Below are 56,703 nucleotides of genomic sequence, written 5' to 3'. Positions count from 1 at the left end.
TCGCCTTCGCGCACGACGTGGCCACCGGTGCGCGGGCAGCTCACGGAGTCTCCCGTCCAGCCGGCGCCAGCGGACACCCACACCACGTTCGGGGCGTCGAAGGCCACGGAAGTCACGTGTACGTCGTCGCAGTTCGCGATGACCGTCATCTGCGGATTATCGGCCACCGCTTGGCGCAGGGTGCGCTCAATCTTGTTGATCTCGCCCACGCGGTCCAGCTGGTCGCGGGTGAGGTTCAGCAGCACCAAAACCTGCGGCTTCAGGCGCTTTGCGACGGCGGGCACGTGCAACTCGTCACACTCGAGCACAACGTGGGTGGCGTCCTTACCCTTGAGCAGGGCGGAAATGATACCGGCGTCCATGTTGTCGCCACCATCATTTGTGGCCACCTTGTATTTGGTGCGCAGCGCTCCGACCAGCATGCGGGTGGTGGTGGACTTGCCATTTGTGCCAGTCACCAGCGCGACGGGTCGGGAACCGCCCAGTTGCTGCATGATCGTTGGGTCGATTGCCATTGCGACCAAGCCACCGATCATTCCGCCGGCACCTCGGCCAGTAATCTGGGAGGCTTTGGTCGCCGCGGCGGCCGCCGTCGTCGCGAGGAGCGTGCGGGCCCGGGCGAGTGGAGCAGGAATTGTCATGGTGAAGAGTTTAGACCGTTAGTACTGCCAACCTTGGTGGCCAGGGCCGTGAGGACTAGCTTCCGGTGACTAGCTTCAGGAATTCCTCGTCGGAGACCAGCGGAATTCCCTTGCGATCCGCGTGCATCGCCTTGCCTCGCAGCACCGAATTCCGGTTGCACACGAGCACACTCGTTTGCCGGGTCACCTTCTCGTTGTACTTCAGCCCAAAGTCCACGCCGTTGGCGATGATCTCATCGGGATCGAGTTCAATATCGGGGCTGATCACAAATTCCATGCCCGCCTGCAGTGGCTTGCCTGGCACATAAGGCCCCGGGTTTTCAATGGTCGCAGCAGCGTCCATCGCATCCACGCGCACAGCCGAGCGCTGCAGCCCGAAGCGGTCCGCCTTCAGAGTGCTTGGCTCGTAGGAACGAACCTCGCCCCTGTCGATCTGCTCAAAGTAAATGTCCGCGATGAGCTCTGCCGTCTCTACGGCGACGTCCTTCGCCGGCAACTGTGCCCGCGCCGCGGAAGCAGTTGGCGCCGGAGCCTCAAGTCCCAACTCCAGCGCAACGGCGCGCACCCGGGTGTCCTGCAACGGCACGCCTTGTCGACGCGCAGTCGCAAGCGTATCCACCAGCAACACTGGGCGTGGGACGCGTCCCACGCGGCGACGACCACGCCGACCCCTATTTCGCCCGCGCTGCCGACGCTGCATGGCGCGCAGCGCCGTCTTCGACTCTGAGTAAATAAAACCCCAGGTGCGTGGCACGTTGTGCATGATGAGCGTTCGGCCGTCGAGAAGCCCGCCGACCTCGCGCAGGGCGCGCTCGAAGGTGCGTGCTTCCTCGAACTCTTCGTCGCTGATGCCGTGCAGGTGGCGCGGGCCGGTGTCGGTGCCGGGGTTGAACACTCGGAAAAACTCGTCGACGACGTCGCCTTCCGGCGTCAGCGTGAGGATCGTGAGCGAAACCATGCGGGCGGTGGAAGGGTGGATGCCCGTGGAGTCGACGTGAACGACCGCGAAGGGGGCTGCGGCGATTGCAGCCTCGCGGGCTTCTCGACGCGCTTGCTTGGCAGCCTCGCGTTCCTCAGGAGTTAGTGGAGTGGCCATCACATCAATTCTAGTCCAACGCAGCTCAGGATCCACTCAACTGCTTCTTTTAGAGAGTGACGTTGATAGGGATTTTCCTTGCGGAAGGAATCCCTATCGCGGTCTTCTTTCGCTACGCCCGGTTCACTGCAGACACGATCGCCTTAATAGAGGCCTGGGTGATGTTGGAGTCGATGCCCACGCCCCACGCAGCGGAATTGCCGACGGTGGCGTAAACATACGCGGCGGCCTCAGCGTCATCACCGGCGGAGCGAGCGTGCTGGGAGTATTCTTGCACCTCAACGTCGATGCCCAGGGATTCCAGCGCATTGGCAAAGGCAGCGACTGGGCCATTGCCGATGCCGGAAATCTCCTGCGTAGTTCCACTAAAGGTGACGGTCGCGTTGACGGAAGAGTCCGTGATGTGCACGGATTCCAGCTCGAGCACGTCGGCACGATCCAGGTACTCACCTGCGAAGATGTCCCACATCGCCTTGGAGTTAACCTCGCCGCCCTCGGCATCGGTGATGGCCTGCACGACGGAGGAGAATTCCACCTGCATTGGGCGTGGCAGGTCGATACCGTGGTCCGTCTTGAGCAGGTAGGCGACGCCGCCCTTGCCGGACTGGGAGTTGACGCGGATGACGGCTTCGTAGGTGCGGCCGACGTCCTTTGGATCGATTGGCAGGTAAGGGACCTCCCAGGCATCCGTTCCACTGGCGGCGAGAGCCGCCAGGCCCTTGTTCACGGCGTCCTGGTGTGAGCCGGAGAACGCGGTGAAGACCAGGTCGCCGCCGTATGGGTGGCGCTCCGGAACGCGCAGCTGGTTGCAGTATTCGACGGTGCGGCGGATGAGATCGATGTCGGAGAAGTCCAGGCAAGGATCGACGCCCTGGGTCAGCATGTTCAGGCCGAGGGTCACCAGGCATACGTTGCCGGTGCGTTCGCCATTGCCGAAGAGACAACCTTCGATGCGGTCGGCGCCTGCCAGGTAGCCCAGCTCTGCCGTCGCAACGCCGGTGCCACGGTCATTGTGCGGGTGCAGGGACAGGATCACGGAATCTCGGCAAGACAGGTTGCGACTCATCCACTCGATAGAGTCCGCGTAGACGTTCGGGGTGATCATCTCAACGGTGGATGGCAGGTTGATGATGATCGGATTCTCTGGGGTTGGCTGCATGACGTCGATGACGGCGTTGCAGACCTCCAGCGCGTATTCGACCTCGGTGCCGGTGTAAGACTCGGGGGAGTATTCCCAGCGCCAGTTGGTGTCCGGGTAGTCCTGCGCGATGCTCTTGATCAGTTCTGCGGCGTCGGTGGCCAGCTTCTTGATGGCTTCCTTGTCCTTGCGGAACACCACCTTGCGCTGCAGGATCGACGTCGAATTGTAGAAGTGCACAATCACATTCTTCGCACCAGCGCAGGCCTCGAAGGTGCGGCGGATCAGGTGCTCGCGGGCCTGGACCAGGACCTGGATGGTGACGTCGTCGGGGATCATGCCCTTTTCGATGATCTCGCGCACGAAATCGAAGTCAGTCTGGGACGCGGATGGGAATCCGACTTCGATTTCCTTGAAACCCATCTCGACCAGCAGGTTGAACATGCGACGCTTGCGCTCGGGACTCATTGGGTCGATGAGGGCCTGGTTGCCGTCGCGCAGGTCCACGGCGCACCACTGCGGGGCTTTCTCGATTCGCTTCGAAGGCCAGGTGCGATCCTCCAGCTGAAAGTCCTGAACCTCTACGTGGTACGGCTGGTAGCGCTTCACCGGCATCGCGGAGGGGCGCTGCTTATTCCAGTGTGGTTGATCAGCGGGGATGTTGCCGGCTGGCTTGGTCAGTTGTGCGGGTGCGGAGAATTCCATTTTTAAGTCCTTCTTTTTAGGTGGGTGGCCGGCAATGCCAAACTCCGCGACGGGCGCCGGCCTTGTTAGACCTAAATCCCGCCGCGGCTAAGAAGGAGAAGCACGCGCTGCATGTAACGCAGGTTACCTTAACCAATGTGCTCGCGACTCGATTTTCACCCATCTGGGTTAGGCTCAGTGGTTATGGAAAGTAAAGTGACCTGCAGGTTGCTCGTTGCCACCTTGGTTTTTTCGGGGGTATCTGCGTTGCGATTGGTGATCGCAACGTGGCTCGCACAGTCCAAGGGCAACAGCATCGACGACGTCCTGATCCGCTGGGATGCCGTGCACTATATTTCCATCGCGCGAGGCGGATACTTTGAAGACATGGACCCGGAGTCCCTGGGTGGCTTCCATGCTCGCCTCGCGTTCTTTCCTCTCTATCCCTACCTAATGAAACTCGTTCATTGGGCAACTTCGCTGTCCTTTTCTTTTTCCGGAATTCTCATCAGTTGGGTGGCGGGAATTGCGCTGGTGAGTGCGGTAATGGCCGTCGTGAAGCATATGGGGTGGGGGCTACGTGCACAGATCGCGGCCGGGGTGCTCGTGGTGGGCGCGCCGATGTCGTTGACCTACAACATGGTGTACACCGAAGCCGTTTTCGGGGCGCTGACGCTGTGGGCGCTATGGGCGATGCTGAAACGACGCTGGTTCCTCGCGGGGGCGTTGGTGTTTTTCGCCGGCTTGACACGGCTGACGGGAATCGACCTGTGGATCGTGTTTGCGCTGCTCGTGCTGGTTTATGGACGCCGAGAATGGCGCGCGTGGCTTGCGCTCCTGCTTTCGCCTCTGGGATTGGTGGGGTACATCGCGTTCGTGAACTCGCGCACGGCTGACGTCGGTGGATACTTCGGACTCCAGCGGAAAGGCTGGGGATCTGCCTTCGACTTCGGCGCATCCACGCTCGACTACTTCTCCTGGATCTTCACCCGCAACTCCGACTCCTGGGTCGTCGCAACTGGCCTGTTCATCATGGTTGCGGTGGTGCTCGTCGTGCTGACCTGGGGAAAGCTGCCGTGGCCAATCTGGCTGTTTGCTGCGGGCGTTATGCTCAACGTCCTGCTTTCCGACGGCACCTTCACCGCGCGTCCGCGCCTCCTCATTCCCATATATCTCTGCCTGATTCCTTTCGGCATTTCGATTGCGCGTTCCTGGAATCGGGTTCAACTGTCATTCGGGGCAGTCGCGTGGGTGGCGCTTTGTACCGTAATTTCCGTGCACCCGCTGCTCGCTACGCAATGGGCGATCTAGTGATTGTCCTTCTAGGTTCCCTGATATTTCCGCTTTCGGGGGTCAGAGCACAAAAGGCCACGGCCTAGGCGCTGTTCCTCGACAGCATCACAGTGGAGACAATCATGAAGACGAGCGCTAGGAACATCCAGAGCCATTCGAGGTCGGTGGCTTGGAATTTCTCGCCAAGGACGAGGTAGCCGAGGCTGAAGGCCACGACAGGTTCGGCGCTTTTCATCGCGGGGAGGGAATTGCGTAGGGCTCCGGCGTTGAAGGAGGACTGCTGGACGATGGTGCCGAGAGTGGCGGAAATGATGAGAGCGTAGAGCTCCCAGTTAGTCACGAGTCCCCACGGGCCACTGAGAACAAAGATGTCTGCGACAGCTTTGCTGAACACGCTCACGTATCCGAAGATCGCGCCGGTGACGATGCCCAGGATCAGGGCCTTTTCGCTGCGGATTTGCCTGGCTGCGAAGCGGTCCATCGAGAAGAGGATGGCAAAGCCGATTCCGATCGGGATGAACCAGCGTTCCAAGGGAGGGTGAGAAATGCCCGCCAAAGGACGTCCGAGGAGGACGAGGACCGACACGGAAACAGTCATGACCGTTGCCCAAGTCATTTCGGAGACCGAGATTCGGCGTCCGTCGTAATGGGCGGACAGCGGCAGGGTGAACATCAGTGAGGTCACCAAAATGGGTTGCACGATGAGAAGTGGGCCGAATCCGAGGGCGACTACTTGGAGTAGGTAGGCGATGATGGCCGTCGACATGCCTGCCCACCAGAGGGGGCGTTTCATAGCCGACAAAATGGCCGCGTTTCCGCCAACTGGCGCCGCTTCGGCGATACGGTGACGCACGACGGTACCCCACGCAATGGTGAGGGCCGACATGAGTGCGAAGAGCACCGCCAAAACGTAATTGTGCACCTATTCAGGGTACCGGAACCCACATGGCTCAAATGTAATGTAGCTTAACCTACTTTAGTGTTGCTTAAATGGCGTCTGCGAGTAAGATAAAAGGCTACGAATCGGAAAGGTGGCAGCGAATGGCACTCATTGTGCAAAAATATGGTGGCTCCTCGCTGGAGTCCGCAGAGCGAATCCGGGCAGTCGCAGAGCGAATCGTGGCCACCAAGAAGGCCGGCAACGATGTCGTCGTAGTGTGCTCAGCCATGGGCGACACAACCGATGACCTCCTCGATCTCGCAGCCCAGGTCAACCCAGTCCCACCCGCCCGCGAGATGGACATGCTGCTCACTGCCGGTGAGCGAATCTCCAACGCGCTGGTCGCCATGGCGATCGAGTCCTTCGGAGCAGAGGCACAGTCCTTCACGGGCTCCCAGGCGGGCGTGATCACTACGGAGCGTCACGGCAATGCCCGCATTGTCGACGTCACTCCGGGTCGTGTTCAGGAGGCGCTGGACAGGGGCAAGATTTGCCTGGTCGCAGGCTTCCAGGGGGTGAACCGAGAATCTAAGGACGTTACGACCCTTGGCCGCGGTGGCTCCGACACCACTGCAGTCGCACTCGCAGCGGCACTCAACGCTGATGTGTGTGAAATCTACTCCGACGTGGATGGCGTCTACACCGCTGATCCGCGCATCGTCCCGAATGCACGCAAGTTGGACAAGCTGTGCTTCGAGGAAATGCTTGAGCTGGCAGCCGTCGGCTCAAAGATCCTTGTCCTGCGCAGCGTCGAATACGCTCGCGCATTTGGCGTGCCGATGCGCGTCCGTTCGTCGTACAGCAATGACCCCGGCACCCTCATCGCCGGATCTATGGAGGATATCCCAGTGGAAGAAGCAATCCTGACCGGCGTGGCCACCGACAGCTCCGAAGCAAAGATCACCGTCCTCGGCATCCCCGATTCCCCAGGGGCAGCTGCGACCGTGTTCCGCGCCATCGCCGACGCCGAAATCAACATCGACATGGTGCTGCAGAACATCTCGCACCTCGACGACGGTCGTACCGACATCACCTTCACCTGCCCTCGCGCCGACGGCCCACGCGCCATGGAAATCCTGAAGGCCATGCAGGAAAACGGTGGCTGGGAAAACGTGCTTTACGACGACCAGGTAGGCAAGGTCTCCCTCGTCGGTGCCGGAATGAAGTCCCACCCAGGCGTCACCGCTACGTTCTGTGAAGCTCTTCGCGACCGTGGAATCAACATGGAGCTGATCTCTACCTCCGAGATCCGCATTTCCGTGCTCATCCGCGAAGCTGAGCTCCCAGAGGCAGCCCGCGCCATCCACGAAGCCTTCGAGCTCGGAGGCGACGAAGAAGCAACCGTATACGCCGGAACTGGACGATAAGGAACCCCTCATGACTACTCTCGCCGTTGTTGGCGCCACCGGCCAGGTCGGCCGTGTGATGCGCGCGCTCCTCGAAGAGCGTAACTTCCCCCTCGACAAGGTGCGTTTCTTCGCTTCCGCACGCTCCGCAGGCACCACCCTGCCGTTCCGTGGCGAAGACATCGTGGTTGAGGATCTTGCACAGGTAACCGAAGAAAGCCTCAAGGGCATCGACATTGCCCTGTTCTCTGCTGGTGGCTCCACTTCCAAGCAGTACGCCCCAATTTTCGCTGCCGCCGGCGCAACCGTGGTGGACAACTCCTCCGCATGGCGTAAGGATGACGAGGTTCCACTCGTCGTGTCTGAGGTGAATCCGGAGGCTGCTCGCGAGACGCAGAAGGGCATTATCGCTAACCCGAACTGCACCACCATGGCTGCGATGCCAGTGCTCAAGCCACTGCACGATCGCGCCGGGCTCGTTCGTCTCCATGTCTCCAGCTACCAGGCCGTGTCCGGTTCTGGCGTGGCCGGAGTGAAGGCGTTGGCGGACCAGGTGGCGTCGATTAGCGACCCAACCGTGCTCGCACACGACGGTTCCCAGCTCCAGCCTGCTGACCTAGGCCCTTACGTCGCGCCGATCGCATTCAACGCGCTGCCATTCGCGGGCAACATGGTCGACGACGGCTCCCTTGAGACCGATGAAGAGCAGAAGCTGCGCAACGAATCCCGCAAGATTCTCGGAATTCCGGGCCTGAAGGTTGCTGGTACCTGCGTGCGCATCCCTGTATTCACCGGCCACACCCTGACCATCCACGCCGAGTTTGAGCGCGCGATCACGGTCGAGGAAGCAAAGGCCCTGCTTGCCGACGCCCCAGGCGTCGAACTCGTAGAGGTGCCGACCCCACTGCTTGCAGCAGGTAAGGATCCAAGCTTTGTTGGTCGTATCCGCCAGGATCAGTCTGTGGACGACAACAAGGGCCTTGTCCTGGTCGTCTCCGGCGACAACCTGCGTAAGGGTGCAGCGCTGAACACGATTCAGATTGCCGAGCTTCTCGTTTAAAGCTTTCTCAGTTGACCGTCTCTTCCTGTGAAGGGGCGGTTTTCTTTTTCTAGATCCACCAATTGGGGGCTGATCTCTAAGGGTTTTGAGGTCTCCTGCGGGAAAAATTTAACTATCCTTGGAAAAAGCTTTGAACTGTCCTGGTAAACGGTTAAGATTCTGAGTGGTAGCTTCTAACCGGCTTTTAGCCCCGCGCGGATAGACGGAAAACATGAAAAAGATAGCAGTAGCAACGCTTGCGACCCTCTCTGTACTTCAGACGGGTCTGTTGTTTGCCGTGGCTCAGGAAATTGAAATTGTTCCTGATGCCACGTCGATCAGTGCTGCTCAGCACGCTGATGTCGTGCGGGTGGAGTACGAATTCGCCGATGCTTCCGGCGCTCCAGTGAGTGTTTTGAACGCTGACCAGGACTTTAGTCTGCGCTTGATGCTCGATTTCTCCGCGGCCACTCCGGAAGCTGAGACCGTGTATCGTGCAGAGGGAATTTCCATGCGCGAGGTAAAGCTCGATGAAATGCCGCTTCACAACGCACACGGAGAACTCGTGGGTTCCCTGCTCATTGAGCAGCGAGGCCCTGGCGTGGCCCAGATTGTGGTGAAGCGCGCTGCGGGAACCGAGGCGAACTTAGACCTTAAGGCCATGCCAGTGACGGTGTTCCTGCCAAAGAGCCTGTACATGCCGGTAGCTCCGAAGCAAGAAAGCACTGAGTACCAGCCAATTCTGGCTTTGGGAGCAGGCTCAGGAACCGATATCAACTTCGAGCCTGTGGCTCCGCTCAAGGACGTTACCTACCGCGTTGTCCAGCAACAGCCGGTGGCTAAGGAAGCCCCAACCACCGAAGTCTTGCCGACGATGCCGGAGGCGGTCACTCCATCGCCGATCACCACCGAAGTAACGACTTCACCTGCGGAAACTGCCGTCGAAGCTGAACTGACCAGCACTGAGTCGGCTTCTATTGGCGAGGAATTGCAAAGCTTGGCTGCGCAATTGGAGGCCATTGTGCCAACCACCGAACTGACCACCGAAACAATCCCGACCGTAGAGGCGGCTCCAACGCAAACACAGACTGAGGTCGTAGCTGAAGCTCAGCTTGCCGGCCCTAAGGATGATGTTGCATTGGAGCCTAAGGATGTGCACGCACTGGTAGCTGTTCAGGATGCCCCAATGCCGAAGGCTGATCCTATTGTCGCAGCTCCGCCGATAGAAGCCACTCCGGTTGAGGCGCCACCAGTTGCCGACAAGCCGGTAGAAACCAAGCCAGTGGCCACCACCGCTGCGGTAGAGAAGGCCGAGTCTGAGAGCAGTGTGGTGCAACAGGCTCAAGATGTGGCAACCAGCCCGACTAGCCAGGACAACGCTGTCCGTGCAGAGGTGCTAGATGCGAAGCAACGTGTCGAGAACGCTCAGAAACCCGCTGTGAGCAGTGCAAACTCGGCTGTCGCAGCTGTTCCTAGGGAAGAAGGTGTTCGTCCGGCAGCGCAGCCAGCAGCACCATCGTCCAGCGCACAAGCTGCCGCTCTTGCAGCGCGACCTAGTGCTGGTCGTCAGTCTCTTGCGCGCACTGGCGCGTCCGTTGTTGGCATTTTGATTGTGGCAACCCTGATGTTCATCGCAGGCTCTAGCTTCCTCGCCAAGCCTCGAGGACGCCACTCCTAGCGTTCTATCAGTGAATGACTCGCTTGCTCACATGAGCAAGCGAGTCATTTTATGCATCATGCAGTTACAGCAACATCTCTACTGACTGAGAAAAGTTTCAACGGGCCGACAAAAAGCTAATAACACTCCAAAAGGGGGTATAAATGCACGCGTTAGGGTAGATGTGATTAGCGGTAAACGGCGTTCAAGATGTTGAGTAAGCTGCAATCATAAGCAAAGCTGCAGATTGTACACTTAAGTAATTTCGTAAATATTGTCAGGTAGCTATTATGTTTGCCGGATCTGAATTAGAATTTCCTGTGTGTCGACAAGTGATTGTGGACAGTCGGGAAGGTTCCTTCCCGAAAGGGCAGTAACCGGCCGATGACCGAGTTTTCGGAAGTCAAGCCAGGAACGGCCATCAACTTCAAGAGCTGCCTCGAGGGCCAGACTTTCAGAGGCAACGTCGTTTCAAAGGAAGAAACCATGACCAAGAATTCCATCGCGTTGCGCAGCGTCTCCGCTGCTGCAATCGTCGGCCTGTCTCTGGGCCTTGGCGCTCCGGTTGTCACTGCACAAACAACCACTGCGCCTGTCGGATCGCCAGTTATCGATCAGACCACCGGTAACCTGACCATCCACAAGCTGGGTAACCCAACCACCACCGGTACCCCAACCGGCAACGAGGATCCAAACGTTACTGGCATCCCACTGACCGGTGTCGAGTTCCAGGTCACCCAGATCAACCTGCTCCGCGCTGACGGCACCACGATCACCCCAGGTACCAACGAGTGGCTGGAAGCTGCACAGGGCTTGACTGCTGCAACCCTAAACCAATGGGTCACCGACAAGAAGGCAAGCCTCGGAGCGGTACAGACCGTGACTACTGCAGCTGGCCTCGCATCTCTGACTGGCGTCAATATTGGTGCCTACCTGGTCCACGAGTCCAAGCCACTGACCGACTGGGACGATCCATCTACTCCAGAGACGGAAGCCCTGGACTTCACCCCAGCCGCTGACTTCATTGCCTTTGTGCCAATGACCCAGGCAAATGCCGGCACCGGTGGAACTTCCTGGAACTTCGACGTTCACGCTTACCCAAAGAACTACTCCAAGCTGAACCCAACCAAGAAGGTTGAAGACTCCAACCAAAACGTTGGTGGCACCCTGGTGTACGACATTGACACCGAGATCCGCCAGATCGAGGCCGGCAAGCAGCTGAAGTACTACTACATTCAGGACTTCATGGACTTTGCTCACCTCGACGTGGCCAACGCACAGATCGCCGTTACTGTCGACGGCGTCACCCTGGCCGCGGGCACCGACTACAAGATCGTCAAGCAGGACGATACGACCGGTGAAGTGCTGATCAACTTCCTTGATCCAGGCCTGAACGTACTGGACTCCGGTTCCAAGGTCAACGTAAAGATCACCGTGAAGCAGGATGTCGCGGGCCCGGTTGTTCCTAACCAGGCAGGCGAAATCTTCCCGCACAACCCAACCGATGACCTCAACCTCACCGACACCCCAACCCCAGGTGACACCCCTCCAGGTGACACCCCGCCAGAGCCAACCAACCCGGTCAAGACCTACTACGGTGACGTCAACTTCACCAAGGTCGGCGAAGGTGCTGCTCTTGCCGGTGCAGAGTTCAAGATCATCCGCACCGAACCAGGCAAGACCTGTGATTCCATCGATGTCAAGGCCCCTGGCGTCATGGGTGAACAGAACGGCGTCGTGACCGACACCTTCGTGTCGGGCGCTGACGGAAAGGTGATCATCACCGGTCTGCACGTCACCGACTTCGAGGACAACGCTGAAGTTGCTGCTGATCAGCGCTCCGTTTACTGCCTCGTGGAGACCAAGTCCCCTAAGGACTTCGAACTGCTGGCAAAGCCAATCCAGTTCGACTTCACTGCAACGGCTACCGTTGCTGACGACCCTGCAACCCCACTGGTGGACGAAAGCAACCGTACTTACTCCACCGCAAAGATCACCCCAACCGGTGAGGTTATCAACCTGAAGGACACCACTCCTCAGCTGCCAGTTACTGGTGGTGCCGGTATCGGTATCCTCGCTGCCATTGGTGCAGCACTCGTAGGCGCCGGCGCATGGTTCGCACGTCGCAACTCCAAGAAGGCCTAATTCCTAACTAGTGCCTTCCGGGCCAAGTGAGGCGGTCAATGGCCGCCTCACTTGCGCACAAACTTCAGGATTAGCAGAAGTGATGCATCATGACTCTCCAGACCGCGGCTCCGCAGCCGGAAAGCCCCACCGAGGCAGGACAACGCCGGGACCTCAAATCGATCCTCATCCCGGTCGTTCTTGTGGTGCTCGGTCTCCTCGTCATGGTGTACCCAGTGCTCGCAACGCAGTGGAACAACTTTGACCAACAGCGCGTGGCAAATGAATACGCCAAATTCGAGCGCAATGCTGATCCTCAACAACTGAATCAAGAACTGGACGAAGCCAGGAAATACAACCACGACCGCAACACCGGTCCAATCCTGGATCCATGGCTCGCCCAAATTTCCAAGAACAATGACGACTACCGTCATTACCTCGAACAACTCAATCACACCGAAACAATGGGCCGCCTTGTGGTCCCAACCGGTGACATCAACTTGCCGATCTACCACGGCACCGACCACCCAACCCTGCAAAAAGGCGTCGGTCACCTGTTCGGCTCCGACCTGCCAGTTGGTGGCGAGGACTCCCACTCCGTGCTCACCGGCCACACGGGCCTGCCAAACGCAACGCTCTTTGACAACCTCAAGAATGTCAAAGAAGGCGACGCCATCTACGTGCAGGTTTCCGGCGAGCGCCTGAAGTACCAGGTCGACCAAATCAAAATCGTCCTGCCACACGAGTCTGAGGACCTGCGCCCAGCCAAAGGCAAGGACTACCTGACCCTGGTCACCTGCACCCCATACGGCATTAACTCCCACCGCCTCCTGGTGCGTGGCCACCGAGTTCCGATGGACGAGCAGGATCACAAGATCCTGGAACAGGCCAAGGGTGCGCAGTGGCAGTGGTGGATGTGGGCATTGCTTGCAGCATCGCTTGCCGTAGCCGTGGTCCTGATCATGTGGGTTCGCCGCCAGCTCCGGGCCCAGGCCGCTGCTTCGCAGCGCGTGCCAGCGATGGACCTGATCAACAAGTACGAAATGGAACAAGACGATGATGCTTAAACGAGGAGCTGTTGCAGCCGCGCTCATGGCCGCCGCCCTGAGTTGCGCCCCGGTCGCCCACGGCATCACCGTCACGGGCCCCGTTACCGGTCTGGACGTCACCCGCACTGCCGAGTGTGGCACCATCGACGCCACCATCGTGATCACCGCGACGCGTACCGACGACAAAGTCGCTGGAACCGTGTTCACCTTGGAAAAGCTCGCTGGGATTGACCTCACCACGCAAGCTGGTTGGGATGCAGTGAAAGACATGGACGTCGATAAGGCGCGTGCTGCGGAGAAAGCTGGCAGCTGGATCGCAACCACCGGCACCGACGGCAAGGCGCACTTTGCTGACCTGCCTATTGGTGCGTACCTCGTCACGGCAGTGGCGCCGGAGGGCAGTTTGACGCCAGCGCCGTTCGTCATCACCCTGCCAACTGGCGCAGAGGGGCGTTGGGACTGCGCGCCGGTTATCAATGCGAAGTTCTCGCCAACCACAGAGACAACCACGCCGACCAAGCCGGAATACCCACCGTACGAGCCTCCGACGACTCCGCCGGATGAGGTGCGTGGTATTCACAACAACCCGGAGCAGAAGCCCGAGGACAAGGTGCTGGGTATCCGCAAGAACCTCGCCTACACCGGCGCGGCAGTGACGGGAATTGTGGCGCTAGCTGCTGGCTTGTTCGCAGTCGGCTTGGTGATGGTGCGCCGTCGTAAGACAGAAGAATAAGGAATAGGTCATGGGAATGCACACAGCAGTAAAGGAAGGGAAGCCGCAGGCGAAGCGCAAGCTGAGCAACGTGCTGGTCCCTGTCCTTCTCGTGCTTGCTGGCCTGTGCGTTCTCCTGTACCCCGTTGTGGCGACGCAATGGAACAACATTCGTCAAACGCGCGTGGCCGATGCCTACGCAAAGTACGAAAACACCGTTCCAGCCGAGGTCATTAACCGCGAGCTGGAAGATGCGCTGCGTTACAACGAGCATCGCAAGGAAACCGCGGTGGCCGACCCATGGTCCGGCACCATCGACGAGCGGAGCACGAGCTACCAGGAATACCTGAAGCAACTCGACTCTTACGAAGCGATGGCTCGCTTGGTCGTGCCACAGGCACAGGTCAACCTGCCGATTTACCACGGCACCAGCCACCCAGTCCTGCAAAAGGGAGTCGGCCACCTCTTCGGCACCGACCTCCCGGTGGGTGGAGAGAGTCGCCATGCTGTGCTCACCGGCCACACCGGCCTGCAAAACGCGACACTCTTTGACAACCTCAAGAACGTCAAGGTCGGCGACGCCATCTACGTGCAGGCCGGCGGCCAGCGCATGAAGTACCAGGTCTACCGCATCGACACCGTGCTGCCCACCGAAGTGGATAGCCTCAAACGAGTCGACCGCAAGGACCTCATCACGCTCATCACCTGCACCCCTTACGGCATCAACTCTCACCGACTTTTGGTGCATGCCGAACGGGTCCCGATGGACCCATCCGACAACAAGTACTTCGAGGAATCCAGCTTCCACTGGCAATGGTGGATGTGGGCAATCCTCATCGGGTCCGCAATTGTGCTGATATTGCTGATCCTCTGGATCCGACACATGCTTCGGAGGAATAAGTAATGAACACGCAGACTCGAAACAACAATCAACCAAGGGAGAACATCATGACCGCAACGCGCTTCCGCAACGTGGCGAAAGTCCTGTTTGCGCTGCTCATGACCCTCGGACTTGTCGCAGGTCTGTCCTCCTACGTGGCCACCCCGGTTGCGCAGGCTCAGTCGACGTGGGAGCAGGTGCCGACCACGTCTGCGATCACGTACCGGAATACGACTGATCGCTATATCAGGTACAGTTTCACAGTCAATGGAGCTGGCACTATTGACCAAATAGAAATTCCATTATCAAACTATACAAGTACGCCAGTTTTGGACAATTCGTGGCTCTACCTTGATGGAGTAAGCAAGAGTCGATACGACATGACCACTACTCGTTATAGCAGTGGCACAATTTATATTGATCTCGCCAACCCGCTGACGGTCTCATCTGGTCAGAAGATTGACCTATACGTCTATTTTGATGACAGTGGCTACTATGCGTCTGACGGGTATTACTACTATTACTACCCACTTCCGACTCCGAGCAGCACGCAGGCCGTTGGTTTGTACGATGAAAACCCGGCACCGACCACCACGACAACTGCTCCGAAGCCAACGACGTCGACTGCCGCTCCAACGACCAGCACCACTCCGAAGCCGACCACTACTGCTCCGAGCACTTCCTCGGGCGTGAGCTGGCTGCCAAGCATCACGGCTAACCCTGAAATGCCTACGCAGTGTGGCCTTAATATTGGTCTCGTCTTCGACCTTTCGAACTCGATCATCAACCAGGGTGGCGTCGAAGCATCTAAAAATGCTGCGCTGGGCATCGTGAAGGAACTTGCAGGCACGCCGTCGACTATCGGTCTGCACAACTTCAATTCCTACAAGAATGCTGACCTAGACTCGACGCTTCCACCAATCAGCCTGGCTACCCAGGCCGGAGTGGATACGCTGAACACGGCCATCAACAACATCTCCACAGGTTCGTCATCTGACGGTGGCACCAACTGGGAAGGAGGTCTCCTCTCTGCGGAGGCCTACAACTACGACGTTATTTACTTCATCACCGACGGTGTGCCGACCACCGATGAGGATAAAACCGCGAATGACATGGGTGCATATACACACACGTCGGATCTCTATGATGCGATGCTCGTTGCCAACGACATCAAGGCATCCGGAACTCGTGTCGTGCCGATCATGATCAACGTTGACAACGTAGATGAGATATTACTGAGGGACAACGTATATTACAGGGGTGATCTTCCCGCCACCTACAGCACCGGTGTGATGTACTGGACTTCGAACGGAAGCTATGACTCGGTTACGGCTGCTGTAGCTGCCAATGACTTCTCCGTGTACCAATACACCTACGGAACCTACTACTCTGGTGGCTACTGGTATACCGGCTATTACTGGAAGGACGTGACTTCCAGCCGAAGCACGTGGTCGGAGGGGACGCGCAATTCCCTAACCATGGCCGAGGACATTTCGGGCACTGGCGATTCGATTCAGCTGACTTCCTACCAAGACCTTGCTTTCAGGTTGAAGTCTGAAATCGCGCAGTCCTGCCAGGGCAAACTGATCGTCGATAAGCGCATCGTCGATAAGACTGGCGCCGTGGTCAACATGGGCGTTGATTGGCAGATCGATGCGGTGTCCAAGCAGAACAACATCGTCACCACGGGTGGCAACGTCGGTAACCTGTCGCAGCAGACGAACACGGATGGTCGAGTTGAGTTCAAGCTTGACCCGAACGCGGGCGCCTCGAACATCACGGTCTCGGAAGTGCAGAAGCAGGGCTACAAGCTGTACCAGCGTGATGGCAAGAACGCGGTGTGCACGATGAACTCCAACGGTGTCGTATCGCCGGTGACCGTCACAAATAACGGCGGCCTGGGCTTCGACCTGACGGTCCCATTGGAAGGCACCTTGAAGCTAGCGACGGTCACCTGCATCATCGATAACCAGAACGATGCTGTGGTCTCCCCGATGATTAAGAAGGACCCAGTCGTTGGCTCCGCGGTGAAGGTTCGCCCGAATGGTGAGGCAACGCTGGAATACACCATCACCATGTGGAACCCGGATCCAATGCTGAAGGCTGTCGCGATTGATCCGCTGGAAGTTTTCCGCCTGCCACAAAACGTGGAAGCGAACGGCGATGCGGTCGTTACTTTCGCTACGGCACAGACAGGAGTGGTGGTGACCAACCCAACCACGGTCATTCCTCAGATGCGTATTGCTAACGGCTCGGAGGTATCGCTTGCCGAGCGCGTCGATCTCCCCGTGGGCACCAGCCAAACTGTGACGATTAGCGTTCCTATCAAGGTCGTTAACGCTTCGGCCGAAGACTGGACCCGACTCGGGACCTGTGACGGCGACGCTGCCAAGGTCTCCGTCAACGGTGTTCCGAACTCCACGTCGCTTTCAGGTGACCCGGACAAGTCTGACGACAATGCTTGTATCCCGCTTATTCCGCCTGTTGCCGCTGGCTTGGACATCCAAAAGGTCGATGCAAGTGACCGAACCCAGCAGATTCCTGACGCAGAATTCACGGTCTTCGAACCGCTTCCCGACGGCAGTGGCCCAGATATGACCAAGCCATTGATCGTTCTGGGGGGCAACAATACAAAGCAAGCTGTGCTTCAGGCAGGAAACTACTGGATCGTGGAAACGAAGTCCCCAGTTGGTTACCAGCTGCTGGCGACCCCGGTGGAATTCAAGGTTGTTGGTCATGAAAATGGCTGGAGCGCGGAACTCGTTCGCGACGAAGGTGGACTCGTCAAGGTCGGTCCTGAAGCTGCCGCACCAGGTGATATCGTGACCATTCAAGTGGCTGACGTTCAGACCGGCAATCTTCCAAAAACTGGCGGAAGCGGGCTCACAGTTCCTCTGGCACTGGCAATGACATTGATCATCGCAGGCTTCCTCTATGCGCGACGCAGGGCATGAGAAATGTTCTTTCAGGTTTGTCGCAGGGTATTTTGCGGGGACTGTACGCATGGTATGCTGGAGAGAACTTAAAACTTAACTTAGGCAGTGAATGCATCTCGGAATCTGATTTATCTCTGAGAGAACCTTAATGTAATATAAGTTGCGGTGCGATTTGTAAGTGCAAATACTGCAACAGAATAGAAGTGGAAAATGAAACATTCCGCATTGGTGGCGGCAATCGCTACCTTCGCGATGTCAACGCTCGGGCCTGGTCTGGCTCCAGCGTCGGTCGTGGATGCTCCCACTTCTGAAGTAGTTACCACTGCCGAACCGCTTCACCGCGACGAAACTACAGGACCCCCAGCGTGGGGCAAAGATCCAAGCAACCTCAAGGAACCTCCGAGTGCTGATCCAAGGCACCCGGAGCACCCAACCCATCCTGAGCATCCAACGAAGCCGGGAAAGCCGACCAAGCCGGGAAAGCCAACTGATTCTGAAGAGCCAACGGCTGTCGAAACGACCGTTTATGTGACCACAATCGTCGTGACGACCGTTGTGGAAACTTCTCAGGTTGTGACCACTTTCGAGGAGCCGACCGAAGTTGAACCTACGGAAGTTGAGCCAACCAAGGCTGGCCCAACGGATGTAAATCCGACAGAGGTTGTGGACACCGAAGAAGAGACCTCCGAGATTGAGATCACGGAGGTTGAACCAACCGAAGTTGAGCCGACTGAAGTTGAGCCAACGGACATCGTTATCGTTACTTCCGAAGTGGCTACCACCTATGTGCAGTCCTCAGTAGTTCCAGTTCCGCGCACGATTCGCACCGTGCCACCTCTGATCCCTGACACTCAGGAAAGCGAAGCTCAGGAACTCGATGCCGAGCCAGCGCCTGCAGATCAGGAGCAAGTAGTAGCTGCGGCTCCATCCGGGCCTGTGGCATCACGGGTCCAGGGCAGCTCCGTCCAGCAGACGCCTGCTAACCAGTCGAATTTGGCATTGCCAGGCGTTGGAATGGAACGCATCGCCCCTGAAGCTCGTACCCAGGAATCGCTAATTCCACCACTGCCGGAAGCAAAGGCCGACCAAACGAAGCGCATCACGCTTCAGGAACCAGAAGGCGCAGCGAACTACCAGCAGATCGCTGACTACACCCCACCTTCACCTTGGGCAATCCTCGGTTTCGGCCTGGCAGGCATTGCCGTGGTCGGTGGCGTGCTGTACGTCATCGGAACCCACGTCTTCAAGCGAGTGGACTAAGCCTCCCGGGCTTCCCGGCTCGTAGAAGACGCAGCCACCATATCGGCGCGGGCACGCGCCACACGCGAACGAATCGTACCCACACGCACGCCCGCGATGTGCGCAGCCTCCTCATACGTGTAACCCAGCACCTGAGTCAAAATCAGTGCCTCGCGACGGTCAGGGTCCAAAGCGTCGATGAGCATGCGCGCGTCGACAAGCTCGGCCCAGCTGCTTGGCGACGCCGCACCGGCGGTAGCGTCCTCAAGCTCGACGGCGGACTTACGGGGGCGGGCCATGTCGTGGCGAATGTTGTCCACCCACACGCGACGGGCGAGGGAAAGCAGCCAAGTTTTTGCCGACGACCGGGCGGAGAAGCGAGGCAGCGCGCTCATGACCCGAAGGTACGTTTCCTGAGTGAGATCGTCCGCGATATCGCGACCCCCGAGGTGCGCGAGCAAGCGCCAGACGTCGCCCTGCGTGAGCTCGATGAACTCGGATAGAGCGACCCGATCACCCCGGCCGGCCTGGAGGGCGAGTCGGGTGACGTAATCGTCGTCGCGATTGGGCATGAACCTCATGGCCAGTCATTCTAGCAGCTTTTTCGCTACACTGGACACCCCGTTCACCTAAGGAGAAACGCATGTCTGAAGCTTTGTACACCGCAACCGTTACCTCTACCGGTGGAGGCCGCGACGGTCGCGTCACCGGCGACTTTGAATCCGACATCCGCCCACCACGCGAGCTCGGTGGCTCTGGCGAAGGCGCCAACCCAGAAACCCTGTTCGCCGCAGCCTGGGCAGCTTGCTTCAACGGCGCCCTGCAGAAGATCATGAAGGACTCCGGCGTATCCGTTGATGATCACCAGCCATCCGTCACCGCTTCCGTCACCCTGAACAAGGTCTCCGACGGCTTCCGCCTCTCCGGCGACATCAAGGTCTCCTTCGCAGGAGGCTCCTTCGACGGCGACTCCGAGCTCGTAGCCAAGGCACACGAGTTCTGCCCTTACTCCCGCGCAGTTCGCGGCGACTTCGACGCCTCTGCATCTCTCGCCTAGCGGGTTATTGCCCGATACCCGGGGGAATGTGGTCCTGTGGACGGATTCCTCCGGGTTTTCACGTCAAAACTCCTGGTCGCTTCTCGACGAACCGTAGGAACCTAGTCCTAGACGTAAAGTTCCTCCGGTTTCGCTTTCGTCCTTCTAATCATTCGCGAGAATTTCGTGGCACGCTCGGCGCGCGCTTCAGCAATCAATTGCTGAAAGTGCGCTTGAATCCAAGTTGGATCGCTGAGCATGCCTGAGGTCACGCGCAGCATGCGCCAACCCATCTGATCCAATAGGGCCCACGCTTTTGCATCGTGATCACGCTGGTGGCGGGCCAGGTGATCCTCGCCATCGTAGAAAGCGGCAACTTTGAGCTGTGGAACCGCGCAATCAGCTGCTGTGAGAAGCAAATCATTTGGGTCGTAGATCTTTACCTGCGTTTCCAGCCCTGGGATGTCTTTGAGGATTAGTCGCAGGCATGTTTCTCGCGGCGATTGAGCTCCAGATGCGCTGAGAGTGATGAGCTTGGATAGCTGTTTGCTTGAAAAGCGGTGCTTGGCCGCCAAGATGAGGCGATCCCTTTCAAATAGCCGGAGCTTACGCAGCTCATCCAATAGTTGAATCTGCCTGATTTCCGTAAACGTCAGGCCCGGAATCGCAGGAACCCACCATTCGTGACGCCGTTTTTCAAGTAATTGAAGACAATCGACGGTGGCGTGGGCAATCGTAGAGGCCTTTAAGCTGTGGTATTCGATGTCGGGGCGCCAAATTCTTAAGTCCTTCGGTGGCTCTAGGAAGTAGATATTGTCCTGACGGCGGTGATGCCGTCCGCGGCTAATCAGAGTCAATGGCGCATTTTGGGTTTCAAGCTTAAGGCCTGCATAGTGCAGCGCAGCCCATCCCCCAATTACGCATCGTGGAAACTTCAGGTGCGCAGCTTGGGCTCGGTCAATGAGGTCGGTGGTGGTCTGAGATGTCGGGTGTTGATTTGAAATATTTGTGCTCACACTTACTTAGACGGATCGAACGGTCCAAAGGGTTCCGTTCCCGGAGGAATTTGTGGTCTACTTCTGGATTTCCGCTGGTAGTAGATGTGCTTGCTGGGGAAAGGGTGGGTGAGGCCGGAGGAATTTGTTCTCGAAGGCAGATTCCTCCGGGATGGCGCTTTCCGAGGCTGCTTGGGGTCAGGGTTTGCTTTCAGAGGCCTTCTTAGCCGGAGGAATTTGTGGTCTACTTCTGAATTTCCGCTGGTAGTAGATGTGCTTGCTGGGGAAAGGGCGGGTGAGGCCGGAGGAATTTGTTCTCGCAGGCAGATTCCTCCGGGAGGAACAGCCCTACACCTCGTGCACTGACCGTGCGATAACGAAGGAAGACACGGCAGCGACGACCCAGAGGCCAGCGATTGCGATCAGGGCTCGGATCAGGTTGTGCCAGTCGAAAGGGTCACTAAGCAAATGCGCAAGCACAAGAAGGGGCAGCGCCACACCTACGGTAGGCCCCATGAGGTTGATCCTGGTCAGGGCGTCAGGTGCGCGCCATAGGGCGATGGTTGTTCCCAGGATGAAAACACACGCGCATACGGCTAGAACTGCAGAGATCATCGTCGTCCCTTCGAGAGGATGCGGGCCACCGACACGGTAGACAGCAGTCCGAGTAGGGCACCGAGGAGGACTACTTCGTACACGATGGATGCGTCCCAGATGAGGGTCCACACCAGGTAGATGGCGATCATGAGGTAGAAGATCATGTCGGCGAGGACTGATCGCGAGGAGTCGTCGGATCGCACAATCAACACGAGGTTTGCGATCAGACAAACCCCGATTACTGCCATGCAGGCGTAGAAGATCATGATTCCTCCTCGTAGGTGACGTAGGGGCCGTAGTCGTTGTCGGAATGGCCGATCACGAAGGTGGAGTGGGCCGGCTTGCCAAGGCCTTGGCCAGGCGCCCCGCGGTCGATGTCCGCCACAGCTGGAACGAGGCGTTCCTCCATTTCTGCAAGACCAGCCAGAACTTCTCCGGGGTCTTCGCCGTACACGGCGTGAACGAGCAGGTGGTCGCCACGCAGTCCGAGGGACAGCGTGCCCGGGGTGATGGTGATGCAGGTGGAGAACCAGAAGATGTCGCGCTCGGAGGTCACCCGCAGAGGGTAAGACACGACCACTGGCTTGAACCCGGAGTCGCGGGAAAACGCAGAGCGAACGATCACCAGTGCGCCTACGAAAATCTGTCCTAGCAGCCAAAAGAAGAATCTCATCGGACTACTCCAATCGGGTCAGTGCCCAGGATCGAGGACGTGTACGAAGGGACGTCGAGGAGCGACGCGGATGCCGTGGAACAGACGTCGGTAAGCGGGCCCGCAAAGATGAACATGAGCAGCGAGCAGGCGAGCAGCGCGCCACCAGGCAGGGCCTTGATCGGCGCGACCACAAGGGTGGCCGGGTAGCGCTTCGGTGGTTTGCCCCAGAAGACTTTGCGCCAGACTCGCAGCATCGACAGCAGCGCGCCGATAGACGCGACGATGATCGCGGCGATCAACCACCAGGACTTAAACGTCGCGGCCTGGATAAGGATGCCAACCTTGCCCCACAGGCCGGAAAACGGCGGGAAGCCGATGAGTGAGAACGCGGCAGCGGCCCAGAAAGTAGAGGTCCACGGGTCGCGACGCGCGATACCGGACAGCTTGGACAGGGTGCCCGTGCCGTAGGTTTCCTCGATCGCGCCGGTGGTAAGAATCAGCGAACCGACAGTGATCATGTGGTGAATCATGTAGAAAATGCCTGCTGCCAGCGCCGCCTCCGAGGAAAACGCGAGCATCACCAAGATGAACGGCATGCCGTTGACCATTTGGTAGGCAAGGACGCGACGGATCGTCGTCTCGCCGAGGCCAGCAAAGCCACCCACCAGCATTGAGATGATCATCACTACGACGATGAACGTTGCCCAGCGCGGGGACGAATCGAAAATCACCACATAAATGCGATACAGCGCGTACACGGCCACCTTCGTGTGCAGGCCCGAGAACAGGCCCATCACCGCCGAGCTTGTCGACGGATACGTGCGTGGCAACCACGTGTGCATGGGGAATACGCCAGCCTTGATCGCCAAAGCCAACACCACAACTCCCATCGCGATGACGATCGGCCCCTCGGAAGCCGCCCCGGCAAGCGCTGCAATGTTGACGGTGCCAGATACGCCGTAGACCACGGATACGCCCATCACGAGCATCGTGGAGGCCAGCAGGTTCGACAGAACAAAGGTTCGGCCTGCTGCGAGCCTCGAACGGCCGCCCGTCATGGCGAGGAGCGCATAGGAAGGCAGGAGCATGACCTCGACCATGACAAAGAGGTTGAAAAGGTCAGCCGTGAGCAGAGCGCCGTACACGCCACCCAAGAGCATCAACGCCAGGGTAGGGAAGAAACGCGCCCGCGTCTCGCCTGCATACAAGGCGAACAGCAATGAGAAGAAGGCGACGATGGACGCCGCAATGATCATCACCGCGGAGAACTGATCCGAGGCAAACGGAATCGAAACACCTCCGACGTACAGGCCGATGTTGTGCGTCATGATGCCGTGCTGGAACAGATAAACACCACCGCAGCCAGCAACAACAGGAATGATGAGCATCAACGCATCGCGCATCCACCGCCACGGCAGCATCGCCGCCAGGGCCGCTGCGAAGAGAGGTACGGCTAGGAACAGAGGCAGGATCATTCGGAGGCCTCCGCTTCCTTCACACGTTGCACCCGTTTGCTGTCTTCAGGGAGAGGACGCACGTTTCGGGCAGTGGTGATCAGGGGCGCCAGCTCGAGACGGGCAGCTCGCTTGGAACGGGTGTCATCGTTGTAGCCAACTGCGGCGAGAGTCAGCATGAAAGTCGTGGTGGCCATGGCGATGACGATGGCGGTCAGCACGAAAGCTTGTGGCACTGGGTCGGCAGCCGTTTCCAGTGGAGCCCCCAGAGGTTCGGCTCGCCAATAAGGGATGCCGGCGGCCAGGATTGTCAGGTTTCCGGCGTGCCCAATGAGGGACATTCCCAGAACGAGTCGGTACATGCCACGCTGGAGCACAAGGTAGACGCCACCAGCCATGAGGATGGAAATGGTCAGTGCCATGATCATGAGCGGTCTCCTTGAGCTGATGGTCCGAGTGGGGCTGGGATTGGGCTATCCGCGGGGCGTTCGTACGGAGTGTGTTCCACGCCGGGCCGTAGACGACCGCCAAGCACGTTGATGCCTTCGGTGACCATGCCCAGCACTGCGAGGAAGACACCTGCGTCGAAAATCATCGACGTGGTCACGTGCTGGCCGAGCAGATGACCATGGATTGCGTAGAGGAATGAGCCGTGAGTCATGCCGATGAAACCAGCTGTCAGGGCGGTGATGACGCCAAGTCCAGTCAGGATAAATGGCGTGTTCTTGCCCACCACTGGCTCGTCCTTGTCGGAAGCCAGGTACTTCAGCATGAAGATGCTGGAGAAAACCAAAGCTGCGATAAAGCCACCACCAGGTGCGTTGTGCCCGCGCATGAAAATGACAAAGGACAACAGCGCCAGGATCGGGGTCAGTAGGCGGACGAGGTAGCGCAGTGGCAGCGCGTTGCGTGAAGGCTCTGGGAAATCCTCCAGTTGAAGTGTCTGCTGGCGTGGCATCGAGCCGACCACAGCGGCCAGTGCGATACCAGCCATACCCAGAACCGTGAGCTCGCCCATGGTATCGAAGCCACGGAACTCAACCAGGATCGTGTTCACTACGTTGGCGCCACTGGTAATGCTTGGGCCCTGCTCCAGATACCAGGAAGATAGATCCGAGCGCTCGTGCCTGCCGAGCAAACCGTAGACGATGAAGAAGCTGGACAGGCCAGCGCCGATGGCGATCGCGCCGGTCCACAGCTTGCGTCGCTTGGACACGGGGAAGAAGCCACGCGGGTGGTGGCGCAGCACCATCATCATCATGACGATCACTAGCAGCTCCACCAGGAACTGGGTCAGCGCCACGTCCGGGGCGCCGAGGAACAGGATCTGCAGGGTTACGCCCACACCCACCGCGGATAGCAGCAGCGTCGCCGCCAGCCGAGAATGCGTGCGCAGCAAGAATGGAACCGCGAGCGCCACGAGGGCGAGTGGAATGAGGTCCCACGCGCGGTCGATGCCCGCCAAGCGCGGGGCGAAACCAGCCCCGTCAGCATTGGACAGCGCGCCGATGGCCATGAGAATGGACAGGCCGACGAAAGGCCACGCCATGTGGCGGGCAGGGGAGAAGGAGTTCGCGATCTCCGCCAGGTGGCGTCCCATCGCAGTGATCTTCTTGACCGCACTATCCAGCAGCGTTGCGCCACTAAACGGCAGCAACTGCTTGCCTTCGATCGGCCGCAGCAGTGGTTTGCGGAAGACCACGCCGAGGACACCAAAAATGAGCACCGCTAGGGAGACCAAGAGAGGCGTGTTCACACCGTGGAACAGCGCCAGGTGCGCGTCATAGGTAAGCCCCGTCGCGGACACAGCCTCAGACACCGGCCCGTCCAGCACACCAACCGTGAGCGCCAGGGGAACGGAAAGCAGCGCCGGGAGAGCAGCCGGGAGCCAGAGCAACACGGGAGCTTCCTTGACGTGATCGAGTTCGCGGGGGCCGTCGATAAATGCGCCGAAAACGATGCGGGCGGAGTAAGTGAACGTCAGCAGAGCTGCAAAACCGGCCAAGAACAGCATGATTGGTCGGTCCTCAAAGGCCGCGAGCATCCCTTCTTTGGATACGAAACCCATGAGTGGCGGGATCGACGCCATCGAGGCGGCAGCGATGCACATCGACGCGAACGTGAACGGCAGCTGCCGGTAAAGCGGACCGAGGCGACGGATGTCGCGAGTGCCAGTCTGGTGGTCGACGACGCCGATCAGCATGAACAGCGAAGACTTGAACATCGCGTGCGCCAAAGTGTGCACGAGGGCGGCTGCCAGCGCGAACGGGGTGCCCACGCCGATGGTCGCGACGATCCATCCCAGGTGCGACACCGTGGAATAAGCGGTGAGCTGCTTGAGGTCGGTTTTTTGGATCGCGAAGAGGGCAGACATGATCGCAGTGACCATGCCCGTACCCATCAGCAAGTACTGCCACACAGGATCCGCGTGGAAAATCCCAGAGAAGCGAATCAGTAGGTAGATACCAGCTTTCACCACGGCGGCTGCGTGCAGGAACGCAGAGACCGGGGTGGCGGCGGCCATGGCCTCAGGCAACCAGAAGTGGAACGGCAGCTGCGCGGCTTTGGTGAACGCGGACACCGCGATGAGCACGCCGATCACTTCCATGTGCTCAGGATCATGGGAAAGAATCTCCGTGAGGTTCGTGGTCCCTGATTGCGCTACCAAAATGGCCAGGGCCGCCAACAGCGTCAGGCCGCCGATGAAGGTGAGGATCAGGGTGCGCATTGCACCCGCTTGCCCGCCGGAGCCCGACCTGGCGATGAGCAGGAAGGATGCCAAGGAGACAAGCTCCCACCCGATGAAGAGCAGGACAACGTCGTCGGCAAGCACGAGCGTGAGCACGGCGAACATGAACGCCGACATGATCACGTAAAAGCTAGTGTTGCCCTTGCGTTTGGGGAGGTAGGCAGCGGAATAAATAAATACGACTGCGCCGATGAGTAAGGCGAGCATGGCGAAGAAAAATGAGAGCCCGTCGGCTTTCACCGCGAACGAGGCTCCCAGCGCCCAAGGGACACTGAAATTATCGGGGCGCTGAGCGAGCACACCAGCTGCTGCGAGGAACATGGCCGCCAAAGGCCAACCGGCCTGACGGTCCAGAACGCGCACAAGCAGCGGGGATGCCGCCACGGCTGCTCCAGCTATGAGTAAAACGAGGAGCAGGGTCACGTGAGAATCACACCTTGCTGTAGTCGTAGTCTTTAGTTCGTTCCGGGCCTGGTTGGGCCTACACACTTCGCACATGTGGTTGTGCGCAAAGTAACGAAGAAAATCTTACCAGGTGGAACCAGCACTGAAACGGTGCGCCTAACTCAGCTTTAGGACGAACTTTCCTACGCTCAAATACATGACTGTGCTACGCCGTTGCTTGTGGGCCCTGCTGCTGCTCCTGCCACTCTTTGCGGGAGCAATCTACGCCGCCGCGACTTCGCTGGAGCCCGCTGCGTCCTGGTCCGCCTCCGAGCCAGCCGCCGCGCCGGGCGCCACCGACCTTGTGCCAGCTCGTCGCGCCGCGGGTGAGGCAGCATCGCAGGCCGGCTTCCTCAAGTCGGGCACCAGCGAGCTCGCCACCGGCTCCGGCAAGCTTGCCGACGGCATGGGCCAGCTCTCCGAAGGCGGTAAAACTGCCAGCAAGGGCGCCAGCGACCTTTCCCAAGGCATGATCGAGCTGCAGGCCGGCACAGGTCAGCTTGGCGACGGCGCAGTCAAGGTCGCAGATGGTGTATCCAAGGCGGTTGACCAGGTTCAGGGAATCGGCCTGGTGCAGGGGCAGATCGTGGCTGAAATCGACAAGGTGGATGCCGAGCTGGCGAAGAAGAATGATCCGCAGGCTGCAGATTTCCGTAAGCAGCTGGCTGAATTCAAGAAGCAGGTGCAGGAGTTCAAGCTCGACGGGGCTATGGTGGATCAGCTGGCCCAGCTGCGTACCGGATCCCGTGAGATCGCCAACCAGCTGGCTGTGCCTGGATACGGCTACCACGACGGCATTTACTCTGCCACGAAGGGATCCAAGGAGCTCGCCGCAGGCCTGGCCGAACTGGATAAGGGCCTCGCGGAAGCGTCCAAGGGATCTACCGATCTTAAGGACGGCGCGACGAAGGTCGACGGCATGGCAGCTACCAACAAGGAAAAGATTGCGGGCGTGCAGCGCGCACTTCCAGCAGATTCTGCGCCATCGCCATCCGAGCCTGCGCCTCAGCTCATCCCACTGTTCGGCTTCCTGATCGCCTTGGCAGTGATGCTAGGTTCGGTGTTCTCCAACCGCTGGCGCTGGCTGATAGCTGTTGCGCTCGGCATCGTGCTCGTCGGGGTGCTCGGCACCTCGCTGACCCCGGTTTCCTTCGCTGGACTGTGCGCAATCCTCCTGCTGGCGGGCCTGGCATCCGCGCTGCTCAGCAACGCGCTCGTGCGGGTGTTTGGAGAAAAGTATGGTCGCGTTGCCGTCTACGGCTTCATGCTGCTGCAGGTCGGCATCGTGGGCTGGGTGTGGAAGCAAGCATCTGTCTCCGGAGTCTCCGCCCTCATGTCGGCGCTTTCGGGCCTCATGCCACTTGGCTACGCCACCTCAGGCCTGTCCACCTTCGGCAACTCCGGTTCTACTGCCATGATGGTGCTGTCCTGCCTGGTCCTCGCCGGAATCTCCGGTCTGTCTGCGCTTGCCCTGAAGAAGATCCCAGCCGACAATGCATGACCACGGCTATAGCCCCGAGCGCGACAACTACCTCGCCCGGCTCCGACGCATCGAAGGGCAAGTCAGGGGCATTCACCGCATGGTGGAAGAAGGCGAATACTGCATCGACATCCTCACCCAAATCTCCGCCGTCAACTCAGCCTTAGAGAACGTAGCGTTGGCGCTACTCGGCGACCACATCGAGCACTGCGTTGTCGACGCCGCCAGGGCAGGAGACCCAGCGGACAAGATCGCCGAGGTAGAGGCCGCCATTCGGAGAATGGTGAAGTAGACCAAGACAAAAGGCCACCCGTTTCCAGGTGGCCTCCAAATGAGTCGGGATAACAGGATTTGAACCTGCGACCCCGTCGTCCCGAACGACGTGCGCTACCAAACTGCGCTATATCCCGCAGCGGTCATATGACCACTGAAAAACACCGTACTCCTGCCCCAAACAGAGACAAAATTACCGCTTTTCTACCACGTGGATGAGCGTCGCGGACGGACGACAGAAGATGCGAAACGGCACGTAAGGGGACGTTCCGAGGCCATTTGTGACGTACATCCACATGCGTCCGAAGCGGTGGAGGCCGTTGGCTCGTTTCCGGTCGATGTCGCAGTTGGTCACGATGGCTCGTTCCACGGGGAGACAGAGCTGGCCGCCGTGGGTGTGACCAGAGAAGGAGATGCCGTAGCCGTCGGCCTCGAATTGAGCGAGGACACGTGGCTCCGGGGAGTGCGTGAGGGCAATGCTCAGGTCCGCGTCCGGGTTGGGCTTTCCGGCGATCGCCGGGTAGTTGTCGAGGTGGTAGTGGGGATCGTCGACACCAGCTGCTGCGATGCGCACGTGCCCCACCTTAAATTCGTGGCGGGCATTGGTGGCGTCACGCCAGCCGTGCTCGAGGAACGCTGCGCGCATGCCCTCCCACGGCAGGTCGACTTCCTTTACCTTGCGTTTCTTGCCGATCAAGTAGTTGAACGGGTTCACCGGGGTCGGGGAGTAGTAGTCGTTGGATCCGAAGACGAACAGGCCTGGCTTGGACAGCAGCGGGCCGAGTGCGCGCAGCACTGCTGGCACTGCGTCTGGGGATGCGAGGTTATCGCCCGTGTTGATCACGAGGTCTGGGTTGAGCACGGAGAGCGCGGATACCCAGTCCTGCTTCGTGCGGTGCGAAGGCAGCATGTGGAGGTCGGAGATGTGCAGGATCCTGAGCTCTCCGCCGTCGATAAGCCCAGGCTCGAGGAGCTCTACGGTTTCATGCTTGAGGCGGAACTTGGTGAGTTCGGAGTACCCCCAGCCCATTGTCGCGAGGCCAGCACCGAACAAAGAGAGCAGGATTTTCTTCACCCTTGCCATGCTACCGGTGCGTATGCTGAAAAACATGAAACAGCAAATTCGCAACGACCTCAAAGAAGCCATGAAGGCTAAGGACAAGTTGCGCACGAACACCCTGCGCATGCTGCTGTCCGCCATCCAGATGGAAGAAGTAAATGGCACGAAGCACGACGCCACGGACGAGGATATCCTCAAGGTGATCGCGCGCGAGATCAAGAAGCGCAAGGAATCCGCCGAAGTGTACGCCCAGAATGGCCGCCAGGATCTTGCGGACAATGAGCTCGCCGAGGCCGAGGTGCTGCAGGCTTACCAGCCAAAGCAGCTCACCGACGAAGAGCTGGACGCCCTGGTCAAGGAGGTTATCGCAGGCCTGGATAACCCAAACATGGGCGCAGCGATGCAGGCAGCCACGAAGGCTGCTGCGGGGCGAGTCGACGGCAAGCGCTTGTCGACGGCAGTGCGCGCAGCCCTATAGGCCGTTGCTGCGCAGCAGTTCGCCGATCAGATCCTCCAACCGTGGAGGCGCTGGAGCTGGTGCTGGCTGCGGAGCACGTGGCGCAGGTGCGGGAGCTGGCGCGACCTTCTGAGAACCGTCGGACACGAGCAGCGTGACCGGCGGTTTTTCGTCGCGTAGGTTGCCGAGCTTCACGTTCATGACCTGCCCCTTCTTGTTGGAAGGGCCAGCGACCTCCGAGATGGTGACGCTGTAGCCTTCGGCCTCCAACTGTGCCTTGGCAGCAGCAGCCGACTTGCCAGTGACCTTATCTGCGAGCGCCTGAGTCTTGCCCTTGACCTGCTCAGGAGCAGCCTGAGCGACCTGGCCGGCGGAAGCGCCTGGCGAGTTCGTGGCGACGGACATCCACGTATTAGCAGGCTCATTACCGCCGAAGAGGGTGCCTTCGTAGCACTGGCGGACAGGGCCGGTGCACAGCGACATTGTCTCGGTGCCGTCGTTGTAAATGTATGGCACGGCTGCGAAGTTCGAGTTGAAGCCCATGAACGCGGCCGACTGGTGGGACTCCGTGGTACCCGTTTTGCCCGCCGTTGGTGCCCGCCAACCCCAACCATTGGCTGCGGGCGCGGCCGTGCCGTTCTTGACGTCGTCGCTCATGGCGTCGGCAAGCGCGCGGGCCACGTTCGGCTCGACAGCTTGCTCACACGGGGTGCTGGTCAGCTCGACTGGTTTGCCATGGCGGTCGGTGACGGAGACGATCGGGTTTGGTTCGCACCACATGCCATCTGAGGCGAGCGTCGCAGCCACGTTGGACAGCTGCAGCGGGTTGACGGCCGTTGGGCCGAGGACGAAGGAACCGAGGTTGTTATCGCCGAAGTACTGGGCGATGGAAGACTTGCCGTCGAAGCTGCCTTCTTCGGTGTAGTCGCGAAGGCCGAGGCGCACGGCCATATCGACGGACTCCTTTACTCCCACCTGCTCAATCAAGTTCACGAAGGTGGTGTTCGGGGATTGCGCCAGCGCCTGCTTCAGGGATAGCTGTGGCTTGTACACGCCCGCGTTTTCCACGCAGTACTTACCCGGAGGGCAGTTCCTTGCACCACCGTCACCCATGCCGGACACCTCAACACGCTTTGGTACGTCCAGCACCGTTTCGATGCCCATGCCCTGTTCAATGGCAGCAGCAGCGGTGAAGATCTTGAAAATGGAACCCGCGCCATTGCCCACGCGGCTTGACGCCTGTGGCAGCACAGTCTGGCTTTGCTCCACGTTAAGCCCGTAATCGCGGGAAGAAGTCATGGCCAAGATCTTGCGGGAATCAGCGCCTGGCTCCACCACATTGAGCACCTCGGCGACGCCCTTAGCCTGCGGATTCGTGTGGTTAACAACCGCATTGTGCGCCGCGTCTTGCACCGCCGGATCAAGAGTCGTCTTCACGGTCAGTCCGTCGCGGGACAGTCGCTCTGGATCGAGCCCATGGCCCTGCAGGTACTTGATGGCGTAGTCGCAGAAGAAGCCACGGTCCCCGGCTGCAATACAGCCGTTCGGGAGGCGCTTTGGCTGGTCCAAAGTACCCAGAGGTGCAGCCTTGAACTGGCCGGCCTGCTCGGCGCTGAGATCGCCTGTGGAGACCATCGCGTCAAGCACCTGATTACGACGCTCCGTCATGCCCTCCGGGTTGGTGTAGGGATTCAGGGCAGAGGAGGACTGCAGAATGCCAGCCAGCAGCGCGGATTCCGGAACATTGAGCTCCGCAGCAGGCTTGCCAAAGTAGGTCTGCGCCGCGGCCTCGATGCCGAAGGCGCCATTGCCGTAAGGCACCACATTGAGATAGCGGGTCAGGATTTCATCCTTGGACAGCTTCTTCTCCAGGTCGGAGGCCATGCGCATTTCGCGGAGCTTGCGGGCATAACTCGTCTCCACCGCTGCGGCCTGTTCGGCTTCGGTCTCGGCGTCGACAAGCAGCAGGTAGTTCTTTACGTACTGCTGGTTGAGGGTCGAGGCGCCCTGGGAGACCGCGCCGGATGTGATGTTGGTGATCATGGCGCGGGCGGTGCCTCGCCAGTCGACGCCGTCGTGTTCGTAGAAGCGACGGTCCTCGATGGCCACGATGGCCTTCTTCATGTTCGGGGAGATCTTTTCCGACGGGACCTCGATGCGGTACTGGTCGTACACCCACGCAATTGGCGTGCCGGCGTTGTCGGTGATCGTGGAGACACCGGGGGTAGTGCCATCGGTGAGATCGGACAGGTGTGATTGCATTGTTTCGTTGGTTCGGGCGATCGCAACCCCCGAAAGGCTAGCGGCGGGAGACAGCGCGACTGCGCTGATCACGCCGGCTGCGATGACGGCTCCAACTGCGGAAAGCAATGTTTTCATACTGTGCACCTCTCATACCCTACGCAAAAAGTCTGTGAGTGTAGACCCCCGTTTGTGTGACGCATTCGACATCGTGCAAATCGTGTGAATACACTTACATGTGTCAACTAGTGGTGAAGGAGGCCGTGACGATGACTGCATCGCTGGTGAAAGAGCAGCAATTGATCGACCGTGGGGAATGGGTCACACTAGCTAAGTGTCGCGATGGGGATCCGGACGCACTTTTCGTTCGGGGTGCAGCCCAGCGCCGGGCTGCCGCAATTTGCCGTCATTGCCCTGTTTTGCTGCAGTGTCGTGCGGATGCGCTCGATAATCGCGTTGAATTTGGGGTCTGGGGAGGCCTGACCGAGCGTCAGCGTCGCGCACTTTTGAGAAAAAATCCTCACATCACCAGTTGGGCCGAGTACTTCGCTTCGGGTGGAGAACTGGTAGGAATATAGGCATGACTACTTGGGAATACGCAACAGTGCCGCTCCTGACGCATGCCACTAAGCAGATCCTGGATACCTGGGGTGAAGATGGCTGGGAGCTTGTCAGTGTCCTACCTGGCCCAAATCCAGAAAGCCACGTTGCTTACCTGAAGCGTGAGAAGAAATGATTAGCGCGCGCCTGAAAGAACTAGGTATCACCCTGCCGAGCGTCGCCGCTCCAGTCGCGTCCTACGTGCCGGCTGTTCAGTATGGCAACTTGGTGATGACGTCCGGTCAGCTTCCTTTCGTTGATGGCGTCCTGCCAGAAAGGGGCAAGGTCGGCTGGGATGTCACCCAGGAGCGCGCAGCTGAACTTTCGCGCATTTCGGCCCTGAACTGTCTGGCCGCGATCGACGCCTTGGTTGGCATCGATAAGGTCAAGCGCGTGGTGAAGGTAACCGGGTTTGTTGCATCCGCTGAAGGCTTCAACGGTCAGCCGGCCGTTGTCAATGGTGCATCTGAACTCTTTGGTGAAATCTTCCCTGACATGGGAGGACACGCTCGCTCGGCTGTCGGAGTGTTCGAGCTTCCGCTCGGTTCTCCAGTCGAGATTGAGATTGTGGTTGAGATCGCCGGCTAAGTTTTCAGCAAAAAGGATAAGCTAGTGGGTATGGAGCATCCTGCTTACAGTCAACTACGCCCTGTTACCGATTCCGTCGGTGTTGTCCTGTGCCCAAATCCGAGCTACAGCTCGCTGGAAGGCACCAACTCGTGGGTCGTTCGTGGCCCGGAAGATCAGGTCAGCGTCGTCATCGACCCAGGCCCTGAAGATGAAGGACACCTCAACGTCCTTCAGCAAAAGGCTGGGGAGATTGCCCTCACTCTGATCACTCATCGCCACCACGATCACGCCGACTCCATCGACCGATTCCGCCAGCTCACTGGCGTCCCAGTGCGTGGTTTTGAGGCAACTTACTGCCGTGGGGCTGAGCCACTTCGCGACGGCGAAATCATCGCAATCGAAGGCCTTACCCCTCAGATTGAGGTCGTTCACACCCCAGGACACACCAAGGACTCCGTGTGCTTCTTTATCTGGAGTGGTGAGGCAGGCAAGTCCACTTTGGAGGGCATCGTCACTGGCGACACCATCGCTGGTCGCCACACGACCATGATCTCCGAAACCGACGGCGAACTTGGCGCGTACCTGGACACCCTGCGCACGCTGGAAAAGCGTGGCGAAGACATCACCCTGCTGCCAGCACACGGCCCTGAGCACCCTAATACGGCCGATTTGGCGCGCAAGTACCTTGAGCGCCGTGAATACCGCCTCGACCAGGTCAAGGCAGCTCGCGAAAAGCTGGGCCCAGATGCGTCCATCATCGACCTCGTCGACGAAATCTACACCGACGTTGATCCGGTGCTGCGTGGCGCAGCCGCACAGTCCACCCGCGTGGCAGTACGCTACCTGGACTCGCTGTAACAGACGCAAACAAAAAGCCCGCCTAAAAGGCGGGCTTTAATTCTATCTAGGCTTAGCGAGCGCGCTTAGCCAGGTGCTCGGCATCCGTGATGAGCACGGACTTGCCCTCCAGGCGGATCCAACCGCGCTGTGCGAAGGTAGCCAGGGCCTTGTTCACGGTCTCACGGGAAGCGCCAACAAGCTGTGCAATCTCTTCCTGAGTGAGGTCGTGGTTAACGCGAAGTGCATTGCCTTCCTGGGAACCGAAGCGGTTAGCCAGCTGCAGCAGAGTCTTTGCAACGCGACCCGGAACGTCGGTGAAGATCAGGTCTGCCAGGGACGCGTTGGTGCGACGCAGACGACGAGCCAGCACGCGCAGGAGCTGCTCAGAGATCTCTGGGTACTGTGCAATCCAAGAACGCAGCATCTCGGAGTTCATCGTTGCTGCTTGCACTTCGGTGACGCAGACTGCAGAAGAGGTACGTGGGCCTGGATCGAAGATGGACAGCTCACCGAACATGTCGGATGGGCCCATGACAGTCAGCAGGTTCTCGCGGCCGTCGTTAGCGTGACGAGCGAGCTTCACCTTGCCAGAAGTAATGATGTAAAGGCGGTCACCAGGTTCGCCCTCTTCGAAGATAGTCGTGCCTCGTGGGAACCGAACGGTCTCAAGATCGCGGATCAAGCTGTTGACAGCAATTGGATCCACTCCCTGGAAAATGCCAGCTCGTGACAGGATGTCCTGTACGCCTTCCAACTCAACTCTCCTTTGTGTGAAGTCGTGTGCTCTTCGACGCCAAGGGATTTCCAATGTGAGATGGCACAAGCACACGAATGTGTTACTGCTAAAACCTTACCTGGAAAATCACAAGATGTGCAGTTTTGGCTGTGACAAGGCGAACAATGGACCAAAAATGTGAATTTTTATTCTTTCGGAGAGTTTTTTCGGGTGGAGAAGACTTCAAACTTTTCCATCTGAACAGCGAACACCGCGATGACGATTGGTGCCGCGACAGCAATAAGTACGCTCATGGCTTCAGACTATACTTTGCTCATGTCCGAAACTCCCCTTGCCCGGAAGCGTCGCGCCCGAAAGATCAATCGGATGCTCGCGCAGTGCTATCCGAACGCTCGCGCGGAACTCGACTTCACCACACCTCTGGAACTGCTCATCGCAACCGTGCTGTCCGCACAGACGACGGACGTGCGGGTCAACCAGGTCACGCCAGCTCTGTTCAAGCGCTATCCGACCGCTGCGGACTACGCCCACGCCAACTTGGACGAACTCGAGCAATACATCAAGCCGACTGGTTTCTACCGCAACAAAGCCAAAGCCCTCATCGGCATCGGGCAGGCCCTCGAAGAAAAGCACGGGGGAGAGGTGCCTGCCCGGCTAGAAGACCTGGTCAAGTTGCCCGGCGTCGGGCGCAAAACCGCCAACGTGGTGCTTGGCAACGCCTTCGACGTGCCGGGACTCACCGTTGATACGCATTTCGGTCGTCTGGTGGGGCGCCTTGGGCTGACGGAGGAAACGGATCCTGTGGTCGTCGAAAAGCGCATTGCTGAGCTCATCGAGCCGGCAGAGTGGACGATGGTGTCGCACCGCCTGATTTTTCATGGTCGGCGAGTGTGCCACAGCCGAAAGGCGGCGTGCGGCGCGTGTTTTGTGGCTAAGCTGTGCCCTAGTTTCGGCAGCGCCGGCCCGGCGGACTTCGTCGAGGCGGAGAAGTTGGTGAAGGGACCGGAGCGAGAGCACCTGCTGCAGATGCTGGAGGAGAAATGACGAAAACAGGCCTGTGGTCGATCGTGGCGAGCCTCGTCATTGTGCTGGGGCTCATCGCCGTGGTGCCAAAAATGCTGGCAGGGCCGGAAACTCCCGAAGACACTGACGTCGCTGTGGCAGCACGCCCGGACTGCCCGGCAACGCACATCCAACTGCCGTGCCTGGGCGGCAACACCGTGGAGGGGCCGCAAAAGCCGACCGTGGTCAACGTGTGGGCATGGTGGTGCGGACCGTGCCGCGAAGAGCTCCCGCTTTTCGACGCCCTCGCAGCCGAACACCCGGAGTGGAACGTAATCGGTGTCCACGCTGACCTCAATGCGTCCAATGGCGCATCCTTCCTCAACGGGATGAACCTGCAGCTACCGAGCCTGCAGGACGACGGGGGTCGCTTTGCAGGGGAATACGGGCTGCCTGGGGTCGTGCCGATCACCGTGGTCTTTGATGCCGAAGGCAACCTGAAGAAGAGCTTCCCCGCAGTATTTGGATCTGGTGCTGAGCTGGAGGAGGCTGTCCAAGGAGCGCTCCAGTGACGCTTTCGGGATTCAATACTGCGTTACGGCCACTTGACGCGCCTGACTGGCTCCGACCGCTCGTTTCGAGCGCCAAAGATGGCAGCATGCTCAGCGGGCTTGGCCTCGAGGATTTTCCCTCCTACAAGCGGTCGGCGGTGCTCATGCTGCTCGCAGGTACCGGCCTGGAGGATGCAACCGTGCTCCTCACACACCGAACTCCAACGATGCGCTCACATTCCGGGCAGGTCGCCTTTCCCGGTGGACGGATTGACCCGGAGGACCGCGGTCCAGTCGACTGCGCCTTGCGGGAGGCGTGGGAGGAAACGGGCTTAGACAGACGCACCGTTGTCCCTCTTGCGCAGCTTGACCCCGTTGGGATTCGCGCTACTGGGAACCCAGTGGTTCCCATCTTGGGCTATTGGACGGAACCTAAAGCCTTGGATATCGTCAGCCCGCTGGAAAATGACGACATCTTTCAGGCGCCACTTCACGATCTAATCAATCCTGCCAATCGTTTTACAGTGCGAAAAGGACAGTGGACCGGGCCGGCTTTCTGGCACCGCGGGTACGTGGTCTGGGGTTTTACCGGCGGACTGATATCTGCGATGATTCGGGCAGCGGGGTGGGAACAGCCCTGGTCTGCAATGCAAATTGATCTCGAAACCGCGTTGCGAGGTTCGCGAAACGGCGAAATGTGAGACCGTAGAAGAGTTAAGGACTTTTAAGCTCTAAAAGGAGATTCGTGGCCGAGCTGACCCACAATCCAGGCGTGATCGTCGACATCATCCTCGCGATCGCGCTCATCGGCGCACTATTTGCTGGTTGGCGTCAGGGCGCACTCGCGTCAGTGCTATCCACCGTGGGCGTCGTGATTGGTTTGTTCGCCGGCGCCGCGCTGGCGCCTTGGGTGATGGGCTACACGGAAAGCACCGCCTTCCGCTTCCTGCTGGCCCTGGCCACCGTTGTCCTTCTCATCGGCATCGGCAACATGCTCGGAGCCTACGTCGGCAGCAGCATGCGCCACGGCATGCGACGCAAGTCCACCCAACGAGTCGACTCCATGATCGGCTCGGTATTCCAAGTGATCACCACGCTCATCGTGGCGTGGCTCATCGCCATCCCGCTGGTCACAGCCACCCCGGCCACCGTGTCCCAAGGCCTGCGGTCCTCCCAAATCCTGCATGGCGTCGACCGATTCGCACCAGGCCCAATGCGCCAGCTGCCGAACCAAATCTCGGCGATGCTCAACGAATCCGGCCTGCCACCACTGCTCTCGCCATTCGAGGAAGCACGACGAGTAGAAGTGGCCGCGCCACGCATCGAGCTGGAGCGGCCGGAGGTCGTCGAAAAGCTCAGGCCCGCAGTCGTCCACGTGACTGGCCAGGCCGACAAGTGTCGTCACCTGCTGTCCGGAACGGGGTTCGTCTTTGACGAGGACTACGTGCTGACCAACGCGCACGTCGTGGCGGGAACGGAAACGGTGAAGCTGGACACCATGATGGGAGTTCGGGAAGCGACCGTCGTCTTCTATGACCCGCGAGTCGACATCGCAGTGCTGCACGCCCCAGACCTCGGTATCACGCCATTGCAATGGGCCGACACCCCAGCCGAGCCGGGCGACGACGCCATCGTGATGGGCTACCCCGGCTCCGGACCATTCACCGCCACCAGCGCCCGCATCCGCGAAATCATCACCATCAACGGGCCGGACATTTACGCCAAGGATCGCCTCGACCGCGAGGCCTACACCCTGCGTGGCAGCGTTCGCCAAGGTAACTCGGGCGGTCCGCTTACCGACGCCGACGGGCACGTCATCGGCATGATCTTCGGCGCAGCGGCAGACAACACCGACACTGGATACGCGCTGACCAAGAAGCAAATCCAAACCACGATTGGCGATTACCACGCGCTATCACGGTCCGTGGACACTCAAGAGTGCGTGGTCAAGTAGGTCGCGAGGTCTGGGTAGCGCGTGCCGGTGACATAGGTGACCGGCGCATCGATTGTGGTGGACCACTTCACCGGCAGCGGCCGTAAGGGCAGCTTCGCATGCCTGGTGCGCGGCCCGGCAGTGCCACCAATCTGATAGGAAAGCGCGCGCAGCTTGAGTGTCTCCGGGTCTGCGTCTGGCAGGGATCGCTTTGCCACCAGCTCTGGGAATTTCGGGGCTGCGTAGGCGAGGGCGACACGGGTGGTATTGGGCCGCGAAATGGCGTCTACCAGGTACAAGGATCGCACGCGTTCCGGGTAGTTGGCGGCGAGAGCCGTCGCTAAGCGAGCCGACGTGCCCGCAGCGACGATGGTGGCGCGACCATGCCCGAGCGTGCGGATCATGCCAGAGATGTCACCGACGCCATGGCGCAAGGAATAACCCATCGGGGGCTTGTCAGACTGGGCGAAGCCACGAGCCGACATGGCGGCGACATGAAAATCAGGGGAAAGGGGTTCGAAGAGGAAACGGAAATCGAACCATCCGCCCAGGGCATCATGCAAAAATAACACGAGTGGTGCGCGGGGATCCCCGGCGACAGCGGCGTGAAGCCGTGTGCCACGGGTGTGCACCAACTCGTGTGAAAAAGGTCCCGGGATTGCCAGGACCGAAGGAGATTTAGGAGTAGAGGCCACGATTCTTCGCGCCGAGCTTCTCCTGAGCCTTGCCAGGAACCAGGTTCTTCATCTCCTGGACAGACTCGATGGTCTTTTCAGGCTTCTTAACCTGCTTGACCTTCTTCAAGCCGATGAAAGCGAAGATACCGGCGAGAGCCAGCATGATCAGGAAGACGATCAGGAAGGCAGCCCAACGCTGTACCCACAGGTCAAGCAGCTCGGCAAGGAAGAAGAAAAAGAAGAAAGAGCTGTAAAGAGCAATGGTGCCCGCGACACCGAACATGCCGCCACCGATCGCGCCCTTCTTAGCGCTAGCGGTGAGCTCGGTCTTTGCCAGCTCCAGCTCTGCGCGGAACAGGCTGGACATTTGAGCGGTGGCATCGCTCACGAGGTCACCGATGGAGCCCTGGCCGGCAGCGCGGCTATCAACATCAGAAAGCGGGATCGAGTTCACCCGTGGGGCGAACTGGTCGTCGCCTGCGGTGTAGAGCCCCTTGGCATTGCTCACGGTATTCCTCCAAATGCGTTTAACTAAAGCGTTCTTTAGCAATCGTGCCACGAAAATCGCTGCTGTGCTAACAACACTGCCATTCTAACCCGCTTGCCAAGCCTGGCTGAACCCGATCGAGATGGAGAAATGGGGCTATTGTTGCAGCTTGGCAACAACTTGTCGCGCTAGCTCTTTTTCTTGTTTTTCAGCGCCCAGAACCCGCCAGCAGTCAGAGCAGCGACAGCCACGAACACACCGGTACCGATGGAGACTTCCTTGGTACTAGGGACGGTAAAGAGTGGAACGGGGTTGCGGAAGGACTTGATTTCCCAGTCGTTGGCCAGCGCTGCACGTCGCAGGGCGCGGTCTGGGTTCACCGCAACGGCGTTGCCCACTGTTTCCAGCATCGGGATGTCGGTGGCGGAGTCAGAATAGGCGAAGCTGCGATCAAGGTCGTAGCCACGCTCCTGCGCAAGGCGTTTAATCTCTTCGGCCTTCGCCGGTCCCTTTGCATAAAAGAGCACTTCGCCGGTCAGAACACCATCTTTGGTGGCAAGCTCTGTGGCCACGATGTGGTGTACGCCGAGCTCCTTCGCGATAGGCGTGACCAGTTCCGTCGCTGACGCGGAGATGATGATGACATCGTGACCCAAGTTCTGATGGAAGCGAATCAGGTCGCGTGCTTCTTGGTAAATAGCAGGAGAGACAACGTTCTTCATGGTCTCCTCGGCAATTTGACGTACCTGCTCAAGTTCCCAACCTGCGATCATGGCGGTGAGCTGATCCCTGGTGCGATCCATTTGCTCGCCGGAGTGCCCGGCCAAGATATAGGTTGCCTGCGCCAAGGACATCTGGAGCGCAGCCTTAGGTGAGATCAGGCCACTGCTCATGAACTCTCGGCCGAAGGCATAAGCGGAGCTCGTGGCAATGATCGTCTTGTCAAGGTCGAAGAAAGCGGCCACTTTAGGCAGCTGAAGTTCGACATGGGCCCGGTCTGCTCGTGTGCTCACGGTTCTCCAGTCTAGACGAATGCCAGCACTGGAAAATTTCTTTTCTTGCGCCATTGAGTCTCAAAAATGGCCGTGTATAATGATCCGTGCAAGGCCCCGATATACCGAGTGGCCAGCCCCGGCACGATCCCCCCCCTGTTGTCGGGTAAGAAAATAGACGGTCCGCGCACACCCCCCCCCGAGGCGCGGGCCGTCGTTTTTTGTGCGGAAAACCAAGTTATCCACAAGAGTCGTTGAAACGTGCGCAAAAAGTGGGGTTATCCACAGGCCTTTAAGGTGCCCCTTGGCAAGAGGAATGCTTCTCGGCATCCTCATGGCCATGAAGAACAGCATTGTCGTAAGCGTGGGAGATCCACTGCTCCATCCCGAAGCCATGCATATTGTGGCCGCCGCAGGGCAACAGGTCATTGACATCTCCGATCCAGCTGAGCTTCGTCGCATAGCAGTCAGATGCAAGGCCGTGGTCGTCGATAAGCACATGGCTGCGGAGCTTGGTGGGGCGCTGGGGCACCCGCGCGTGCTGTTCGTGGCTGGCGATCCGGGTCCGATCGATTGGCAGCGCGCCTTTGCCGTCGGGGCCTCGGAAGGCTTCGTCATCCCTGCGCAGGCACCGGAGCTGCTACGCGCGGTAGGGGAGAGTGCGGTGCCGATGCAGCGATCCGGGCGGAGCATCGCCATCCTCGGGGCCAGCGGGGGCTGTGGTGCGAGTACGTTGGCGGTGGCGCTCGCGAGGGAGCTCGGCAATGGGGCAGTGCTGCTCGACGCTGATCCGTACTCCGGTGGGATCGACCTGCTCCTAGGGGCTGAACATCTCACCGGCGCCAGGTGGAATGACCTAAGTTTCAGTGCGGGAGCTGTTGATGGTCATGATCTCCAAGCCGCGTTGCCGCAGGAAAAGGGAGTAAGTTTCCTTACTTCGGCGCGCAGCAAGGGCAGTTTGGAGGCCTTGAGCGGTGCCGAGGTGCGGGTTGCCATCGATTCTTTGGCCAATTGCACGGTAGTTGTCGATGCCTCGCTGCGTCTGCCTGGCTGGGAAGAAGCTCTCTTGGGCGTCGACTGCGTCGCCGTCGTCATTCCCGCGGAGTTGCGCGCTGTGTCAGCTGCGCAGCACATCTCCGCGCAGGTGGCCTCGCTGCAAGGCGTGCGCCAAGTGGGGGTTGTTCGGCATCGCAGTTGGTCGGGGCTGAGCGTTGCTGAGGTGGAGCGTCTCAGCGGGATGGATGTGGTTACCGAGATTCCGCATGCCGCGTCGCTGGTGAAGCGGTCCGAAATGCATGGCTTATCGACGTGCCCAGGCGCGCTCAAATCAGCAGTCCGTGCGCTTACAGCCGAAATGGGGCGCGGCTGATGGATCTCATTTCCAAGGTGCAGCTGCGCATTGCACAACAGTTCGGGGCCATGGACAATGCGCCTGCCGAGGACATTGCGCAAGTGGTGCGGGAAGAAGCCGGAGTCATCAGTGACTTGGAACTGATTAATATCCTGCGGAAGCTGCGACAAAACTCATCGGGGGCCGGGGTGCTCGATACCATCCTGGCAGTCCCGGGTGTCACGGATGTGCTGGTCAACGGGCCCGACTCCGTCTGGTTTGACAGGGGTGACGGGCTGGAGCGCGCCGAACTTTCCTTTGATGACGACGCCGAGGTCCGCCAACTCGCAGTTCGCCTCGCGGTCGCCTGTGGTCGCAGACTCGATGATGCTCAGCCCTTCGTCGACGGACGCCTCCTACGAGAGGACGGGGCAAGTATTCGCATCCACGCGATCATCCCTCCCCTCAGCGATGGCGGGACCTGCATCTCCCTCCGAGTGCTCCGTCAAGCTGCGACAACACTCGACAGGCTGGAGGAGCTAGGCACAATCTGTGCCCACAGCAAAGAGATCTTGCGGACCATCATTCATGACAAGCACTCCTTTCTTGTAGCCGGTGGCACCGGTTCGGGCAAAACCACGCTGCTGGCAGCAATGCTGGCTGAAGTTCCTACTACCGAGCGCATCGTCTGCATCGAAGACACCGCCGAGCTCAAGCCTCCGCACCCCCACGTGGTTTCGCTCGTGGCGAGGTCCCGGAATGTGGAGGGCAAAGGGGCAGTCAGCATGGCCGACCTTTTGAAGCAGGCGCTCCGGATGCGCCCGGATCGCATCGTGCTCGGGGAGATCCGCGGGGCCGAAGTGGTCGATCTGTTGGCAGCGCTCAACACGGGGCACGAAGGCGGGGCTGGCACCGTCCATGCGAACTCGGTGGCTGAGGTCCCTGCGCGCATGGAGGCCTTAGCGATGCTTGGTGGGATGCAGCCGGATGCCCTGCGCACCCAGCTTCAGGCCGCGGTTTCGTATGTAGTCATGATGCAGCGAACTCGGCAGGGACGGAAAGTATCTGCGATAGCCGGATTTTCAAGATGTGAAACAAAGATCATATGGTCCGCAAATGATGGAGTGCATATATGATTGCGGTGTTTTGCGCAGCTAGCGCCCTTCTAGTTGGATCTCCTGCTTCGCCTCGGGGACGAATTGCTGACTCGGTGAGTACAAGTCGGCTGCTTTATCTTGCCGGGCTGATTCCGGCTGCAATTGTCCTCGCGAAGGGCGCAGCGGTGGCCATCTCGGCGCTCATGGTGACCGGACTTTTGGTGTGGAAACTGACCTCGATGCACCGGCGAGCAAGAGTTCGAGAAGCAGCAGAAGACACCGCGAACTTGGTGGGCAGCCTCGCCAGCGACCTACGCGCTGGGGCGACTCCCCACGAAGCAATGAAGCATGCAGCGATGGATTCCCCAGAACGACTCCGCGAGCTGTGTACTGTGGCCACCCACCGATCCTCCGCTGGGGTATCGCCCGCGGTCGTGCTTATCGACGCCCCGGAGCCCTACGGCGACCTACGGGACGTCGGAAAGCTATGGAGCGTCGCAGACTCTAGGGGCATTGCATTGGCTGGTCTGCTCGAACATATGCAGCACCGCATCGATACGCGACTGCGTCACGCCCGAGCCACGCAGGCAGCATTGCAAGGGCCACAAGCTACGGCGGTCATCCTGTCCGCGCTACCGCTAGCCGGGATCGGAATGGGAATAGCGATGGGCGCTGACCCTGTGGGATTCCTGACCGGAACGCCTCTCGGCGGAATGCTTCTAGCCGTCGGTACTGCGCTTGGCTGTGCGGGTTTCCTGTGGGTCGACCGCATAGTAGCCAGCGCCATCAATGATGGGGGAGCCCGATGATCAGCCTCGTTTTTGCAGCTCTAGGTATGTGGATATCGCAACCAGCGCCACTGAAGAACAGAATCAACGAAGAAACCAATGCCGCATTGCGGGCCAGAGACGGACCGCCTGCAGCGCTGGACTGCGCCGCCGATATCGAACTGTTTGCAGCGTGCCTAGCGTCCGGAGTGACCCCGGCGATGGCAGCCGAAGCTGTTGCTGAAGTCAGCCGGGTTCCATCGACGCCGTGGCGCAGCGTAGCCGCGATGCTCAGCCTCGGAGCGCCACCCGCTGCTGCATGGAATCCCATGGTCGGCGTACCAGCGCTGCAGGAACTAGCGCGGGTGTCAACGCACTCGCATAGTTCGGGAAGTTCGCTGGTTAATTCGTGCGAAAGAATTGCCCGCGATGTTCGTTCCCGCACTGCGGAGGAAGCAACCGCTGCTGCCGAACGAGCCGGAGTGTTCATCGCGCTTCCGCTGGCGATCTGTTTCTTGCCTGCCTTCATTGTCCTCGGGCTTTTGCCCATCATCATCACTCTCGCTACCCAACATTTCACCTAAGGAGAAATCATGTTCCGTACCTTCATCCGCGACGACCAAGGCATGTCGACAATCGAATATGCCATGGGCTCGATCGGCGCAGCAGCTCTCGCCGGCGCGCTGTACCTGGTGGTGAAAAGCCAGCAGGTCTCGCAGGCCCTCCAAGGAATCTTGAGCAGTGCTCTGGCCAGCGTCCCTGCCTGACCAACTGGACGACGACCAAGGCTCAGTCACCATCGAAGCTGCCTTCGGGCTCGCTGGTCTCGTTAGCGTCACTGGCCTAGCACTTAGTGCAATGTCGGTGCTGGCTCTGTACATTTCCGCCATCGATATGGCCGGCGCCGCTGCCCGGGCCCACGCCCTGGGGGAGCACTACCAGCCAGAACGTGGGACTGTTGTGTACTCCACCAATGCTGCCTGGGCAAAAGCCACCGTGCGCATCGATGCGCCCTTCCGCGACATCGTTGCGAGCGCGACCTATCCCGTGGAGATCGTGTATGCGCCTTGACGACGACACAGGCAACGTCACCATCACGGCTGCCGGCGCGATATCAGCGGTAGTGGCTCTCGTAGTCCTTGTGGGGACCTTCGGTAAAGGGATGATCGATACCCATCAAGCGCGAGTGGCAGCCGAGCTGGCTGCGGTGGCAGCTGCCCATTCCCAATTCCATCAGGAGCCAGACCCTTGCGGGGTGGCGAACCAGGTCAGTAGCAGAAATGGAGGTGAAGTTATCCAGTGTGACCTAGTGGAGGCGGACGTCATCGTCACGGTCCGGGTTGATTCGGTGTCGGCAGCCTCCCGCGCCGGTCCGATCTAGCCCATCAAGGAAACCAGTGACCCGAGAAGCGTGATGGCGCCAGCCTTGTTCAAAGGCTGGTTGCCGTTCCCGCACTTCGGGGATTGGATGCAGGATGGACAGCCACTTTCGCAGGAACACGATCTGACGGTGTCAAAAGTGGCGGTGATCCACTCTTGGAAGCGTTCGAACCCGCAGTCGGCGAAGCCCGCACCACCGGGGTGGCCGTCGTAGACGAACACCGTAGGAAGCCCGGTATCAGGGTGCTGAGCAGTGGATACGCCGCCGATGTCCCACCGGTCGCAGGTGGCGAGCAGTGGCAACATCCCGATCGCTGCGTGCTCTGCTGCATGCAAAGTGCCGGGTAGGTCCGCTGCAGAAATACCCATTGCGGTGAGCGCAAGGGGATCCGCTGTGTACGCCACGGCCCGGGTGGTCAGGGATTGCTTTGGCATGTTCAGGGCCACGGAATCTAAGACTGTGCCGTCGGCAAGCTTGGTGATGTACGACGTGACCTGGGTGGTGACCTCCACGTCCACGGCGGCGACCCACACCCCACCGCCAAGATCTTTGAGCTGTCCGGGCCCCGGATCGCCCACAATGCGGATATCCGTAGTGCTTCGGGCAAAAGTGGTGTGCTCCGGGGTGTCGGGGCGGGCGAGGGCGACGCGATCGATGAGATCGAGTTCGTCGATGATGAAAGTTTCGCCTTGGTGCATGTACACCGCGCCGGGGTGGACTTGTGAAGGTGCGCGCTCGGCGTCGATCGTGCCCAACAGCCTGCCGGTGGTGGATTCGACGATGATGATTTCCCGCTCTGATGACCCTCGCAAACTCACCAATTGATGTGCGGTATCTGGGGTTAAATCCGATTCTTCAAAAGGCTCCACCGCGAAATATCCCTGCGGGCGCTTGCGGAGCAACCCTTCCGCCACCAACTGCTCGACCACTGGTTCCGCGTGCCATTGTGTAATGTCTGCACTGGTCAGAGCGCGTTCCACCGCAGCGCAATACACGTGGCTGCGCAGCACAAACGGGTTCGCCGGGTTAAAGACGATCCGCTCCACCGGCTTGCTCAGCAGCGCCTCCGGGTGGTGCAGCAAATAGTTATCCATCGGCTCATCTCGGCCCACGAACACCACGAGCGAACCCTGCCCGCGACGACCCGCGCGGCCTGCCTGCTGCCAAAACGAAGCAATCGTTCCCGGGAAACCAGCAGTGACCACCGCGTCAAGGCCTCCCACGTCAATCCCGAGCTCCAGGGCATTGGTGGTGGCGACGCCGAGGAGGGTGCCGTCGTCAAGCATGCGTTCCAACCTGCGCCGATCCTCCGGCAGGTAGCCCGCCCGGTAGGAGGCGACGCGCCGCGCGAAATCGGGGCGTCCCAGCAAGGTGAGTTCCTCGGCGGCGCGCAGAGCCACAATTTCGGCGCCGCGCCGGGAACGCACAAAAGTGAGAGTTCGGGCGCCCTCGCTGATGGCTGCCGCCATGATGTCCGCGGATTCCGTGGTTGCCGCGCGCCGAACGGGAGCGCCGTTCTCGCCCTCGGCACCCTCGATGAAACCGGGCTCCCACAGCAAAACGGTTCGTACCCCGGTCGGAGCACCGTCCTCGGTCACCTCGGCGCAGGGGGAACCGATCAAACGGCCGGCGTGCTCAGCGGGATCGGTGGCCGTGGCTGAGGCCAGAATGAAGACCGGGTCGCTGCCATAATGCCTGGCCAGCCGAGTAAGTCGGCGAATCACCATGGCGACGTGCGCCCCAAACACACCTCGGTAGGTGTGGCACTCATCGATAACCACAAACTTCAGGTGGCGCAGCAGCCTGCCCCAGCGGGCATGATTGCCGAGCAGAGAAGCGTGCACCATGTCGGGATTGGAGAAGATGAAACGAGACTCGTCCCTAATGCCGGAACGTGCATCGGCGGGTGTGTCGCCGTCATAGGGAGCAGGCCCAATGCTGCGAAGCTCGGGAATGTCCCTAGTCATGCGCAGCACATTGCTCAGCTGATCGCTGCCGAGCGCCTTAGTCGGCGTTAAATACAGTGCGCACGCGGTGGGATCGGCCTGCAAAGCGCTAAGGATCGGCAGCAAATAACCCAGCGACTTGCCACTCGACGTGCCCGTTGCGACCACGACGTTCCTGCCTGCCCGCGCATGCTCAGCGACGGCCACCTGGTGCGAATACGGTTGGCGGATCCCCTGCTCCTCCAAGTAATTCCGTAGCGGAGGGAATACCCACTCAGGCCAAGGGGCATAGCTGGCTGGTCGTGCAGGGATGGTTTCCATGTGCGTACATGTGGACTGCGGAAACCTGCGCTGCACGAATTCTGCAATCTCCATGCCGACGGTTGGAAAACCTGAATTTGAAGCCATGAACCAACCTTATGTGAAAATTATTTCCGCACCCTGACCAGGGTATATATAAATAATTTTAGAATGGGGCTATCGCTCCACAAAAATTCGTGACACACTGGGACTCGGTCGCAGCTTTTCCAAGTGCAGTGTTACATAGCGCTCGCAGAGGATTTTGTTTGATTGCGAGCGCTCGAGTCTTTTGAAAGAAGGGTCCGAGAGTTCCAACGGCCCGGTACTTCCAGAAATATTGAAAGTACTGCTTCGTTTCAAAAGAAATAAGGTTTTATTATGGCACAGGGAACTGTGAAGTGGTTCAACGCTGAAAAGGGCTTTGGTTTCATCGCTCCAGCTGACGGATCTGCAGACGTATTCGTTCACTACTCCGAGATTCAGGGCAACGGCTTCCGTACCCTCGAAGAGAACCAGCAGGTCGAGTTCGAGATCGGTGAAGGCGCAAAGGGCCCACAGGCTCAGAACGTCACCGCTGTCTAAGACTTCCTGAAAACCCGGTCGCTTCCTTTTTTGAAAAAGGGGTGGCCGGGTTTTTGCGTGCGCAGGGGTTTGTATGGGCAGGTTTGTGTACTCCCGATGTAGTACTACTACATTTCTCGGGTCAAAATGAGCCAAAAATAGCTCATTTTCGTAGTAGTACTACATCGGGAGTACACACAAGAACAGCCGACGGGCTCAAAATTCAGTAGCGCAAAATGAGAGAATTTCAACATTTGCAGCCCCTGTGCGTAGTAGAGCTATATATAACTGTGTACGGTAGTCAGTTAAACGCACACATGTAATGACAGAAAGTTGGCGTAAGTGGCAGATTCGAGTGCTGGCGTGAAGCGACTGGTGATCGTGGAGTCCGCGACGAAGGCGAAGAAAATCCAGCCCTACCTGGGCAAGGATTACATCGTCGAAGCGTCCGTGGGACACATTCGCGATCTTCCGCGTGGCGCAGCGGATGTTCCAGCCAAGTACAAGAAGGAGTCCTGGGCACGCCTCGGCGTGGACACGGACCACGGTTTTGCCCCGCTTTATGTTGTTAGCGCTGACAAAAAGAAGAAGGTCGCCGACCTGAAGGCGAAGCTCAAGGACGTCGACGAGCTTTTCCTCGCCACAGACCCCGACCGTGAAGGTGAAGCCATCGCATGGCACCTGCTCGAGGTGCTGAAGCCGAAGGTGCCGGTCAAGCGCATGGTGTTTAACGAGATCACCAAGCCAGCAATTTTGGCCGCCGCGGAAAACACCCGTGAACTGGATGAAAACCTGGTGGATGCGCAGGAAACTCGCCGCATCCTGGACCGACTCTACGGCTACGAGGTTTCCCCGGTGCTCTGGAAGAAGGTCATGCCACGTCTGTCTGCGGGACGTGTGCAGTCCGTGGCAACGCGCGTGATCGTGGAACGCGAACGCGAGCGCATGGCATTCAAGTCCGCCAACTACTGGGATCTCACCGCCGAACTCAAGACCGACAAAACCGCTACCCCAGAGAACCCGAACGAGTTTGTGGCCCGCCTGGTGGCCGTCGATAAGCAGCGTGTGGCGCAGGGCCGCGACTTCACCGACCGTGGCGAGCTCAAGGGCAAGGACGTTGTCGTGCTCGATGAGGCGCGCGCACAGCAGCTTGCCGACGCCCTGACCGGCGCGTCGATGAGCGTTGCCGGGGTGGAGGAGAAGCCTTACACCCGTCGCCCATACCCACCGTTCATGACCTCTACGCTGCAGCAAGAGGCAGGGCGCAAGCTGCACTACACCTCCGAGCGCACCATGCGTATCGCGCAGCGACTGTACGAAAACGGCCACATTACCTACATGCGTACCGACTCCACCACGCTGAGCCAGTCCGGTATTCAGGCTGCGCGCCAGCAGGCGCGAGAGCTGTACGGCGACAAGTTCGTGGCTGATGCGCCGCGTCAGTACAACCGCAAGGTGAAGAACTCGCAGGAAGCTCACGAGGCAATCCGACCTGCAGGTGAAACCTTCGCGACCCCTGGACAGCTGCACGGCCAGCTCGACGCCGAGGAATTCAAGCTCTACGAACTCATTTGGCAGCGCACCGTCGCCTCCCAGATGGCTGACGCACGTGGTACGTCCATGAAGGTCACCATCGCGGGCACCGCCAAGTCCGGCGAAGAGGTTGAATTCGCCGCGACCGGCCGCACCATCACGTTCCCGGGCTTCCTCAAGGCCTATGTGGAGACGTCCATGCTGGAAGACGGCCGCAACGTGGCCGACAACGCCGAAAAACGCCTGCCGGTACTGACCAAGGGCGATGCGCTTGCTGCCGACAAGGTTGAGGCCGAGGGACACTCCACCAACCCGCCGGCGCGCTACACGGAAGCATCCCTGGTGAAGAAGATGGAAGACCTGGGCATTGGTCGTCCTTCCACATACGCAAGCATCATCAAGACGATCCAGGACCGTGGCTACGTTTTCTCTCGCGGCAATGCGCTGGTCCCATCGTGGGTAGCCTTCGCCGTGGTCGGCCTCCTGGAGCAAAACTTCAGCTCCCTCGTCGACTACGACTTCACCTCCTCCATGGAAGATGAGCTCGATGAGATCGCAGCGGGCAACGAGGATCGCACCCAGTGGCTCACCGGCTTCTACTTCGGCAACGCGGAGGCCCGCGACAACATGGCTGACTCCATCGCCCGTCTCGGTGGCCTGAAGTCCCTGGTCGGTGACAACCTGGAGCAAATCGACGCCCGCGAGGTCAACTCCCTCAAGCTGTTTACCGACTCCGAAGGCCGCGACATCGTGGTCCGCGTCGGACGCTACGGCCCATACCTCGAGCGCGTTGTTGGCCACACCGCCGAAGGCGAGCCGGAATACCAGCGCGCCAACCTGCCTGAATCCACCACCCCGGACGAGCTCTCCCTTGAGGCTGCAGAGAAGCTCTTTGCCATCCCGCAAGGTGGCCGTGAGCTGGGCGTCAACCCCGCCAATGGCCGCATGATTGTGGCGAAGGACGGCCGCTACGGCCCATACGTCACCGAGATGGTCACCGACGAAGAGAAGGCCTCGGTTGAATCCAAGGCCGAGGAGATCGTCGCCGAGGAACGCGCAGCCGAGGACGCGCAGCGCAAAGCCGAAGGCAAGCGTGCCAAGAACTGGGAAACCAAGACCGCAGCCACCCAGAAGGAAAAGCGCATCGCCCAGATCATCGAGGAAACCCTCAAGCCGGGCACCGCGTCACTGTTCTCCACCATGGAACCCGCCACTGTCACGCTTGACGACGCGCTTCGACTGCTCTCCCTGCCGCGCGAAGTCGGTGTTGACCCATCTGACGGAATGGTCATCACCGCACAAAACGGCCGCTACGGCCCATACCTGCGCAAGGGCGATGACTCCCGCACTTTGGCAAACGAAGAGCAGATCTTCACCGTCTCCCTGGAGGAAGCGCGTCGGATCTACTCCGAGCCTAAGCGCCGTGGCCGCGCAGCAACGCCTGCTGCGCCACTGAAGGTTCTCGGAAACAACGACGTGTCTGGCAAGCCAATGCAGGTCAAGGACGGTCGTTTCGGCCCATACGTCACCGATGGCACCACGAACGCGTCGCTACGCAAGGGTGACAGCCCGGAGACCATGACCGACGCCCGCGCCAACGAGCTGCTCTCCGAACGTCGCGCCAAGGAGGCTGCAAACCCAGCTCCGGCAAAGAAGGCAACCAAGAAGAGGGCCGCCAAGAAGGCGGCCAAGAAAACGGTAAAGCAGACCACTAAGCGCGTGGTGAAGGCGCGGCGCTAATCTCCGTTGCTTCAAAGGACGCTGGCACTGCGATGTTGGACATGAAGACATCGTGGTGCGCGTCGAGGTGGGCGTACAGCTCGTCGCGAAGCAGGTTCTTCTTGCGGGTGACGGCGGTGTAGATCTGGTAGCCGAACACAGCGATATTCGCTGCCAACGCGATGAAGGACACGATGAACAGGGCCTTCGGATCGTGGGATGCTTCGACGGAGAACCGTGAGGACGTGACGAAGCTTGGCACAGCCATGGTGAACATCATCCAGAAGGCCAGCGTATGGGCGCGGTGCTGCAGCCAGGCGCCCTTCTTGATAAAGAACGCTGGGATTGTGCAGGAAATCAAGAGCGCGGCACCTGCGTAAAAGGAGTGGTCGCCGACGCAGTTGTATACGTACGCGAAATTCCACAGGTCGTAGGCAATGATCCAGAACCACAGCATGTCTGGCCAGATCATGTCCTTGGACGGATCTCGGGAGATGATGATGCCGGTCCAGCCGCAAATCGTGATGAGGTTGAGCAGGCCAGCGATGCCATTCATGTAGTTCCACGAACCGGAGACCATGAACACGCCGTCGACCATGCCGTTTGCGTTCATCGCGCCGACTTCGAAGTCACGGATACAGGCTTCCAAAATGTTCAAGCCAAGGATGAACGGTGGGAAGCACAGCGCCCACTTGTTCGCTGCGAGCTTCGGGTGGTAGCGCAGCGCCATGAAGCCGAGGCAGCCGGCGAGGGCGGAGTAAACCTTGACCCAGTGGAACCAGGTGCCCGTCGATGAGCCAGCCCCCGCGGTGTGAGGCCAGACGAAAATGGTGAGTGCAATCGGCAGTGCGATGAACAAGGCCCAGCCTGCGTAGCGCGATCGACGGGAAATTTCATTGAGGCCGATCAGTGCGCCGAGGACAGCGAACCAGGCGAGCCAGGAATACCAAGGGATGGTTGCGAAGAGGAACATGATGATCTCCTTGTCGGACGGGGCGCTTGCCTCGTAACCCATCCTTCAAGGAAAGCGCCTTGGTACTTTTCAGCCTATTGGTCATAAAAAGCCCTGTACATAGACACTTTTAGTGTTGTGTAAAGTGGCGATTATGGAAGCACGTGAGGCCTTGGCTGCAGCGCTCAAAAGTGAGTTGACGACCACCGAGCTCTCCCGAATCACTGTCGCTCGTCTGGCAGCTCGGGCCGGAGTCACTCGCCAAGCGTTCTACTATCATTTCGACGACGTTTACGATGCTGCCGCGTGGCTCTTCCAAGAAGAAGTCGCGCGTCACATCCTCGCGCACGCACGCTACGACGCGTGGGCTGCCGGATTCGAGCAGCTCATGACCTACATGTTCACCCACCGTGACCAAGTCCAAGCGATTCTAAAATCGCTCACAATGCCCAAAACCGAGGTGTTCTTCTTCAAAGCGCTGCGCGAAATGATGAGCGCCATCGTGACCGAGCTTGCCGACGGCCATTGCTTGCAACCAGTTGACCGGGACTTCATCATTGACCACTACACCCTGGCGGTGGTCGGACACCTGATGCACTGGATCGCCACCGGAATGCGTGAAGACCCGGCACAACTAGCGCACCGGGTCGAATATGTCATGCGTGGCCACGTGGCCGAATCGATTGAGCGTTATAGCTCGGATTCTTAACCCCACTCCACCAGGGGAGGCGGGATGAATGTGAAGGTGAAGAGCATTGCGAGCTCTTCATGTGTGGCATCTAGTTTGAGGTGTAGATGAAGTTTTCGTCGCCCATGAGAGTGTCCGTGGATTGTGGGGCGATGTAGGCGAGGAATGGGGAAAAGATGGTCTGGAGGATGTCCCACTGCTGGTAGCCGTTCTTCCAGAGGTTGTGGACGATCTCCTTGGTGTTTGTGGAAAGTGGGACCTCAATGTCACGAGCCTGAGCGGCAGGTGCGGACAAGAGGACGATGGTGGCAGTGGTTGCCGCGATGAGACGCTTCATGTGTTTTCTCCTAAGGGTTAAAGATGTTCAGGACCTGGTTGATGGACATGAAAGTCCAGTGATACAGGGAAACCAAGCTGGCCTGGAACGCTCCAAAGGCGCCAGCGCCAATGGCGTCAACGATGTTGCTTGGGAATGGCTGGTTCGTCAGGTTCCACTGCATGTTGCTGGAGACGTTCGCCCATTCCTCGGAAGACAGCTGCGCTGCTTCGGAGGAATTCTGGGCGGTGAAGCCCGCGTGCGCAGCTGGAGCAGCGGACAATGCGAGGGCCAGGGTGAGGGTGGAAACGATGGTCTTGCGCAAGTAAAACTCCTAAAGGTGAGGCGTGGAGGGCTTACACCTTTAGGATCGCGACCTACCGAAACTGTCGTTAACTGAAATCCAGCATCGTTACCGAGCTGTGATTTAAGTTGCATATTGCTGACGGGTCAACAAGCTGACTATGAGCGATCCGCGAGCGTTGGTCGAATTGGCCGTGCCAGCTGAGTTAGCTCACCACGTCCACGCAGCTCAACGGACTTTAGTACTGTCCAGCGTGCCTGTTCGGCCTCGTTAGCGCCACGAAGCGTGGACACGGAAGTGAGAACGCGCCCTGGGGCATCCTTAGCAAGCTCGGTGAGGCGAGCAGCCTGATTTACAGCGTCACCGATCACCGTGTACTCGAAACGATCATGGCCGCCGATGTGTCCCGCAACAACGTGGCCGGACGCCACACCGATGCCACATTTCAGTGGCATGTCTTTCAGCTCCGTGCGTAGTTCACGGGCTGCGGCAAGGGCGAGGCCTGGGGCGTCGGCAAGCGGGAGCGGTGCGCCGAAGATCGCAAGCGCAGCGTCGCCCTGGAACTTGTTGATCACGCCCTTGTGGCGGTGCACGACTGAGACGACCTTCTCGAAGAACTCGTTGAGGGCAGCGACCACTTCTTCTGGGGTGTGGTTGACGGCGAAAGTGGTGGAGCCGATGACGTCGACGAAGAGGACGGCCACCATGCGGTCCTCGCCGCCCAGGGTTGGGCGCTCTTCCATGGCGCGACGAGCAACCTCGGTGCCTACGTAGCGGCCGAAGAGGTCGCGGACGCGCTGGCGTTCGCGGAGGCCGCGCATCATCTCATTGAAGCCGGCCTGAAGGACGCCGATCTCGGAGCCGTCGTAGATATCGACGGCCACCTCCGTCTCGCCACGGCGAACACGGTTGATAGCGTGCTGAAGCTCGTGGATTGGGTCAACCACGCTCATAATGACCAAAGTTTGAGCAGCAAACCCCGTTAGTAACGCTGTTATACCAAGGGCCAAAACTGCAGGGAACAGATCCTCTGCGTCATTGGTGAAGTAGCCGTAGTGATGCCCTGCTACTAAGAGGCAAATGCCAACCAGCGGGATAGCCGAGGTGACAACCCACGTTGCGCGAAGGCGCTGGGTAACGGGCGGTTCCAGGGTAGAATCCTCAAACCGCTGAGCTAGGGCTTCGGCAGCAATCGGGCGGACGATGCGCTCTGCTTCAAGGTAGGTGAGGAACACGACCACAGAGCCGCCAAGCAGCGACACCAAACCCAGAACTAGCGCCAGTCGCGAGTCATGCGTTGCTGCCATCGACGTGACAATCACAATGCCGATCAGCCACAGCACCGCGCACAGTACGGCCTGATATACCGGGATGCGCATGACAAGATTGCGCACCATGTTCGGGTCGTGATCCGAGGGGGAATGCTGCCACGCCAGCACCGGACGAAACAGCATGAAGGTAAGCAACGCGCCAACAAGGGCGCCACCGATCAGATAACCCGCACCCACTGTGGGCAGCGGGCCACTCGCGTGCATGAACGCGTCCTTGGCTGGCATCGGAATGAGCCAGTTGAAAAACAGCATCGTCGCGATAGCGCCCACCACATTCGATAAGAAAATGGAGGCAGCGTACAGCGGCCAGGAGGTCTTCCACAGCCACTTCACGATCTGCACAAAACGAGTCATGCTCATTACTTTAACCGTCCGCAATATAGGGTGGGTGGGGTGAGCGAAAATTCAGTGTTTGATCGCCTGGCCGGATCGGCCAGTTTGCGGCGCACGCTTATCGACGCCGCCACCGCCGCCCGCCACATCGCTGCAGGTGCGGGTGCGGAAACCGGTGTTGAGGCTGCCGCGATGACTCACTCATGGCTGTTTACCGGCCCTCCGGGCTCGGGACGATCCAACGCTGCGATTGCTTTTGCTGCCGCCCTCATGTGCACCGGCCCGACCCCTGGCTGTGGTCAGTGTGAAAACTGCCGTGCCGTCCTCGCAGGCTCGCACCCCGACCTTGTGCATGTGGTGCCAACGGAGCTCACCATCGGCGTCGACCTCATGCGCGAAAAGGTTGTCGGACCAGCGCTTGCCCTCCCAACCCACGCGGATTGGCGCGTCATCGTCATCGAGGATGCCGACAGGCTTTCCGACGGCGCAGCAAACGCCCTCCTTAAGACCGTAGAAGAACCATCGCCACGCACCGTGATCATGCTGTGTGCACCGTCGACCGATCGCCGGGATATCTCGATCACGCTGCGCTCCCGCTGCCGTCACGTGTACGTGCCTACCCCTTCCCTTGAGGACGCGACCAGGATTCTCATGGCAGAAGGAGGCCTGACTGAGGACGTCGCAAAGCTCGCTGCGGCAGCGACCTCGGGGCACATTGGCCGGGCGCGGCACCTCGCGCGTTCGGAGGATGCTCAGCGTAGGCGTGCCCAGGTGTTGCACCTTGCCGAGCTGATTTATCACAAGGAGGCGGCTTTCCAGGAAGTCGCTGCGCTGGTGAAGACGGTCGAGGATGAGGTCAAGGCTGAGTATGCGCCGATTGAAGAGGCGGAAATCGAGAAGGTGCGCGAGTCCTTTGGTGCTGGCGTCAAGGGCAAGGGTGCGGCCCGCATGACTAAGGGGATGGAAACCGAGGTCAAGGCGCTGGAGGCTGTGCACAAGAAGCGGCAGACTCGTGCGCGTCGTGACGCCTTCGATCTCGCACTCATCGACCTCGCGGGGCTTTATCGAGACGCGCTGATGAAGGCATCGGGGGCAACCGTGCAGCTCACGCACCCTGATTTCGATGGTCTCTCGGGAGACCTTGCCGCGAAAAACGACACGGCAGCGTTGACGGACTGCCTTGAGGCGATCAACAAGTGCCGCGAATCCTTCGGGTACAACGTGCGCCCAGTGGTGGCGCTCTCCGGTCTGGTGGGGCGCTTGCGTAAGGCATGCAAGGTGCAATGACATGCGGTTTTATTTCTTTATTGGCAGTGCGCTAAACTAATCTCTCGATGCATTTTGCGCATCGTGCCGCCTTAGCTCAGTCGGTAGAGCATTTCACTCGTAATGAAAAGGTCGCGAGTTCGATTCTCGCAGGCGGCTCAAACGAACCGGCCCAGTCAACTGGGTCGGTTTTTTCGTGTTTGGGTGAACGGTTTTGAGGGAAGGCAGCGCTAAAGTGAAATCATGCGCACTTTGGTTACCGGCGGTGCCGGCTTC

57 protein-coding genes and 2 tRNA genes (2 of these 59 cut by a window edge) are annotated in these 56,703 nt (G+C 59.4%); 35 read left to right on the top strand and 24 right to left on the bottom strand.

The features are described from left to right. The 3 genes from WG939_RS05830 to leuA all read right to left on the bottom strand — a co-directional run. Nucleotides 1–641: the 5' portion of a Mur ligase family protein gene (locus WG939_RS05830; protein ID WP_339983608.1), read on the bottom strand. 607 nt of this gene lie to the left of the window's left edge; the window shows 641 of its 1,248 coding nt (coding positions 1–641); the start codon lies at nt 639–641; the stop codon falls past the left edge of the window. A 55-nt stretch (nt 642–696) separates the two neighbouring features. Beyond that, a complete protein-coding gene (locus WG939_RS05825; protein ID WP_339983606.1) occupies nt 697–1,737 on the bottom strand; it encodes a BRCT domain-containing protein in 1,041 nt (346 codons plus the stop codon). A gap of 112 nt (nt 1,738–1,849) precedes the next feature. Next, on the bottom strand, nt 1,850–3,580 hold the full coding sequence (leuA, locus tag WG939_RS05820; RefSeq protein ID WP_339983604.1) for a 2-isopropylmalate synthase: 1,731 nt from the start codon (nt 3,578–3,580) through the stop codon (nt 1,850–1,852). A gap of 183 nt (nt 3,581–3,763) precedes the next feature. Here leuA and WG939_RS05815 point away from each other — a divergent pair, with 183 nt between their 5' ends. Beyond that, the gene (locus WG939_RS05815) at nt 3,764–4,870 is read left to right on the top strand and encodes a hypothetical protein (protein ID WP_339983602.1); all 1,107 of its coding nucleotides are present in this window, start codon (nt 3,764–3,766) and stop codon (nt 4,868–4,870) included. A 64-nt stretch (nt 4,871–4,934) separates the two neighbouring features. Here the strand turns inward: WG939_RS05815 and WG939_RS05810 are convergent, their stop codons facing one another. Then, entirely contained in the window at nt 4,935–5,774 is an 840-nt protein-coding gene (locus WG939_RS05810) for a DMT family transporter (protein WP_339983600.1), read from the bottom strand. A gap of 119 nt (nt 5,775–5,893) precedes the next feature. On the opposite strand from WG939_RS05810, the gene WG939_RS05805 reads away from it, so the two are divergent. From WG939_RS05805 to WG939_RS05765, 9 genes are all read left to right on the top strand, one after another. Further along, complete coding sequence (locus tag WG939_RS05805; RefSeq protein ID WP_339983598.1) at nt 5,894–7,159, top strand: aspartate kinase; 1,266 nt, start codon at nt 5,894–5,896, stop codon at nt 7,157–7,159. Between the two features lie 10 nt (nt 7,160–7,169). Then, nucleotides 7,170–8,198, top strand: a complete 1,029-nt coding sequence (locus tag WG939_RS05800; RefSeq protein ID WP_339983596.1) for an aspartate-semialdehyde dehydrogenase — start codon at nt 7,170–7,172, stop codon at nt 8,196–8,198. Between the two features lie 211 nt (nt 8,199–8,409). Next, on the top strand, nt 8,410–9,855 hold the full coding sequence (locus WG939_RS05795; RefSeq protein ID WP_339983594.1) for a hypothetical protein: 1,446 nt from the start codon (nt 8,410–8,412) through the stop codon (nt 9,853–9,855). 363 nt (nt 9,856–10,218) lie between these two features. Continuing rightward, nucleotides 10,219–11,979 (top strand): SpaH/EbpB family LPXTG-anchored major pilin, encoded by a 1,761-nt coding sequence (locus WG939_RS05790; protein ID WP_339983592.1) that lies wholly within the window; start codon nt 10,219–10,221, stop codon nt 11,977–11,979. An 89-nt stretch (nt 11,980–12,068) separates the two neighbouring features. After that, the gene (locus WG939_RS05785) at nt 12,069–13,025 is read left to right on the top strand and encodes a class C sortase (protein ID WP_339983590.1); all 957 of its coding nucleotides are present in this window, start codon (nt 12,069–12,071) and stop codon (nt 13,023–13,025) included. Further along, nucleotides 13,015–13,740 (top strand): SpaA isopeptide-forming pilin-related protein, encoded by a 726-nt coding sequence (locus WG939_RS05780; protein WP_339983588.1) that lies wholly within the window; start codon nt 13,015–13,017, stop codon nt 13,738–13,740. The genes WG939_RS05785 and WG939_RS05780 overlap by 11 nt, the downstream gene beginning before the upstream one ends. 16 nt (nt 13,741–13,756) lie before the next feature. Further along, nucleotides 13,757–14,623 (top strand): class C sortase, encoded by an 867-nt coding sequence (locus tag WG939_RS05775; protein ID WP_339983586.1) that lies wholly within the window; start codon nt 13,757–13,759, stop codon nt 14,621–14,623. Further along, nucleotides 14,623–17,553, top strand: coding sequence for a SpaA isopeptide-forming pilin-related protein (locus tag WG939_RS05770; protein ID WP_339983584.1), 2,931 nt, complete (start codon nt 14,623–14,625; stop codon nt 17,551–17,553). The genes WG939_RS05775 and WG939_RS05770 overlap by 1 nt, the downstream gene beginning before the upstream one ends. 192 nt (nt 17,554–17,745) lie before the next feature. Next, nucleotides 17,746–18,795: a hypothetical protein gene (locus tag WG939_RS05765; protein ID WP_339983582.1), complete on the top strand. Its 1,050-nt coding sequence runs from the start codon at nt 17,746–17,748 to the stop codon at nt 18,793–18,795. Here WG939_RS05765 and WG939_RS05760 read toward each other — a convergent pair. After that, entirely contained in the window at nt 18,792–19,355 is a 564-nt protein-coding gene (locus WG939_RS05760) for an RNA polymerase sigma factor (RefSeq protein WP_339983580.1), read from the bottom strand. The two genes, WG939_RS05765 and WG939_RS05760, sit on opposite strands and share 4 nt — an antisense overlap. A 62-nt stretch (nt 19,356–19,417) precedes the next feature. Between WG939_RS05760 and WG939_RS05755 the strand changes: the two genes are divergently transcribed. Beyond that, nucleotides 19,418–19,831, top strand: a complete 414-nt coding sequence (locus tag WG939_RS05755; RefSeq protein ID WP_339983577.1) for an Ohr family peroxiredoxin — start codon at nt 19,418–19,420, stop codon at nt 19,829–19,831. A 107-nt stretch (nt 19,832–19,938) separates the two neighbouring features. On the opposite strand, the gene WG939_RS05750 is transcribed toward WG939_RS05755, so the two are convergent. The 7 genes from WG939_RS05750 to WG939_RS05720 form a co-directional block, all read right to left on the bottom strand. Then, on the bottom strand, nt 19,939–20,826 hold the full coding sequence (locus tag WG939_RS05750; protein ID WP_339983575.1) for a hypothetical protein: 888 nt from the start codon (nt 20,824–20,826) through the stop codon (nt 19,939–19,941). Nucleotides 20,827–21,153: 327 nt separating this feature from the next. After that, a complete protein-coding gene (locus tag WG939_RS05745) occupies nt 21,154–21,420 on the bottom strand; it encodes a Na+/H+ antiporter subunit G (protein ID WP_339983573.1) in 267 nt (88 codons plus the stop codon). Further along, a complete protein-coding gene (locus tag WG939_RS05740) occupies nt 21,417–21,668 on the bottom strand; it encodes a monovalent cation/H+ antiporter complex subunit F (RefSeq protein ID WP_339983571.1) in 252 nt (83 codons plus the stop codon). The genes WG939_RS05745 and WG939_RS05740 overlap by 4 nt, the downstream gene beginning before the upstream one ends. Beyond that, a complete protein-coding gene (locus tag WG939_RS05735; protein WP_339983569.1) occupies nt 21,665–22,075 on the bottom strand; it encodes a monovalent cation/H+ antiporter subunit E in 411 nt (136 codons plus the stop codon). Before WG939_RS05735 ends, WG939_RS05740 begins: the two co-directional genes overlap by 4 nt. Then, nucleotides 22,072–23,532, bottom strand: a complete 1,461-nt coding sequence (locus tag WG939_RS05730; protein ID WP_339983567.1) for a monovalent cation/H+ antiporter subunit D family protein — start codon at nt 23,530–23,532, stop codon at nt 22,072–22,074. The genes WG939_RS05735 and WG939_RS05730 overlap by 4 nt, the downstream gene beginning before the upstream one ends. Continuing rightward, complete coding sequence (locus WG939_RS05725; protein ID WP_339983565.1) at nt 23,529–23,939, bottom strand: sodium:proton antiporter; 411 nt, start codon at nt 23,937–23,939, stop codon at nt 23,529–23,531. Before WG939_RS05725 ends, WG939_RS05730 begins: the two co-directional genes overlap by 4 nt. Next, nucleotides 23,936–26,683, bottom strand: coding sequence for a DUF4040 family protein (locus WG939_RS05720; RefSeq protein ID WP_339983563.1), 2,748 nt, complete (start codon nt 26,681–26,683; stop codon nt 23,936–23,938). Before WG939_RS05720 ends, WG939_RS05725 begins: the two co-directional genes overlap by 4 nt. Before the next feature lie 178 nt (nt 26,684–26,861). Between WG939_RS05720 and WG939_RS05715 the strand changes: the two genes are divergently transcribed. Next, complete coding sequence (locus WG939_RS05715; protein WP_339983561.1) at nt 26,862–28,205, top strand: hypothetical protein; 1,344 nt, start codon at nt 26,862–26,864, stop codon at nt 28,203–28,205. After that, entirely contained in the window at nt 28,198–28,476 is a 279-nt protein-coding gene (locus tag WG939_RS05710; protein WP_339983559.1) for a metal-sensitive transcriptional regulator, read from the top strand. The genes WG939_RS05715 and WG939_RS05710 overlap by 8 nt, the downstream gene beginning before the upstream one ends. A gap of 44 nt (nt 28,477–28,520) precedes the next feature. Here WG939_RS05710 and WG939_RS05705 read toward each other — a convergent pair. Together WG939_RS05705 and WG939_RS05700 are read right to left on the bottom strand one after the other, a co-directional pair. Further along, a tRNA-Pro gene (locus WG939_RS05705) sits at nt 28,521–28,594 on the bottom strand. Between the two features lie 56 nt (nt 28,595–28,650). Continuing rightward, entirely contained in the window at nt 28,651–29,541 is an 891-nt protein-coding gene (locus WG939_RS05700) for a metallophosphoesterase (RefSeq protein WP_339983557.1), read from the bottom strand. A gap of 16 nt (nt 29,542–29,557) precedes the next feature. Between WG939_RS05700 and WG939_RS05695 the strand changes: the two genes are divergently transcribed. Beyond that, complete coding sequence (locus WG939_RS05695) at nt 29,558–29,995, top strand: GatB/YqeY domain-containing protein (RefSeq protein WP_339983765.1); 438 nt, start codon at nt 29,558–29,560, stop codon at nt 29,993–29,995. Here WG939_RS05695 and WG939_RS05690 read toward each other — a convergent pair. Continuing rightward, the gene (locus WG939_RS05690) at nt 29,990–32,362 is read right to left on the bottom strand and encodes a transglycosylase domain-containing protein (RefSeq protein ID WP_445227875.1); all 2,373 of its coding nucleotides are present in this window, start codon (nt 32,360–32,362) and stop codon (nt 29,990–29,992) included. The genes WG939_RS05695 and WG939_RS05690 overlap by 6 nt on opposite strands. Nucleotides 32,363–32,484: 122 nt before the next feature. Between WG939_RS05690 and WG939_RS05685 the strand changes: the two genes are divergently transcribed. Genes WG939_RS05685 through WG939_RS05670 form a run of 4 tightly spaced genes read left to right on the top strand, consistent with a single transcriptional unit; the run spans nt 32,485 to nt 34,243 of the window. After that, nucleotides 32,485–32,793, top strand: coding sequence for a WhiB family transcriptional regulator (locus WG939_RS05685; protein ID WP_339983763.1), 309 nt, complete (start codon nt 32,485–32,487; stop codon nt 32,791–32,793). 2 nt (nt 32,794–32,795) lie between these two features. Further along, entirely contained in the window at nt 32,796–32,951 is a 156-nt protein-coding gene (locus WG939_RS05680; RefSeq protein ID WP_339983553.1) for a hypothetical protein, read from the top strand. Then, entirely contained in the window at nt 32,948–33,403 is a 456-nt protein-coding gene (locus WG939_RS05675) for a RidA family protein (protein WP_339983551.1), read from the top strand. The genes WG939_RS05680 and WG939_RS05675 overlap by 4 nt, the downstream gene beginning before the upstream one ends. A 30-nt stretch (nt 33,404–33,433) precedes the next feature. Continuing rightward, nucleotides 33,434–34,243 (top strand): MBL fold metallo-hydrolase, encoded by an 810-nt coding sequence (locus WG939_RS05670; RefSeq protein ID WP_339983550.1) that lies wholly within the window; start codon nt 33,434–33,436, stop codon nt 34,241–34,243. A 52-nt stretch (nt 34,244–34,295) separates the two neighbouring features. Here WG939_RS05670 and glxR read toward each other — a convergent pair whose 3' ends face one another. Further along, the gene (gene glxR, locus WG939_RS05665; RefSeq protein ID WP_339983548.1) at nt 34,296–34,979 is read right to left on the bottom strand and encodes a CRP-like cAMP-activated global transcriptional regulator GlxR; all 684 of its coding nucleotides are present in this window, start codon (nt 34,977–34,979) and stop codon (nt 34,296–34,298) included. Nucleotides 34,980–35,276: 297 nt separating this feature from the next. Between glxR and nth the strand changes: the two genes are divergently transcribed. The 4 genes from nth to WG939_RS05645 all read left to right on the top strand — a co-directional run bounded on the left by nth (nt 35,277) and on the right by WG939_RS05645 (nt 38,468). Next, complete coding sequence (nth, locus tag WG939_RS05660; RefSeq protein WP_339983546.1) at nt 35,277–36,005, top strand: endonuclease III; 729 nt, start codon at nt 35,277–35,279, stop codon at nt 36,003–36,005. Beyond that, nucleotides 36,002–36,535, top strand: coding sequence for a TlpA family protein disulfide reductase (locus tag WG939_RS05655; RefSeq protein ID WP_339983544.1), 534 nt, complete (start codon nt 36,002–36,004; stop codon nt 36,533–36,535). Before nth ends, WG939_RS05655 begins: the two co-directional genes overlap by 4 nt. After that, nucleotides 36,532–37,215 carry an NUDIX hydrolase gene (locus tag WG939_RS05650; protein ID WP_339983542.1) on the top strand — a complete coding sequence of 228 codons (684 nt, stop codon included), beginning with the start codon at nt 36,532–36,534 and terminating at the stop codon, nt 37,213–37,215. Before WG939_RS05655 ends, WG939_RS05650 begins: the two co-directional genes overlap by 4 nt. Nucleotides 37,216–37,286: 71 nt before the next feature. Then, nucleotides 37,287–38,468 (top strand): MarP family serine protease, encoded by a 1,182-nt coding sequence (locus WG939_RS05645; RefSeq protein WP_339983760.1) that lies wholly within the window; start codon nt 37,287–37,289, stop codon nt 38,466–38,468. Here the strand turns inward: WG939_RS05645 and WG939_RS05640 are convergent. The 3 genes from WG939_RS05640 to WG939_RS05630 form a co-directional block, all read right to left on the bottom strand. Further along, complete coding sequence (locus WG939_RS05640) at nt 38,447–39,142, bottom strand: alpha/beta fold hydrolase (protein WP_339983541.1); 696 nt, start codon at nt 39,140–39,142, stop codon at nt 38,447–38,449. The two genes, WG939_RS05645 and WG939_RS05640, sit on opposite strands and share 22 nt — an antisense overlap. Continuing rightward, nucleotides 39,126–39,632: a phage holin family protein gene (locus tag WG939_RS05635; protein WP_339983539.1), complete on the bottom strand. Its 507-nt coding sequence runs from the start codon at nt 39,630–39,632 to the stop codon at nt 39,126–39,128. The genes WG939_RS05640 and WG939_RS05635 overlap by 17 nt, the downstream gene beginning before the upstream one ends. A gap of 167 nt (nt 39,633–39,799) precedes the next feature. Then, a complete protein-coding gene (locus tag WG939_RS05630; protein WP_339983537.1) occupies nt 39,800–40,624 on the bottom strand; it encodes an HAD family hydrolase in 825 nt (274 codons plus the stop codon). Nucleotides 40,625–40,907: 283 nt separating this feature from the next. Here WG939_RS05630 and ssd point away from each other — a divergent pair, with 283 nt between their 5' ends. From ssd to WG939_RS05595, 7 genes are all read left to right on the top strand, one after another. Continuing rightward, nucleotides 40,908–41,972, top strand: coding sequence for a septum site-determining protein Ssd (ssd, locus tag WG939_RS05625; protein ID WP_339983535.1), 1,065 nt, complete (start codon nt 40,908–40,910; stop codon nt 41,970–41,972). Then, the gene (locus WG939_RS05620; protein WP_339983533.1) at nt 41,972–43,069 is read left to right on the top strand and encodes a TadA family conjugal transfer-associated ATPase; all 1,098 of its coding nucleotides are present in this window, start codon (nt 41,972–41,974) and stop codon (nt 43,067–43,069) included. Before ssd ends, WG939_RS05620 begins: the two co-directional genes overlap by 1 nt. 74 nt (nt 43,070–43,143) lie before the next feature. After that, the gene (locus WG939_RS05615; RefSeq protein ID WP_339983531.1) at nt 43,144–43,839 is read left to right on the top strand and encodes a type II secretion system F family protein; all 696 of its coding nucleotides are present in this window, start codon (nt 43,144–43,146) and stop codon (nt 43,837–43,839) included. Then, nucleotides 43,836–44,381, top strand: coding sequence for a type II secretion system F family protein (locus WG939_RS05610; protein ID WP_339983529.1), 546 nt, complete (start codon nt 43,836–43,838; stop codon nt 44,379–44,381). Before WG939_RS05615 ends, WG939_RS05610 begins: the two co-directional genes overlap by 4 nt. A gap of 9 nt (nt 44,382–44,390) precedes the next feature. Then, nucleotides 44,391–44,564, top strand: a complete 174-nt coding sequence (locus WG939_RS05605; protein ID WP_339983527.1) for a DUF4244 domain-containing protein — start codon at nt 44,391–44,393, stop codon at nt 44,562–44,564. Then, nucleotides 44,539–44,868 carry a hypothetical protein gene (locus WG939_RS05600; RefSeq protein WP_339983525.1) on the top strand — a complete coding sequence of 110 codons (330 nt, stop codon included), beginning with the start codon at nt 44,539–44,541 and terminating at the stop codon, nt 44,866–44,868. Before WG939_RS05605 ends, WG939_RS05600 begins: the two co-directional genes overlap by 26 nt. Next, a complete protein-coding gene (locus tag WG939_RS05595) occupies nt 44,858–45,178 on the top strand; it encodes an Rv3654c family TadE-like protein (RefSeq protein WP_339983523.1) in 321 nt (106 codons plus the stop codon). Before WG939_RS05600 ends, WG939_RS05595 begins: the two co-directional genes overlap by 11 nt. Here WG939_RS05595 and WG939_RS05590 read toward each other — a convergent pair. Further along, nucleotides 45,175–47,532, bottom strand: coding sequence for a DEAD/DEAH box helicase (locus WG939_RS05590; RefSeq protein ID WP_339983521.1), 2,358 nt, complete (start codon nt 47,530–47,532; stop codon nt 45,175–45,177). The genes WG939_RS05595 and WG939_RS05590 overlap by 4 nt on opposite strands. A 270-nt stretch (nt 47,533–47,802) precedes the next feature. On the opposite strand from WG939_RS05590, the gene cspE reads away from it, so the two are divergent. Further along, nucleotides 47,803–48,006, top strand: a complete 204-nt coding sequence (gene cspE, locus WG939_RS05585) for a transcription antiterminator/RNA stability regulator CspE (RefSeq protein ID WP_339983519.1) — start codon at nt 47,803–47,805, stop codon at nt 48,004–48,006. Nucleotides 48,007–48,327: 321 nt separating this feature from the next. Next, nucleotides 48,328–51,258, top strand: a complete 2,931-nt coding sequence (gene topA / locus WG939_RS05580) for a type I DNA topoisomerase (RefSeq protein WP_339983517.1) — start codon at nt 48,328–48,330, stop codon at nt 51,256–51,258. Here the strand turns inward: topA and WG939_RS05575 are convergent. Continuing rightward, nucleotides 51,230–52,210, bottom strand: a complete 981-nt coding sequence (locus WG939_RS05575) for a DUF5692 family protein (RefSeq protein ID WP_339983515.1) — start codon at nt 52,208–52,210, stop codon at nt 51,230–51,232. The genes topA and WG939_RS05575 overlap by 29 nt on opposite strands. A gap of 133 nt (nt 52,211–52,343) precedes the next feature. Here WG939_RS05575 and WG939_RS05570 point away from each other — a divergent pair, with 133 nt between their 5' ends. Beyond that, complete coding sequence (locus WG939_RS05570) at nt 52,344–52,898, top strand: TetR-like C-terminal domain-containing protein (RefSeq protein ID WP_339983513.1); 555 nt, start codon at nt 52,344–52,346, stop codon at nt 52,896–52,898. A gap of 70 nt (nt 52,899–52,968) precedes the next feature. On the opposite strand, the gene WG939_RS05565 is transcribed toward WG939_RS05570, so the two are convergent. The 3 genes from WG939_RS05565 to WG939_RS05555 form a co-directional block, all read right to left on the bottom strand. Then, nucleotides 52,969–53,214, bottom strand: coding sequence for a hypothetical protein (locus tag WG939_RS05565; protein ID WP_339983511.1), 246 nt, complete (start codon nt 53,212–53,214; stop codon nt 52,969–52,971). A 10-nt stretch (nt 53,215–53,224) separates the two neighbouring features. Further along, the gene (locus WG939_RS05560; RefSeq protein ID WP_339983510.1) at nt 53,225–53,518 is read right to left on the bottom strand and encodes a hypothetical protein; all 294 of its coding nucleotides are present in this window, start codon (nt 53,516–53,518) and stop codon (nt 53,225–53,227) included. Between the two features lie 137 nt (nt 53,519–53,655). Next, complete coding sequence (locus WG939_RS05555; protein WP_339983508.1) at nt 53,656–55,182, bottom strand: adenylate/guanylate cyclase domain-containing protein; 1,527 nt, start codon at nt 55,180–55,182, stop codon at nt 53,656–53,658. 39 nt (nt 55,183–55,221) lie between these two features. Between WG939_RS05555 and WG939_RS05550 the strand changes: the two genes are divergently transcribed. The 3 genes from WG939_RS05550 to WG939_RS05540 all read left to right on the top strand — a co-directional run. Beyond that, nucleotides 55,222–56,448 carry a DNA polymerase III subunit delta' gene (locus WG939_RS05550; protein WP_339983506.1) on the top strand — a complete coding sequence of 409 codons (1,227 nt, stop codon included), beginning with the start codon at nt 55,222–55,224 and terminating at the stop codon, nt 56,446–56,448. 65 nt (nt 56,449–56,513) lie between these two features. Next, nucleotides 56,514–56,586, top strand: a tRNA-Thr gene (locus WG939_RS05545). Between the two features lie 84 nt (nt 56,587–56,670). Next, nucleotides 56,671–56,703, top strand: partial view of an NAD-dependent epimerase/dehydratase family protein gene (locus WG939_RS05540; RefSeq protein ID WP_339983504.1) — the 5' end (the start) only. 912 nt of this gene lie beyond the right edge of the window; the window shows 33 of its 945 coding nt (coding positions 1–33); it begins with the start codon at nt 56,671–56,673; its stop codon lies beyond the right edge, outside the window.

It is taken from the genome of Corynebacterium sp. H130, assembly GCF_037572395.1.
GTDB lineage: Bacteria > Actinomycetota > Actinomycetes > Mycobacteriales > Mycobacteriaceae > Corynebacterium.
The sequence above is the reverse complement of the archived record's forward strand: the minus strand, read 5'-3'. Positions and strand labels throughout refer to the sequence as shown.

Bases quoted from the DNA above. Each gene is read 5' to 3' on its own strand.
- WG939_RS05825 (WP_339983606.1), bottom strand. From the start codon at position 1,737: ATGGCCACTCCACTAACTCCTGAGGAACGCGAGGCTGCCAAGCAAGCG.
- leuA (WP_339983604.1), bottom strand. From the start codon at position 3,580: ATGGAATTCTCCGCACCCGCACAACTGACCAAGCCAGCCGGCAACATC.
- WG939_RS05815 (WP_339983602.1), top strand. From the start codon at position 3,764: ATGGAAAGTAAAGTGACCTGCAGGTTGCTCGTTGCCACCTTGGTTTTT.
- WG939_RS05805 (WP_339983598.1), top strand. From the start codon at position 5,894: ATGGCACTCATTGTGCAAAAATATGGTGGCTCCTCGCTGGAGTCCGCA.
- WG939_RS05800 (WP_339983596.1), top strand. From the start codon at position 7,170: ATGACTACTCTCGCCGTTGTTGGCGCCACCGGCCAGGTCGGCCGTGTG.
- WG939_RS05795 (WP_339983594.1), top strand. From the start codon at position 8,410: ATGAAAAAGATAGCAGTAGCAACGCTTGCGACCCTCTCTGTACTTCAG.
- WG939_RS05790 (WP_339983592.1), top strand. From the start codon at position 10,219: ATGACCGAGTTTTCGGAAGTCAAGCCAGGAACGGCCATCAACTTCAAG.
- WG939_RS05785 (WP_339983590.1), top strand. From the start codon at position 12,069: ATGACTCTCCAGACCGCGGCTCCGCAGCCGGAAAGCCCCACCGAGGCA.
- WG939_RS05780 (WP_339983588.1), top strand. From the start codon at position 13,015: ATGATGCTTAAACGAGGAGCTGTTGCAGCCGCGCTCATGGCCGCCGCC.
- WG939_RS05775 (WP_339983586.1), top strand. From the start codon at position 13,757: ATGCACACAGCAGTAAAGGAAGGGAAGCCGCAGGCGAAGCGCAAGCTG.
- WG939_RS05770 (WP_339983584.1), top strand. From the start codon at position 14,623: ATGAACACGCAGACTCGAAACAACAATCAACCAAGGGAGAACATCATG.
- WG939_RS05765 (WP_339983582.1), top strand. From the start codon at position 17,746: ATGAAACATTCCGCATTGGTGGCGGCAATCGCTACCTTCGCGATGTCA.
- WG939_RS05760 (WP_339983580.1), bottom strand. From the start codon at position 19,355: ATGAGGTTCATGCCCAATCGCGACGACGATTACGTCACCCGACTCGCC.
- WG939_RS05755 (WP_339983577.1), top strand. From the start codon at position 19,418: ATGTCTGAAGCTTTGTACACCGCAACCGTTACCTCTACCGGTGGAGGC.
- WG939_RS05745 (WP_339983573.1), bottom strand. From the start codon at position 21,420: ATGATCTCTGCAGTTCTAGCCGTATGCGCGTGTGTTTTCATCCTGGGA.
- WG939_RS05740 (WP_339983571.1), bottom strand. From the start codon at position 21,668: ATGATCTTCTACGCCTGCATGGCAGTAATCGGGGTTTGTCTGATCGCA.
- WG939_RS05735 (WP_339983569.1), bottom strand. From the start codon at position 22,075: ATGAGATTCTTCTTTTGGCTGCTAGGACAGATTTTCGTAGGCGCACTG.
- WG939_RS05730 (WP_339983567.1), bottom strand. From the start codon at position 23,532: ATGATCCTGCCTCTGTTCCTAGCCGTACCTCTCTTCGCAGCGGCCCTG.
- WG939_RS05725 (WP_339983565.1), bottom strand. From the start codon at position 23,939: ATGATCATGGCACTGACCATTTCCATCCTCATGGCTGGTGGCGTCTAC.
- WG939_RS05715 (WP_339983561.1), top strand. From the start codon at position 26,862: ATGACTGTGCTACGCCGTTGCTTGTGGGCCCTGCTGCTGCTCCTGCCA.
- WG939_RS05710 (WP_339983559.1), top strand. From the start codon at position 28,198: ATGCATGACCACGGCTATAGCCCCGAGCGCGACAACTACCTCGCCCGG.
- WG939_RS05700 (WP_339983557.1), bottom strand. From the start codon at position 29,541: ATGGCAAGGGTGAAGAAAATCCTGCTCTCTTTGTTCGGTGCTGGCCTC.
- WG939_RS05685 (WP_339983763.1), top strand. From the start codon at position 32,485: ATGACTGCATCGCTGGTGAAAGAGCAGCAATTGATCGACCGTGGGGAA.
- WG939_RS05680 (WP_339983553.1), top strand. From the start codon at position 32,796: ATGACTACTTGGGAATACGCAACAGTGCCGCTCCTGACGCATGCCACT.
- WG939_RS05675 (WP_339983551.1), top strand. From the start codon at position 32,948: ATGATTAGCGCGCGCCTGAAAGAACTAGGTATCACCCTGCCGAGCGTC.
- WG939_RS05670 (WP_339983550.1), top strand. From the start codon at position 33,434: ATGGAGCATCCTGCTTACAGTCAACTACGCCCTGTTACCGATTCCGTC.
- nth (WP_339983546.1), top strand. From the start codon at position 35,277: ATGTCCGAAACTCCCCTTGCCCGGAAGCGTCGCGCCCGAAAGATCAAT.
- WG939_RS05655 (WP_339983544.1), top strand. From the start codon at position 36,002: ATGACGAAAACAGGCCTGTGGTCGATCGTGGCGAGCCTCGTCATTGTG.
- WG939_RS05620 (WP_339983533.1), top strand. From the start codon at position 41,972: ATGGATCTCATTTCCAAGGTGCAGCTGCGCATTGCACAACAGTTCGGG.
- WG939_RS05610 (WP_339983529.1), top strand. From the start codon at position 43,836: ATGATCAGCCTCGTTTTTGCAGCTCTAGGTATGTGGATATCGCAACCA.
- WG939_RS05605 (WP_339983527.1), top strand. From the start codon at position 44,391: ATGTTCCGTACCTTCATCCGCGACGACCAAGGCATGTCGACAATCGAA.
- WG939_RS05595 (WP_339983523.1), top strand. From the start codon at position 44,858: ATGCGCCTTGACGACGACACAGGCAACGTCACCATCACGGCTGCCGGC.
- WG939_RS05590 (WP_339983521.1), bottom strand. From the start codon at position 47,532: ATGGCTTCAAATTCAGGTTTTCCAACCGTCGGCATGGAGATTGCAGAA.
- cspE (WP_339983519.1), top strand. From the start codon at position 47,803: ATGGCACAGGGAACTGTGAAGTGGTTCAACGCTGAAAAGGGCTTTGGT.
- WG939_RS05575 (WP_339983515.1), bottom strand. From the start codon at position 52,210: ATGTTCCTCTTCGCAACCATCCCTTGGTATTCCTGGCTCGCCTGGTTC.
- WG939_RS05570 (WP_339983513.1), top strand. From the start codon at position 52,344: ATGGAAGCACGTGAGGCCTTGGCTGCAGCGCTCAAAAGTGAGTTGACG.
- WG939_RS05565 (WP_339983511.1), bottom strand. From the start codon at position 53,214: ATGAAGCGTCTCATCGCGGCAACCACTGCCACCATCGTCCTCTTGTCC.
- WG939_RS05555 (WP_339983508.1), bottom strand. From the start codon at position 55,182: ATGACTCGTTTTGTGCAGATCGTGAAGTGGCTGTGGAAGACCTCCTGG.